The organism is Parasphingorhabdus pacifica, from assembly GCF_054779195.1.
The window spans coordinates 456,056-501,301 of sequence record NZ_BAAGYS010000011.1 but is presented as its reverse complement, the minus strand read 5'-3'; the positions used below and the strand labels follow the sequence as shown (position 1 = coordinate 501,301).

Genomic DNA, 45,246 nt, shown 5'->3' with positions numbered 1-45,246 from the left:
CATCAACACCCAGTCCGAAAACCCGAACCCGAAGTCCGAAGCAATCCGCCCTGTTCCGTGCTGACATCGAAAACTCTACACACCCCGCATAACCGCTTCAACACCACCCCCACCCCAACAACGAAGCCCCAGCACATCCCGCATTCACATCCTCATTCACACGATGGGGTTCAGATCCGCACGAAGTGTCCGCATTCCGCTCGCCGCGCCCTCTATTCAGTACGCACTCCCGACCGGGTGTGCGTTGCGCTTCTCCTCATGCGCGCATCGAATACGCCCCGGAGGGAAATCAGTTGCCCAACCAGACACTGGATCGAACCGCACACAGCGCTTCTCCGGCCCGAACCCGGATCGCAAGCACCGATCCCGCGCTCACCGATCCCACACCCATCGGATCTCGCGGCACCCCTGCTCGTGACACCACTGCTCGTGACACCCCTGCGTCGCCCGAACCGCGTCAGCACTCGACGACACTCATGTCCGCCGGACCCGACAACCCGGCTGAGCTCAGCTCCCACGCGTTGGTCACCGGAATCGTCACCGTATTGCTGGAGGTGCTCGCCGGCCGAAAACCGCTCAACCACGTCCGGCACCGGGTGACCGGACCCGTGGCACTGCTGTTGACGACCATCCCGTCCCAAGCCGAAGGCCCGAGCTACCGGCTTCGGTCCGTCCACACCTGCCCGACCACCACCAGAACGGTCGAAGCTTGTGCGATCGTCGAGACCTCACGCCGGGCTCGGGCCCTCGTGGTCCGTTTGGAACGCAGAACTTCCGGGTGGGTGTGCGCGCTGCTGACCGAACTGTGAGTCGCCGCGCGCAACCCCATCAACCCCGCTTGTTCTTCTTCGCCTCCGCGCGCGCCGCCGCACGGCGTTGACGCCGGGTCGCACCGTCGCCGGAGCTGCCCTCCGCGTTGCCGGAACTACTCGTCTGAACCCCTCCGGACTCCGAAGGTCCCGAGTAGTTCATCCGCTGCTGCCTGGGGCTGTCGAGTCCGCTGTTCTGCAACGCCGCGGGGGCTTGCCCGTTCGCGTCCGCGGAGGCGCCACCGAGTTGGCTCATGGCCGGCCCAGCCGCGCGAGACCGCTTCGTTCGTGGTTCGGCGGCAGCAGGCGCCTGCTGCCGGACATCGGGGGCCTGCCGTACGCCGTCCGGGACGCCCTCCCGACTCACCGAGACCGGCATGTCGGGTTGTTCCGGGGCCGGCTCGGGCTCGGCGCTCTCCACCTGAACGTTGAACAGGAAACTGACCGACTCCTCCTTGAGCGCTTCGAGCATCGCGTGGAACATGTCGAAGCCCTCGCGCCGGTACTCGATCAGCGGATCGCGTTGCGCCATCGCGCGCAGCCCGATGCCCTCCTTGAGGTAGTCCATCTCGTAGAGGTGCTCGCGCCACTTGCGGTCGAGGACGCTGAGCACCACGCGGCGCTCAAGCTCACGCATCGCGCCGACGCCGACCTTGCCGTCGACCTCCGCCTCCCGCTTGGCGTACGCGTTCTTGGCGTCATCGAGGACCGCCGAGACGAGGATCTCCTTGCTCAGGTCGTCCTCGTCCTCGGCGACCTCCTCCCAGTCAATGCCCACCGGATACAGCGACCGGAGCGCCGTCCAGAGCTTGTCGAGGTCCCAGTCCTCGGCGTAGCCCTCGGAGGTGGCTCCGTTGATGTAGGCGGTGATCACATCGTTGAGCATGTGCATAACCTGCTCGCGCAGATCCTCGCCCTCCAGAACCCGACGACGCTCGGTGTAGATGACCGAACGCTGCTGGTTCATCACCTCGTCGTACTTGAGGACGTTCTTGCGGATCTCCATGTTCTGCTGCTCGACCTGGGTCTGAGCGCTGCGGATGGCCTTGGTCACCATCTTGTGCTCGATCGGTACGTCGTCCGGCACCTTCATCCGCGTCATGACCGTCTCGACCATGGCGGCGTTGAAGCGACGCATCAGCTCGTCGCCGAGCGAGAGGTAGAACCGGGATTCGCCGGGATCTCCCTGACGCCCGGACCGACCACGGAGCTGGTTGTCGATTCGGCGGGACTCGTGCCGTTCGGTACCGAGCACGTAGAGCCCGCCGACCTCGCGAACCTCGTCCGCCTCGGCGTCGACCTGCTTGGTGATCTTCCCGACCACCTCGGGCCACTGGGCCTCGTACTCCTCGCGGTGGGAAACGGGGTCGAGCCCGCGGCGGCGCAGCTCGGCGTCGGCGAGGTAATCGACGTTGCCGCCCAGCACGATGTCGGTACCGCGACCGGCCATGTTGGTCGCGACCGTGACCGCGCCCTTGCGACCGGCCTCGGCGATGATGCCGGCTTCCTGCTCGTGGAACTTGGCGTTGAGAACGCTGTGGGCAACACCCTTCTTGGTGAGCAGCTTCGAGAGGTGCTCGGAACGCTCCACGCTGGTGGTGCCGACCAGCACCGGCTGGCCCTTGTTGAACTTCTCCTCGATGTCCTCCGCGACGGCTTCGAACTTGCCTTCTTCGCTCTTGTAGACCAGGTCGGGCTGGTCGGCTCGGACCATCGGCTTGTTCGTCGGGATGGTGACGACCCCGAGCTTGTAGGTGGCCTGGAACTCGGCGGCCTCCGTCTCGGCGGTACCCGTCATCCCCGCGAGCTTGTCGTAGAGCCGGAAGTAGTTCTGCAGGGTGATCGTGGCCAGCGTCTGGTTCTCGGCCTTGATCTCCACGCCTTCTTTGGCCTCGATGGCCTGGTGCATGCCCTCGTTGTAGCGGCGGCCGTGCAGGACGCGGCCGGTGAACTCGTCGACGATGGTGACTTCACCATCGCGGACGATGTAGTCCTTGTCGCGGTTGTACAGCTCCTTGGCCTTCAGCGCGTTGTTCAAGTACCCCACCAGCGGCGTGTTGGCCGCCTCGTAGAGGTTCTCGATGCCGAGCTGGTCCTCGATGACCTCGACGCCCTGCTCGGTGACACCGACGGTGCGCTTGCGCTCGTCGACCTCGTAGTGGACGTCCTTGGTGAGCAGCGGGGCCATCCGAGCGAACTCCTGGTACCAGCGCGAGGACTGGTCGGCCGGCCCGGAGATGATCAGCGGGGTCCTGGCCTCGTCGATGAGGATGGAGTCGACCTCGTCGACGATGGAGAAGAAATGCCCGCGCTGGACGCAGTCGTTGAGGCTCCACGCCATGTTGTCGCGCAGGTAGTCGAAACCGAACTCGTTGTTGGTCCCGTAGGTGATGTCCGCCTCGTAAGCCTCCCGACGCTGGTCGGGGGTCATGTCGGCGGTGATCGCACCGACCTCCAGCCCGAGGAAGCGGTGCACTCGCCCCATCCAGGCGGAGTCACGCGTGGCCAGGTAGTCGTTCACGGTGATGACGTGGACGCCCTTACCCGCGATGGCGTTCAGATAACCGGGCAGGACGCACGTCAGGGTCTTGCCTTCACCGGTACGCATCTCGGCGATCTGGCCGAGGTGCAGCGCGGCGCCACCCATGAGCTGCACGTCGAAGTGCCGCTGGCCGAGCGTGCGCCGCGCGCCTTCCCTGGCCACGGCGAACGCTTCGGGCAGGAGGTCGTCGAGGGTCTCACCATCGTGATAGCGGGACTTGAACTCCTCCGTCTTGGCCCGCAACTCGGCATCGGACAGCGCGATATGGTCTTCTTCAAGCTCGTTGATGTGCGCTGCGATGGCGCGCAGGCGTTTGAGCATTTTGCCCTCGCCGGCGCGGAGCAGTCGGGACAGGACCATCCGGGTCGACCTCACTAGCTGATCGTGACGCGTCCGTCACGGACGCTTTCGGCCATCGTATAAAAGCCTGCTTCCAGCACAGCCGTTCACTCGACCGTTTGACTCGGTTTCGTGGTCGGAGCGCTGAGCACGGCTTGTTGTCCGGGGTGGCGCACCCCGTTTGTGCGGGGCCGGCGCACCCGTGGCGGGACAATCCGCCCGGACCGCGACCCGGACGGCAGCTGTCCCCCGCGTACCACCGTACGCGGGGGACAGCTGATCGCGTTGATGTTGGCGCAGACTCGCCTCAGCCAGCCAGCGCGATCACGCCGTAGTCGAATCCACGGCGTCGGTAGACGACGCTGGGCCGACCGCTCTCCGCGTCGGAGAACAGGTAGAAGTCGTGCCCGACCAGCTCCATCTCGTAGAGCGCCTGGTCCACGGTCATCGGCTCGGCGCTGTGCTCTTTCTCGCGAACGATTCGCCCGGGCTCATAACCGTCGTCGCCCCACGAGCGTGGCTCGGGTACGTCCGCGAGCCCCGCGGGCTGTTCGGCTTCGAACTCGGCGTCTTCGGCGGTCCCGGCCTCGGCCGATTCGGTTTCGGCCGATTCGGTCTCGGCGGGCTCGACTTCTGCCGGCGCTTCGAGCAGTGCGGTCTGGCCTGCCGGTGCCCCGCCCGCTGGCGTTCCGGCCGCATTCACGCGCTGTGCCGCGTTCGCTGCCGTCGCCTCGGCCACCGAAGTGGGGTTGTGCCTGCCGTAATGGACTTTTCTGCGGTCGTGCATGCGGCGAAGCCGGTTCTCCAGCTTGCTGGTGGCGGAATCGAGCGCGGCGTAGAAGTCACCGGCGGCTGCTTCAGCACGCACTGCCGGCCCGCGGCCTTTGAGGGTGATCTCGATCCGCTGGCAGTTCTTCGCCTGGCGCGGATTGCGTTCGTGGATGAGTTCCACGTCCGCCCGGATGGTCTTCCTGTCGTACCGTTCAAGGCGGGCCAACTTCTCGCCGACGTGTGTCCGGTAATGCGTGGGCACCTCGACGTTGCGACCCTTCACGACGATGTCCATTCACGACCTCCGTTCGTGCATACGTCCATGGGGGAGACAGCCGAAGACGCTCGGAAGCGGAGTGGGGCATTCAGTTCACTTCCGGCGCCTGGGACATGTTCGTCACTCCTTCCCGCGGCCGGGGATGCTGAATGTCTGGCACGTTAGCCCTCTTTGGCGGCTGTGGACAGCCCCCGGGACGGGCGACGTCAAGCCGCCACAGAGAGTGGCCGATGCGGCCGCACGAGCCAGCGACCAGGCAGGCTCGTCCCCGCCGGCGACGACCGAGAAACCTCCATGCCTCACCCGTTCGGCTGTAGGTCGGGCGAGAGCTCGGCTACGGTCCGCTCGCGGCGGGTTCGTCCTGCTCATACTGGTGGAACGACTGGGGCGTGGCCGTAGTTCCCGCACCCGGCGACCGAACGGTGCTTCACCCACCCGAGCGCCCGACGCCTCGCCCCCGGGGTAAGCGACCCCGGATTCGTGATCGCGGATTCGTGGTCTCGGGTCAACGGTCCCGGGTCAACGGTAGAGCCCCGCGGTCGCGGTCAGCCCGAGCACCAGTTCGACCCGCACACCGGCGCTTTCGAGAACGCGCAGGCAGCAGCTGGCGGTGGCGCCCGTGGTGATCACGTCATCGATCAGCACTGCCGGGACGCCTTCCGGCGGAAGTCGACCGGTTCGCGTGAACACTCGGCCAATCAGGTTGTGGACCCGTTCAGCGGGATTCAGCGCGGCCGAGTCCCGTGCTCCCCGGTGCAACCGCAGGCAGTCCGCGACCGATGTCCGCCACCCCGCGTCGGCGAGCGCCGAAACGGCTCGCCCCGCGGCGCGAACCAGGTGCGGCCCTCCCCTTCTGCGGGAGACCGCCGCACGGGAGGGCGCGGGGATCAGGCACCACGGCTCACCGGACGGTGCGACAACCGATCGCAGCCCCGCGGCAAACGCACGCCCGAATGGTTCGGCCAGGTCACGCCGACCGGATTCCTTGTACGCGAGCACTGCTCGCCGCGCGGGTCCGCGGTAGCGGCCGAGCGCGTAGACCGGTGGTCCGGAGGTGAGCAGCGGACGTTCGATCCGGCGGAGGACGCCGATCTCGCGTCCGCAGTCCGCGCACCAGCCGGTGCGGCCACACCCGCACCCCGCACAACTCAGCGGGAACACCAGGTCGAGCAGGCCGGAGAGCGGTTCCGCGAATCTCGTCATGCGCCGAGCGTGCGCCGATCCTCGATCCGACTCACCCGCGCATGTCGGCTCGGAACCGACGGTCAACCGGGGAAGAACGGGATCGAGGGGCCGTAGATCGGCGCCTCCATCCATCCCCACAGGTCCTGCGCACCGTCGGCTGCCCACACCCCGCTCTCGTCCGAGACCACCACCCGCCCGTCCGGGGCGACGGTCAACCCTTGGACGGGCTGAATGAGGTTCGTCGAGGTGTACGAGGACCATTCATAGCCGTCCACCGAGACCTCGACCACCGGCGAGGTGTTGCTGGTCGTGATCGCTACCAGCGAGTCCCCGTCCAGCCACTCGACTTCGGAGATCTCGAGATCATGGGACCCCCGCTTCAGCACGGTCGGTTCCCGCAGCACGACGTTGTCGCCCTCGTGCGAGACCCCGGCCACGACGATGTGGCCGTCGACCACACCCGCCACCCTGGTGCCGTCCTTGGACAACCGCAGCCCCTTGATGGGCTGACCGCCTGCGAACTCGCGCGCGTCCACGTGCTGCGGAACCCACCCGTTCTCGCCTTCGAACACGCGCACGACCTCGCGCCCGTCCACGACGGTCCACGCCTCGGAACGACCGCGCCAGGTGGGCCGGGCCATGTCCGCACCGACGACCGGAACAGCGGGGAGCCGTTCGCCGTAGGATCCGACGCGCAGCTGCACCCCGCCTTCGGGGCGGCGAACCACTGCCGCCAGCCTCTCGCCGTCGCGGGACCGCGCGGCCCGGAGCACATCCCACTCGCCGGACCCCGTCGGCCCGGGAACCTGTTTGGCCTGGCTGTTCAGCGTCACGAGCCGCTCGTCCACGACGACCAACCCGGGCAGATCGGTCCGCGTCGCTACGTCCTCCTTGTAGGAGGCCACGTCGGTGGGGCGCAGTTCCTGCTCATCCGGGAGCAGCGGGACCCCTTCCTCCTGGAGCCGTACGCGCGCGTTGCTGACGCTCTGCAGCGACAGCACCACCTGCGCGGCGAGCAGTCCCCGACTCTCGTCCGGGAGGTCGCCGAGTTCGCTGAGGTTGACCACCAGGGCGCCGTCGTCGGCCTCGCTGGTGTTGGTCTTCGGGTAGACACCGTCGGGTAACGCGGTGCCCATCGCGCTGCGCATCCCCGCCGAGGGGCCGGACATCAACAGGTCGACCACCCGCCGGGGCAAGGTGCTTTCCGGTTGGGAGACCACGTATCGCACATCCGGCACCACGCTCTTCCGCTCGTGGTCGAGGAAGTAGATCGGTACCGACCGGTAGTTCACGTCGAACGAACCGCGGCCCACGACGAGTTCGCGCGGCGGGTCGGTGATCCGCCACTGCCCGTCGGCCCTGCGCTCGACGCGGATCCGCGTCACGTACTCACCGGTCTCCGGAACGAACGACTGGTCGGGCAGCAGTCGTCCGACCTTGTCCGCCTTCACGACGACGTGCTGGACGTTCGGAGGTGCGCCCTGGGGTTGGGGCGCCGGGATCGTGTCCACCTCGTTGACGATCAGCATCCCGCGCGAGGGTTGCCAGGTCTTCCGCGCGTCCTCGGTCAGGTGCAGCCGTGCGGCGGCGTGTTCGCTCTCGGGCGCGGCGGCCGAGTCGATGAAGCTCCGCACGAGGGCGAACGCGTCGACGCCTTCGGGCGGCCGGGGTACCGGAGTGGTGCCGTTGCCCTGCTCGACGGGTTTGACGACCTTCGGGTCGGAGGTTTCCGGGATGGCGGCGCACGCCGAGAGCGGGAACGTCAGCACGGCGATCAGTGCCAGGACTCGGTTGCGCGGACCCATCACGCCTCCTCCCACCTGCTGCTAGTTTCGGTGTACTCGCCTTCCCGCCCGGCGGTCTCCGGTCCGGCGGTCTCCGGTCCGGCGGTCTCCGGTCCGGGGTACTCGCCCTCAGGGTCTGTGGTCTCTGCTCCGGCTGTCTCCGGCCCGGCCGTCTCCGGCCCGGCCGTCTCCGGCCCGGCTGTCTCCGGTTCGCTCAAGCGCGCGGGGCCCTGGTCCTTGGCTTCCGGCCCGGTCACGTCGGCTTCGGTGTCCAGGTGGAGGTCCGAGGCCACTGCCAGCAGGGCTCCGGGGGCGGCGATGCGCCGGGTCGCGGGCATCGCCAGCGGGCTTTCGGCGAATTCGGCCTCCGGGCGGCGCGGCAGCGTCAACCGGAAGCAGGCGCCGTTGCCGGGCTCGCCCCAGGCGTCGAGCTGGCCGCCGTGCAGCCGAGCGTCCTCGGCACTGATCGACAGGCCGAGTCCGGTGCCACCGGTGCGTCGGTTGCGGGAGGGGTCGGCCCGCCAGAACCGGGTGAACACCAGCTCGGCCTCCCCCGGACGCAGGCCGACGCCGTAGTCGCGGACGAGCACGGCGACCGCCTCCTCGTTGCTGCCGACCCGGAGTTCCACCGGTCCGCCTTCCGCGTGGTCGATCGCGTTGCCCAGCAGGTTGCGCACGATCCGCTCGAACCGGCGGGCGTCGGCGACGACGTCGATCTGTTCGGTCGGGACTTCCGTCCGGATCTCGACTCCGCCGCCCTCGGCGATGGCCCGAACCGAGTCGACGGCGCGGTTCACGATCGCGGGCACGTCCAGCGGTTCCGCGGCGAGATCGGCCACACCCGCATCGAGCCGGGAGATTTCCAGCAGGTCGGCCAGCAGTGACTCGAACCGGTCGAGTTCGTCGACGAGCAGTTCGGTCGAGCGGGAGAGACCTGGCGGAAACTCGTCCCGTGACGCGTGCAGAACGTCGGCGGCCATCCGGACCGTGGTCAGCGGTGTTCGCAGTTCGTGGGAGACGTCCGAGGTGAACCGACGCTGCAGCTGGCCGAACTCTTCGAGCTGCTTGATCTGCTGCTTGAGGCTGTCGGCCATCTCGTTGAACGACTCCGCCAGCCTGGCGACGTCGTCCTCACCGATGACCCGCATCCGCTGGTCGAGGTCGCCGTCGGCGAGCCGCTCGGCGATCCCGGCCGCTTGCCGCACCGGCCGGACGACTTGTCTGGTGACGAGGTTCGTGGTTGCCCCCAGCAGCAGCAACAGCACGGCTCCGCTGAGCAGCAACGTGCTCTGCACAACGCCCAGGGTGCGCTGTTCCGCGGCCAGCGGGAACAACAGGTAGGCCTGCAGCGGTTGGGTGGAGCTGCCGACCGGTGTGCCGACGACGAGCATGGTGACCATCTCGCGTCCGCGCGGAACGGTGGTGATCTGGCTGGCGAACTGGCCCTGTTCGACGATCCTGCGCAGTGGGTCCGGTACATCGCCGACCGGGCCTGCCGAGGGCTGCAACCGCTGTTCGGCCGGGAAGTGGCCGTCGACCAGCACGGGGTCGAAGGCACCCGCCGCCGAGTCGCTGTTGGACGACTCGGAAGACGTCGTGGTGAGCCGGTTGAGCGCGGCGGCCAGCTGCTCGGAGACGCCGTCGGAATTCGGGTCGACCGCGGTCAGTTCCCGTTCGAGGATCGGCAGGCTGCCCTCGACCTGCTGGATGGCGGCCGTTTCCTTGGCTTCGAGCAGCCGATAGGTGATCTGCGTCTGCAGCAGCATTCCCAGCGCGAACACCACCGCGGACGACAACGCGAGCGTGCTGACCACCACTCGCAACTGCAACGAACGTCGCCAGATGGCCTCGAAGTGATGCCAGCGCGCCTTGACCTCGTCACGGACGCGCACCGCAACTCGTTGCGCGGTACGACCTCGACTCGCCCAGAGGCTCACCGCAACCGTCTCCCGCGGGAGCACGGCGAAATCATGGTGGTCCGGCCTTGTACCCGACACCGCGAACGGTCAGCACCACCTCGGGGCGTTCGGGATCCCGCTCGACCTTCGACCGGAGTCGCTGCACGTGCACGTTGACCAATCGCGTGTCGGCGGCGTGCCGGTAACCCCACACCTGTTCCAGCAGAACCTCTCGGGTGAACACCTGCCGGGGTTTGCGGGCCAGCGCGACGAGTAGGTCGAACTCCAGCGGTGTGAGGGCGATCGGCTGCCCTTCCCTGGTGACCTCGTGGCCGGGAACGTCGATGGTCAGATCGCCGATGGCGAGCATCTCGGCCGGTTCGGCGTCGGTCCGGCGCAGCCGGGCGCGCAACCGGGCGACGAGTTCCTTCGGCTTGAACGGCTTCACCACGTAGTCGTCGGCCCCGGACTCGAGTCCGAGGACGACGTCGACGGTGTCGCTCTTCGCGGTCAACATCACGATCGGCACGACGGACTCGGTGCGAATCGCCTTGCAGACGTCGATGCCGTTCATTCCCGGCAGCATCAGGTCCAGCAGGACCAGGTCGGGTTTGAGTTCGCGCAACGCGGGCATCGCCTTGGTTCCGTCACTGACCACGGCGGTTTCGAACCCCTCACCCCGGAGCACGATGGTCAGCATTTCGGCCAAGGCAGGATCGTCGTCCACCACGAGCACGCGCGCCTTCATGCCCCACATGGTTGCACCTGTCACTGTCGTGCTTCCGACCACCCGTCACTCGTCACGGCCGGTACTCGGACAAACACCACATAGAACATTCCGATACCGCCGAACGGGCGATTGCCGTGGTGGATCCGGCGCGGAATCCACCAGGGTGGCGTGAATTACGCGAGAACGCGGTCCGCCAGCGGCACCGGGTCGACCCGGCTCACCCCGTCGATGACGATCCAGGGCGCCCACCAACCTCGCTCCGCGAGTCCGGTGTAGACCGCACCGCAGCGTTCCTGCAGGGACGCGTCCGACTCGAAGTTGTCCCGGCGGCGCTCGGTTTCGATGCGTTCGCGGTGCTCCGCGCGCCCGGCCGCCACTTCGCGCGGAACCCGCAGCAGCAGGTGCACGTCCGGCCGCGGAAGTTCGAACCGCTCCACTTCCAGACCATGGACCCACGCGACGAAGTCTCCCGCGGCGTCCTGGTGCAAGCGGGCCGCGCCGTAGGCGGCATTCGAGGCCACGTAGCGGTCGAGCAGGACGACGTCGTGGGTTCGCAGTTCGGCTCGCAGGTCGTCGGCGGCCGCCCGCCGGTCCAGCGCGTAGAGCACGGCCATTCCGTAGACGGACTCGCCCAGGTCACCGTGACCACCGTGCAGTGCTTCGGCGACCAGTTCGGCGTGCACATCGGCTTCGTAGCGCGGGAACGCGGCACGTCCGACGGACAGGCCCCGGCGATCCAGCTCGGCGGACAACGCATCGGCAAGCGTGCGCTTGCCCGCACCGTCCAGCCCTTCAATCACGATCAGCCGCCCCACGGAGGAGAACGATACTCAGGGCGCCCGAATCCACGATCACGCGGGTTCGGTGATCGTGATCACGACCTCGGCCAGCGCTGTCCGCGACCGCCGATGGCGCCGTACACGGGTACCGACGTACGCCTGCGGTGGTGCCCTGCGAACCACGACCGAGGCTGGTCAGGGCACTGTCCGCGAGCGGGGTACGGCCCCGCACGCCTCGCCCGCGCGAAGCCGACCGGGCCGCCCGCGAGGTTTCCGAAGCGCGGCTCCGCAAACGAAGCGTGTCGACGAGGTCGCACGATGTCGATCTGCGGTGGAGAATCACCGGCGATACGACAGATCGACAGAGCCGCGAGCGGGGAGGAACAGTGCAGATACCCGGGCCCGACACCCGCGTGGTGGAGCTGCGGGTGCACGGAATTCTGGGGACTACCGGGGACGCGCTCACCGATTCGGTCGCGTCCGTCGACGTCGCGGGCGACGGGGTCGGCCGCATCGTCCGTCCGGCCGACCGACTTCGTCGCCCGGTTCCCGGTCCGATGCTCTCGGCTGGTGAACGCAAGATTCCCCGGATCGTCGAGGGTTACGTCTGGAGCGGGATGACCTCCGGCGGTGCCGCCAGGACGGCCTGGGCGTTGCTGTTCCCGTTCGCGCTGGCCAATCTGGCCCATTGGATGCTGCCCGCACCACGTCCCGGCAGCGCGGCTTCCAGGGTGCTCTCGGGCACGTTGCGGGCGCTGCTTCGGTTGGCCGCACTGGTGCTGACCACGTTGTTCGCGGCGCAGCTGACGGTGCTCGGTCTGGATCTGGTGGCGGCGCAGTGTCTGGGGCCGGAATCGGCCTGCCTGGGCTTCGCCCCGTCGTGGCTTCGCGATGTGGACGTCCTGCGAGCGTCGATCGCGTTGCTGCCGGTCGGGCTGGTCGTGCTGATGATGCACCGACTCTCCACCGTGTCGTGGCGGGCATCCACCGGCGAGGACCTCCGGGCGCGGTCTTCGGAGCAGGTACCGACACTGCCCGGGACCAACGTGGTGTCCGACCCGGACGCTCCCGCGTTGCGCGCCATACACGTGGTCACCGCGCTGTCGACCACAGTGCTGTTGGCACTGGGCGGCCCGTTCCCCGCCTCGTCCGATCCGCGCTGGCTCACCGCCGCCGCGCTGTTGGCGATTTCGCTGATCAGCGCGGTCGGCATGGACGACCCGCTCGGCAAACGGCCTGCAGGCCGTTCCACGGCGCTGCGGTTGCTGTTCGCGCGGGTTCCCCGCCGCATCCTGATCTCGCTGTCGGCACTGCTGGTTGTCGGGGTCGCGCTCGCCCCGCCGCCGTTGACCGGGCCACTGCCCGGGTCCGGCAGCACCCTCAGCGCCATCACCACGCTACTGCTGGTCATCTGCATCGCCGTGAGCCTGCTGCTCGTCCCCGCGGCACTGCTGGCGCGTCCGCGCTGGAAATCGGTGCCCACGAGCCTTCGACCGTGGGCAGGCGGCTGGATGGCAGCCCCGGTGCTGCTCATCGCCTGCCTGCTGGGCGACGGTTTCGGAGCCGGGTTGGCGTTGACCCTGCGTGGGGTGCTCAACCAGCCGGAGCTGACGCTGCCCGCCACTTTCGACGACGTCACGCTCTACTGGGGCGCTGCGACCGTCCTGCTGGCCGTCGCACTGCTGCTGTCCCTGCCGTGGATGGTCTTCACGATCTGGCGTGCGGCGAACTCCGAAGCTTCCGTTCCCGCCGAAGTCGCGCTGCTGCACGCCGGGCGGCAGCAGGATCAGCGACGTGCCGGGCGGGCCTGGCGCTGGGCGGATCTGCAACGCCGCTACGCCCACCACGTGCTGCTCCTGGTGGCGACCGTGCTCGCGGTGAGCTTCGCGTTGTCGGTGGTGTCCGGCATGCTCGGTTCTCCGGTGCGCTCCTGGGTCGGTTGGCTCAGCAGCGTGGGGGTTGTCGCGCTCGGCGCGCTGGCCGCCGGATTGCTGCGCATGGTGTACCTGACGGCGAAATCCCGGGACACGGCCCGCTACATGGGGATCCTGTGCGATCTGACGTTGTTCTGGCCGCGTGAAGCGCATCCGATCGTGCCGCCGTGCCATTCGTCGAAGATCGTCCCGGAACTCGCCGCCCGCGCGGCCGAGCACCTCGCCGAACCGGATACCAGGGTCGTCCTGGTCGGGCACAGCCAGGGCAGTCTGCTGGCGACCATCGCGACCGCTCGACTGCTGGAAACGCTGCCCGAGTCCGAACACCATCGGATCGGGCTGGTCACCGCCGGTGCACAGTTGCAGTGGGCCTACCCGAGGGCGTTCCCCGGGGTGGTGCCGCACGACGCGCTGAGCACGCTCAGCGGCACGCTCGCAGGCCGCTGGCGTTCGTTGTGCCGGGGGACCGATCCGATCGGCGGGGCCGTGACTACCTGGAACCGGCAGGTCTACGACGGAATGCTGATCGGGGTCGGGTTCCGCACGGACGGCACGGAGGGGCCGCTGCCCGCGGCCGTTCGCGGGCCAACCGGCGCACTGGTGCTCGGTGGCGACCACTGGTTGCCGGATCCGCAGCGCGGCCCGTTCTCGTTCCGGCGTTGGGTGCCCGGCGTCCTGGGACACGCGGATTACAGCGGTGACCCGGAGTGGGATCGCGCGGTGGCGATGGCGGCCGGGCTGGAGGCCCCGGTGCGCAGTGCGAGCCTGCCGTTGTTCACCCCGGCGACGACCCACCTCGCGGGCGCGGCCCCCGACTCCGGCCAGCTGCACGCGCACGGCAGCGATGGCGGTTCGCTGAGCGATCCGACGGGTGAGCGTTCGGCTCAACACGCGGATGCCGAGGTGCCCGATTCGACAGCGGGGCAGGCCGAGTCCGCGGACTGCGAAGTCGAGCCGGAGCCCGTGGAATCGGACGATGGAGCAGTCCGGGCCCAGCCGACCGAGTTGCCGGAGATCGTCGAACCACGCGGCCGGATGGCTCCCTGGGAGCGGAGCGTGGCGCTCCGAGCCTCCGGGCGCTGACCTCCGGGCACTGACCGTCGAGCTCGGGCCGTCGGGCACTGACCGTCGGGCTCGGGCTCGGGCTCGGGCTCGGGCTCGGGCCACAGGCAACCACTGCCGCCCGGCGCGCAGCGGGGAAGCGGTCCGGCGAACAGAAACGAGCGGCGCCACCCCGGGGGGGCGGCGCCGCTCGCTCGTTCGAACGCGTGCGTGCGGAGTTACTCCACCGAACCGCCTTCGGTGACTCCCTTGTCGCGGGCGAGCCGCGAGTGCCGGTGCCCGTAGAGGAAGTAGATCGCCACACCGGCGGCCATCCAGACGAGGAACCGGACCCAGGTGAGCGCCGTCAGGTTCAGCATCAGCCACAAACAGGCCACGACCGCCAGGATCGGCACCAGCGGGACCAGCGGCGCGCGGAAGCCACGCGGGAGATCCGGCCGGGACTTGCGCAGCACGATCACACCGGCGGAGACGAGGATGAACGCGAACAACGTGCCCACGTTGACCATCTCTTCGAGCCTGCCGGTCGGGAAGAAACCGGCCGCGAGCGCGACCACGGTGCCGACGAGCAGGGTCGCCCGCACGGGAGTGCCGTGCCTGGGGTCGGTCTTCGCCAACCCGCGCGGCAGGAGGTTGTCCCGGGACATGGCGAACAGGACGCGAACCTGGCCGAGGAAGAGCACCATCACGACGGTGGTCAGACCGGCGAGGGCACCGACGGTGATGATCCCGGCAGCCCAGGTGACGTCGTGGAACTGGAACGCGGTGGCCAGTGTGGCGCGAGTACCGTCCTCGGCACTGGCCAGCTCGGTGTAGTTGACCATGCCGGTCACCACGATCGCGACCGCGACGTAGAGGACGGTGACGATCACGATCGTGCCGAGGATGCCGCGCGGCGCGTCGCGCTGCGGATTGCGGGTTTCCTCAGCGGTCGTGGCCACGACGTCGAAGCCGATGAACGCGAAGAACACCAGGGACGCGCCCGCGAGCAAGCCGAAGACGCCGAAGTTGCTCGTCTCCCCACCGAGCAGGATCGAGAGCAGGGACTGCTCCAGCACCGGTCCGCCCTCGGACGCGGGCTGGGCGGGCGGGAGGAACGGCGTGTAGTTGGAGGGATTGATGTAGGCCAGCCCGACCACGATCACCAGCAGGATCACGAACACCTTGATCGTGGTGATCACCAGGCTGACGCGTGCCGAGAGCTTGGTCCCCAGCGCCAGCACGGTGGTCAGGACCGCGACCAGCAGCACGGCTCCCCAGTCGAAGGTCAGGTACCCCCCGAGGGAGAGAACCGTCGACATTTCCACACCGAGCAGGCCGAGCACTTCTTGCAGATAGGTCGACCATCCCTGGGAAACGGCGGCGGAGGCCACCGCGAACTCCAGGATGAGGTCCCACCCGATGATCCACGCGATGAACTCGCCGAACGTCGCGTACGAGTAGGTGTACGCGCTACCCGCGACCGGGACGGTCGAGGCGAACTCGGCGTAGCAGACCGCAGCCAAACCGCACGCGATCGCCGCCATCACGAACGACAACGACACCGCCGGCCCCGCGACGTCGCCTGCCGTGGAGGCAGCGAGCGTGAAGATTCCGGCTCCGATGACCACGGAGACACCGAAGACGATGAGGTCCCAAGCACCGAGGTTCTTCCGGAGCTTGGTGTCCGGTTCGTCGGTATCCAGGATCGATTGTTCGACCGATTTCGTTCGCCACAGCCCAGTACCTGGCACCGTCGCCTCCTCCTTTACCCCGAAAGAGTGGATCGCACCCCTAGCGCGGCAGTTTCGCACCGGAATACTCCGGACAGTGTGCTGGGCCGGATTCGTTAACGCCTTGTGATGCTCGGTCGAACATCACTCGACATGCCGGGGTCCCTCAAACCGGATGTGCTCGCACACCCACCGGACGTTCCGCCGGTGGGTGTGGGACAACACTCCTACTTCTCGACCCCTGCCGGGTCGACGCTGCGCTCCAGGTCCGGCTCCAGGTAGATCAGACGCGCGGCGGGCACCTCGGCTCGGACCCGGCGTTCGGCTTCGTCGATCTCGGTAGCCACCTCGGCGGCGGAGATCGAGTGCGGCAGCTCGATCTTGGCGGCGACCAGCAGTTCGTCCGGACCCAGGTACTGGGTGCGGATGTGGATGACCTTCCGCACCTGACCGGTTCGCAGCTCCCGCAGGATGTCGTTCAACACCGCCGGGTCGGCGCCCTCGCCGATGAGCAAGCTCTTCGTCTCGATGATCAGCAACACGGCGATCGCCGCGAGGAGCACACCGATGGACAAGGTGCCCGCGCCGTCGAAGACCGGGTTGCCGGTGAGGACGGTGAGTCCGACGCCGCACAGCGCCAGAATCAGTCCCAGCAGGGCGCCCGCGTCCTCCAGAAGCACCACCGGCAGTTCCGGTGTCTTCGCCCGGCGGACGAACTGCCACCAGGTCTGCTCTCCCTTGAGAGTCCTCGATTCGACGATGGCGGTACGGAAGCTGTAGGTCTCCAGCCCGATGGCCACCACCAGGATCGCCACGGCGATCATCGGCGAGCGTAGCGGCTCGGGGTGCTGGATCTTGTGGAAACCCTCGTAGAGCGCGAACACCGCTCCCAGGCTGAACAGCAGCAACGCGACGACGAAGGAATAGAAGTAGCGGTCCCGGCCGTAACCGAACGGGTGTTCCTCGGTCGGCTTGCGCCGTGACGTCTTCTTCCCGAGCAGCAACAATCCCTGGTTGGACGTGTCAGCGACCGAGTGCACCGACTCGGCGAGCATCGACGAGGACCCGGTGAACAGAAATCCGCCGAACTTGGCCACCGCGATCCCCGCATTGGCACCGAGCGCGGCGAGGATCGCCTTGGTACCGCCTCCTGCTGACACGTTGCACTCCCGGTCGTGGTTGGTCGCCCGCGAAACTCGCGGGCATCACCGCCGCATCGAAGCGGAAGAGCGCTCGCCCGTCCGTTCTTCCGATGTTCGGCGTTCGAATCGGCACCGGGAAACCTATCGCCGATCAACCGACCGAACCACCGATTCCGACCAACCGGAGTGAGCAATTCCGGACGTGCCCGGCACAACGCACGGCATCGACCGGGAGGAGCTGTCGGGACGAACGAATCCTCAGGCGACACCGGGCGCGGCTCGGAACAGCTGAGCCGAACCGTCGGTGCTCAACTCTGCCGGGCGGGCCATCACGGCCGGGTCGGAAGCGGGCAGCCACACCGACTGTCCCCGCGCGAGTTCCACCTCACGGCGAGACCCGTTCACCCCGGCAGCGGAATCGTCCGATGTGGACAGCCGCACGTTCCCCTCCGTGCACAGCAGGATCTGCGGTCCCTCCGAATGCAGGCGGACACCACCGGAAGCACCTGGCGACCAGTCGACCCTGGACAGCTCGAACTCCTCCGCGGGCGTGCTGTAGACGGTGAGGTTCGCATCCAGCGACTCCCCCTTGAGGACCTGCATGTCCCCACAGGCGAAGTCCAACACCTTCAACAGCTCGGGCACATCGACGTATTTGGGCGTGAGCCCGCAACGCAGGATGTTGTCCGAGTTGGCCAGGATCTCCACCCCTGTACCGCGAAGGTAGGCGTGCAGGTTCCCCGCAGGCAGAAAGATCGCCTGGCCGGGTTGCAGCACGACCCGGTTCAGCAGCAAGCTCGCCAACACCCCGGCATCGTGCGGATACGCCTCACCCAGTTCGAGCACCGTCCGGCACTCGAGTTCGAACTCGCCCCGCTTGCGCACGTGACGCGCGCACGCGTCCAGCAGCTCGGGCACCAGTTCCCGCAGGCTGCGTTCCGGAAGCGTTATCCACGTGGTGAACAGTGCCCGCATGCCGGCGGCATCGGGTTGCTCGGTGAGCAGTCCGGCGTGCGCGCGCAGGCTCGGCACGTCGAGCTCGTCGAGCAACCGCACGGTCCGGCCCGCCTCTCGAAAGCCGGCCAGCGCGTGGAACTCGGTCAACGCACAGATCAGTTCCGGTTTCGCCGTCGGATCCGGGTAGTTCCGATCCGGGGCATTGCGCTCGATCTCCGCGCGTTCCTCCCGCTCGAACCCCTCGGCCGCCTGCGTCGCCGACGGGTGCGCCTGCAAGCTCAACGGCTCGTCCGCGGCAAGGACCTTCAGCAGGAACGGCAACCGGGTGCCCCACCGCTCGGTACACACCGAACCGAGGTGGTGATCCGGGCTGTCATCGAGCAGCTCCAGCAGGGATGCCTCGGAACCATCTCCGGAAACCAGCCTGGACGGATCTCCCGGATGCGCACCCATCCACAGCTCTGCCTCGGGGTGCGCGGTAGGGACAGGTCGACCGAGCAGGTCCGCGATCGCGGTACGCGAGCCCCACGCGTAGGGACGCACCGCGTTTCGCAGTAACTCCACTGTCGTTCTCGCTTCCTGGTCTTTCCGCCCGCTCGCGTACGTTCACGCCCCGGCGAGATGCCACGATCGGCCCCAGCACATCGTGCCGGGACGGGGGTCCGCATCGGAGTGAACCCCGAGCTTTCCCCGATGTACTGCGGCCCGTTCCCGCACTACCAGCCGCGTCCCGTTCCCACCCCAGCACGACGAGACAACGCTCGAGGTGGCACTTCGGTGACGATGCGCGAAAGTCTCACCACGGTTCCTCCGCCTCAGTTGACGGCCAGGGTCTGCCACCCCGGCCCGTTCAAGGTTCCGGACGCGAGCCCCAGGTAGACGGAAGCGAGGTCGAACCGCAGTGCCAGCAGCGCCGCCCGCACGACCGCGTCGTCCCGGACCGACTCGCCCGGAGTCACGAGGTCCGCACCCGGCAATGCCTGCACGGCCGCGCGTTCGCCCGCCCCCGAGTGGGAGTCGTAGCGGGCGCTCAGCAGGAACACCCGGGGATCGACCCCGGCGCTGTCCTGCGGATCCGCGAACAGATCGGCCTCCGAACCAATGCCCGCAGCCACCCGGTGCAGCGCACGTCGGGCCACGGCCTGCTGATACGAGGCGACATCGCACGGAACCCCGGCTTGGCAACCGAGCGCGAAAGCACCGTGCTCGGCGATCGCGGTGGATACCGGATCGAGCCCCCAGAGCAGCGGGGCGTGCTCGGCCAACCGCAGCGCCAGCGACTTGGCCGGATTCACCACCAGCTCGTGCGACGGGTGGGCCCGCTCCGCTTCGCGATCGAGTTCGTCGGCGAGAAGTTCGGTGTCCACGCGCAACAGACCGAGCGCGTCGAGCAGGCTCAAGCCCACCGCGAAGGCGTGCGCGAACAGCAGTTCGGGGGGAACCGGCACCTTCGGCGACACCAGCTTCGCGCGGCCCGAGGCCGCTGCCGCCACCGGTCCTTCGGGCGGCACCGACAGCACCACCGTCGCCCCTCGCCTGGTCACCGTCGCCACCGATTCGGCGAGCTGAGCGTCACCGGGATCGTCGGCATGGGCGAACACCACGTCCAACGGACCGATCCAGGTCGGGGCCTCATCCGTGACCAGCACGGGAACCGGGCAGGACGATCCGAGGAGCGCGGCCAGCGCTCGACACGCTCCCGGTCCGACCCCTGGTCTGGCGATCAGCACCAACGCGCGCGGCCGGTACCCGGCGACGTCGTCCCAGCCGAGTTCAGCCACCGACTCCACGGCCGCGCGCACCTGGGCCCCGGCCAGAGCGGCTGCGCGCAGCAGACCACGCGAGTCGCTGTCGAACAAGCGAGTCGGGTCGTCGAACAAGGTGTCGTCGAGCACCGCCGTTCACTCCTGACCAGCAGCACCGGCAGCGGGACCGCCGACGGCTTCCTCCAACAACAGCACCGGGATGCCGTCACGGACCGGGAAGGACCGCCCGCACACGGTGCAGGTCAACCAATCGGCTTGCGGTTCATCGGTCGAACCGGGCCGCAAGGCACCGTGTTCGGGGCACGGGCACGCCAGAATCTCCAGCAACCGCGGTTCCAGGACAACAGCCACTTTTTCCTCCCAAGGCCGACCTCGGGTGGACGACCCTCGCTCCCTTCGACACCGGGCGGGTGTCGATGCTGCCTCGCTCAGGATCGAACGACCTCAAGTACCTCATCGCGCAAAGCGTTCATGGCGTTAGTGTCCTCGGCCTCCACGTTGAGCCGGAGCAGCGGCTCGGTGTTGGAAGGACGCAGGTTGAACCACGAACCATCCGCCAGGACCACGGTAAGCCCGTCGAGCTCGTCGATCCGTGCACCGTTCCGGCCACCGAAGTGATCCTTGACCGCCCCCATCCGGCCCGGCTGGTCTTCCACGGTCGAATTGATCTCGCCGGAGGCCACGTAGCGCGAGTACACGGCCATCAGCTGCGACAACGGCTGTTCCTGTCCGCCGAGCGCGGCCAGAACGTGCAATGCGGCGAGCATCCCGGAATCGGCCCGCCAGAAGTCCCGGAAGTAGTAGTGCGCCGAGTGCTCACCGCCGAAGATGGCGCCGGTCTCGGCCATCGTCTGCTTGATGAACGAATGACCGACCCTGGTGCGCACCGGCTTCCCGCCGTGCTCGGTGACGATCTCCGCCACCGCCTTCGACGTGATCAGGTTGTGGATGATCGAGCCACCCGGCTCCTTGGCCAGCTCGCGCGACGCCACGAGCGCGGTGATCGCGCTCGGCGCCACCGGGTCGGCGTTCTCGTCGACCACGAAGCAGCGGTCGGCGTCCCCGTCGAAGGCCAGGCCCAGGTCGGCACCCACTCGCAGCACCTCGGCCTGCAAATCCACCAGATTCGCCGGGTCCAGCGGATTGGCCTCGTGGTTGGGGAAGCTCCCGTCCAGTTCGAAGTACAGCGGCACGATCTCGATCGGCAAGCCGTCGAAGACCGTGGGCACCGTGTGCCCACCCATGCCGTTGCCCGCGTCGACGACCACCTTCAGAGGCCGGAGCTCTCGCAGGTCGACCAGCTCGCGCAGGAACGACGCGTAGTCGTCGACCATGTTCCGCTCCGACGCGGTTCCCCGGGCGCCGATGAACTCCGGCACCCCGTGCATGACCAGCTCCCGCATTTCGGACAGGCCGCTGTCCTGGCCTACCGGCGCTGCCCCCGCCCTGCAGAGCTTGATTCCGTTGTACTCGGCCGGGTTGTGGCTCGCGGTGAACATCGCGCCGGGCAGCTCCAACTTCCCGGAGGCGAAGTAAAGCATGTCCGTGCTGGCCAGACCGATGTCGATCACATCGACCCCTTGCCCCACGACCCCTTCGGCGAACGCCGCCGCCAGCTCCGGGGAGGAATCCCGCATGTCGTGACCGATCACAACGGCCGGACCACCCACCAGCCTGGTGAACGCGGCACCGAACTCGCGAACGAGTTCGGTGTCGAGCTGCTCGCCAACCAGGCCACGGATGTCATAGGCCTTGACGATCCCGGACAGGTCTCGCACGCTGCACACTCCCCAATGTCGCGACCCCGGAGTCGCGTCGTCTACGACGGCGTGAAGCCTACCGGCGATCGACGACACCGTGACGGCACATCGCCCGGTGCGAGCGGTTCGTCACGCTGTTGCCAGTTTCCCATTCGCACCGAACGATTCCCAGTCACTGCCTGCCGCCACTGCCCCACCACCAGTGCCCGCCCACCAGTGCCCCGCCGCCCCCGGAAGGACGAGCGGCGGACGCCGTCCACGAGCCCGCGGCGCCGCCACAACGGTCTCAGTCGTCCTGCGGGTCGGGCAGCGCCCGGAGGTGCCCGCGCCGACCGTTGCCCATGGAGAAGTCGGAAGTATCGACCGGTCGCCCCGGACGTCCCGCCTCGCGCACGGCTTCGGCCAACGCGGTCAGGTCGTCCGCGGAGGGTTCCGGCAACGCGAACTCGCCTTCGTGCCGGACGACTTCCCACCCCTTCGGGACGGTGAGCCGGATCGCGTGCTCCTCGCAGAGGTCATAGCTGTGCGGCTCGGCATAGGTGGCGAGTGGCCCGACCACGGCCGTGGAGTCCGCATAGGCATAGGTGAGCGTCGCGACCGCCGGGTTGGTACACCCGGCCCGCGAACAACGCCTCACGCTCCGCACGACAGGCACGATAGCGCTCCGACTCCGACCCGCGTCGCAGGCACGCGGAAACCAACGCGAACGTGCTCGGCCGACTTCGGCGATCTTGACCCGGCACGCCCGGAGAAAAAACGACTCTCCGCAGGTGAGGACATTACTTTGCGACCTCCTGAGTCATATTGACCACAGTGGTTGACCAACGGGCGAACATCCACCGGTGTAGGCTTTCACGCCTGACGGCTGCAAGGCGTACCCTCACCCCGTGGTAACCGCACGTGGATCTCGACGTCGTAACCGGGTCCGGCGGGACCGGCGCGGCCGCGGTCTGCGCGGGCCGCTGTACCCGTCTTCGGTCCCCGTAGCCCGCAGCCGTTCGCAGCGGTTCGACGGTCTCGTGCTGGAAGCGCTCGAACCGATCGAACGGCGCTGGCACGCCGAGCTGACCCAGCTCGACGTGGCCGTCGACGAGGTTCCCGAGGTGAACGTGACCGCCCCGGACAAGGTCGTCTGGGAAGACGACATGGTCATCGACGCCAACGTGCCGCTCGCCCGGTTGATCCCGGCCGGGGTCGACCGTCGTGGCCTGCCCACCCGCGCACGCATCGTGCTCTACCGCCGTCCGCTCGAAGCCAGGGCACGCGACGGATCCGACATGGCCGACCTCCTGCACGACGTGCTCATCGAGCAGGTCGCGACCTACCTCGGCCTGGATCCCGACGTCATCGAGGGTCAGTAACCTCACCTCCCGCATTCCCGAGGCGCCCGGCGACGCGGGATCGACTGTCCGCACCCGACGGCGCACCGGACGACGTGAACGACCAACCCGCGACTCCTGCCCCAGTGGCTTACCAGGCTGCCATTGCTTCCAAACGGACCCACCGGTGGGCGTGTCACGGGCGCTCCCGCCGGAGCCGCCTGCGTTCCGGCAGGGCGCCGATGACCGTGAAGAGGATCGCGGCGGCCTGGATCGCCAGCAGCGTCGTGCGGGGCACTTCGGTGTAGGTGATCCGCACCTCGCTCGCGTCTTGCGGCAGGGGAACCGCGACCTGGTTCCCCCACGCGGAGGCCAGTGGGGCCGCTCGACCGTCGATGGTGGCCTGCCAACCGGGCTCGTTCTCGGCCGCGAGCACCAGCGCACGCCCCGCGCCGCCTTCCGAAACCCGCACCGCCACGTTCGGCAGCTCCGCCCGCACCGGGAGCGGGCGGTCCTGCGCTGCCGGGGCCTGCTCGGCACGAGCCTTGCGGGCCAGGTCGGGGCCGAGCAGCTCCACCTCGCTGTTCGGCACCAGCAACCGCAATGCCGCGCTGCCATCGGCGAGTCTGCCCTGCCCGATGGCGAGATCACCGGCCGCCGATCTGATCCGGTCGGCGGCCGGTTCGGGTGCGGCCACGAAAGCAACTCCCCGTGCGGCAGCCGCCGCGAGCGCCTCGCGAATGCGCTCGCGGTCATCGGAGAGCAGATCGACGTGGACCCGGTGCAGCCAGTCGACCGCCGTGCCCACCGGAACGAGATCGTCATCGCCGAAGCTCGGCCGGACACCGTCGACCAGCCGCGCGGGCCGGTCTCCCGGCTCGACCGTCAGCAGGGCACCGGGGGCGGCGAGGTCCGCGGCCAGCGCAGGGGCGGTCCGTCCGGTTTCGGTGGACAGCGGTCCCGACCGGCCTGCGAACACCGCACCCGCGACGACCACCAGCAGAGCCGCCGCCAGCGCCGGTCCCGCCCACTTCGGCAACGACCGCGGCTTGCCGCACAGCACGACCCACATCAGCCCAGCGGCGACCAGAACCAGCGGTGCTCCCGTCCAACCCGGTGTGGCAGGGCCCCCGCCGATCGGTTCGGCACGCACGTGGGCGAGCACCAAAGCGGCCGCCCAACCCGCGCCCGCGACAACCAAGCCGGGAACGGCGGTCCGGCGGCGACCGCGCGCCGCCCAGATCGCGACCGCGGCAGCGGGCACGAGCAGGCCGCCTGCCGAGCTCGCGACGGACCCGTCGGGGCTCAGCACGAACACCCAGGCGCCCGCCGATGCCTCCGCTGCTCTCGCACCGAGCCCGTGCAGCAGGATCTGCGGATTCTCCGCCAGTACGACGGGCCACGGCAGCAGGCAGGCGACAGGCAGCAGCACGATCGCCGCGAGTCCCGCCACGCGCCGCCGCGCGCCGCCGGGCCGGCCGGGCACCAGCACGAAACCGACCAGCGCGAGCACCAGCAGCGTCACGTGGGTGGTCGGAGAGAACGCGCCCACCACGGCCATGCCCAGGGCCGTCAGGCACGCCGTGCCCATCCAGTGCCCGGACCGGGCGGGAACGGTGGCACGTCCGGAAAGGCCCACGACCGAAGCGATTCCCGCGAGGAGCACCGGAGCGAGGATGTGGGCCACGACGACGTCGAGCCTGCCCTGTCCGGCCGACAACGTCGCGGCCGGCAGCAACGCGTACCCGGTGGCTGCCGCCGCGCGCCACGTCGCCGAAACAGGCAGTGCACGGGCGGCCCGGTACGCCGACAGCCCGGCCAGCGGCGTTCCGAACAGCAGCAGCAACGCGACCGCGGTGGGTGGACCACCGATCGGCAGCAGCACGGTCCCCACGAGCGCCAGCACGAGCAGTGACACCGGCGCGGGCGAGCCAGTACCGCCGGTCACCGCGTGCCACGATTCGAGGTAGTCCGACCAGGTCCGCGCCAGGTCCCCAACCGGCAGGAGCCTGCCACCGTGCAGTTCCGTACCCAGCCGGGACGCATCGGCGAGGCCGTGGGTGAGCAGCGCGAGCAGCACGAGCGCCGAGGCCATCAGGACGGGCGGCGCAAGCAGGACCTCCCGGACGATCCGCCACCGGTCCACCGGCACGAGCAGCAGTCGATGTCCCGCCATCGGCTCGTCGCGCGGAACCGGCGACGGGCGAGCTAGCGCTTCTTCACCATCGTCGACGGCGGTCGCTTCGACCGGGACGACCACCGGGGCGGCCGGCTTGCGCAGTCCCGCGACACTTCGACGGCGTCCTTCGCCGGGTGCCCCGGCGGGCGGCGCGTCCCGCCCTACCGGGCGAGGTGTCTGCGCGGGCACCGCGACGAGTTCCTCGGCGGACCGGCTGCCCAGCACGAGGTCCCGCTGGATGCGGTTGCGGATCACACCGGCGAAGGCAGCGCGCAGGCAGTTGCGCGACCGGGTCAGTCGACTGGTGAGCAGACCGCGCATGTTTGTTCCGGTGGACTTCCGCGTCCGCCTCGTGGCGCGCGCGGCGAGCAACCCCATCCGGCCGTTGAGGAGTGCGCCGAGCACGGCGATCTCGGCGGAAGCTTCCGGGAACCGGCGAAGCAGCACGAATCCCGATGCGCGCGCGACGGCGAGCAGCGCGAGCCTGGGAACTCCGAATACGAACGACCATCCGGTCGTGTTCACCAGGAAGGTGCGCACCCCGTGCCTGCGTTCGGCGATCCGCTGGGTGCGCAACCCGCGGGAAACCACCGCTTCCGCATCGCGTTGGCCCGCGCGGAGGGCCGCCACGTGTCGGATCCGTGCGGTCGGTACGCACAGGACCGGGTGTCCTCCCGCGTTGACCCGCCATCCGAAGTCGATGTCGTCGCCTGCCAACGGCAGTGCGCGGTCCAGCCCGCCGAGCCGCTCGAAGACGTCGCGGTTGATCAACGCGCCAGCGGTGGAGACGGCGAGTACCTCGGAAACCGGTGCGGAAGTCAGCTCCCCTCCGAGGGCTGGATCCAACTCGGCCGGGTCGATGCCGGTCTGGCGATTGCCCGCGGCGTCGGTGGACAGCCCGGCGTCCACGACGAGACGTGGATCGGCCCAGTCCAGAGCCAACGGTCCGAGCATCCCCGCGGTCGAGTCCGTGTCGGCGATCCTGAGGAGGTTCTCCAAGCAGTCCGGTTCGGGTGCCGAGTCGTCGTGGACGAGCCAGAGCCACCGTCCTGGATCACTCCAGTGCTCGGTGGCGTGTTCGAGGGCCTGCGCCACGGCCGCCCCGAATCCGGTTTCGCCGGAAACGGTCAACACCCCGCCGAGGAGCGGTTCCTCTCCCTCGGCGGCCTCCGCGAGGAGTTGCGGGGTGTTGTCCGTTGATCCGGTGTCGACCGCGAGCAGGTGTCGCGGCCCGACTGTGAGTTCCCGCAACGCATCGAGCACTTCCGGAAGCCACTTTTCACCGTTGTGGCAGACCAGCACCGCCAGCACCGGTTCGGTGCTCGGGCAGGGCGCGGAAACTACCAAGACGTCCTCCCACCGACCGTGATCCACTTACCGCAAGACGGTAATGGACCAACGGCGGAAGAGAACCTCCGCATGACAACGATCCGGTACCTGCCGGATCAACAGGGTGATCACACGGCGCGGCGCTTGAGCTTGCGGCGTTCCCGTTCGGACAGACCTCCCCAGATACCGAAGCGCTCATCGTGCTCCAGGGCGTACTCCAAACATTCCGACCGAACTTCGCAACCCGCACAGATTCGTTTCGCCTCGCGGGTCGAACCGCCCTTCTCCGGGAAGAACGCTTCCGGGTCCGTTTGCGCACACAGTGCGCGCTCCTGCCACTCCTGTTCTTCGTCCTCGTTCTCGAACAGGTCGGCGAAAATGTCCAGATCCGCGACTTGGGGGCCGGCTCGTTCCATGAGACGCCCCTCCCCGATCTCCCACATAGTGGTCATCCCCCGATCTCTCCCTTATTCCCGTTCGCCCTCCCCAGGGCTGGCGGGCAGCACTCCTTCAGATCGATCCGGCCCCACGACCGGTATTGCATCCCGGTCGAACGACGACACTCCACCTGTCGTCGCCGCCGACACCGCACCGCACCGGCCCTCTCACCAACCGATGGGGCATGGTTCGGCGTTCTCCTCGACCGGGCCCGTTCCAGCACCGTCCACAGCGTCCGGATCGCCCACGTTTGCGTCCTCATACGCACTGGGACGAACATTTTCGCCGTGAATGACGCCACTGTGATTACACCCGTGTAGCTCCTTGCGGTCAAGCGGAAACCATCCGTAGAGGGACATGGTCAGTTCCCCCACGCAGTGCAGTCGAACAAGCACATTCGGCGTCCAATTCGATGCGTCCAATGGCTGCTTCCACAGTGAATTGATCAATAAATACCACCGTGCCGTTCTCCCCGCAGTGCGAAGGCGGGGAGACTGGTGCGGTGATGCACTCCCCCCAAGGTGTGAGCCCCTTGTTCCTGGCCCTTCTCGGCTCCACCGTGCTCGGTGGCTTCATGGCCACCTTCGACAGCACCGTGACCCGCACCACCGGGATCGTGCTGATCGTGCTCGGCGGCTGGGCCACCTCGTTGTGCCTGCACGAGTTCGGGCACGCGATCACCGCCTTCCGGGGCGGTGACTTCGAAGTCCGCAACAAGGGCTACTTGACCCTGGATCCGCGCCACTACACGGATCCGGTGCTGAGCATCGTGCTGCCGCTCTTCTTCGTGGCCATCGGCGGCATCCCACTGCCGGGCGGCGCGGTCTGGATCAACCACTCCGCCCTGCGCACCCGACGCACCGAGTCGGCCGTGTCCCTCGCCGGACCGTCGATGAACCTGCTGCTCGGCTTGCTGCTGACGACCGCCGTCGCGACCGTTCCGATGCCGCCCGGCCTGACCTCCGGCCTGTCGTACCTCGCGTTCCTGCAGGTGATCGCCTTCGTGCTGAACATCCTCCCGATTCCGGGCCTGGATGGTTACGGAGTGATCGAACCGTGGCTGTCCGGTCCCGCACGAAGGTTCGGCGAGCAGGCGCGGCCGTGGGCACCGCTGGTCCTGTTCATGTTGATCATCAGCGTGCCGATGCTGGGCCGGATGTTCTTCGGCCTGGGCTACTTCGTGTTCGACCTCCTCGGGGGCGACTCGTTGCAGGTGCTGATCGGCCAGTCCACGTTCCGGTTCTGGGAGTAGCCGGACCGCGCTCAACGGGCCGCGCTCGACAGTCGTTGCCGCCGAGCCGGGGGCCGCCGAGCCGGGGGCCGCCGAGCCGGGGGCCGCCGAGCCGGGGGCTGCCGGGCCTGGGGCTGCCGCGACCGGCCGCGGGACGTTCCTCCGAAGCGACCGAGCTCGGCTCTCACCCGGCGAGAACGGCGAGGGTTCACCGACCCGGTAGGGACCGCGCGTGCGAGGATCGACAGCGTGAACGTCGTAGTACTGGTCGGCGGGGTCGGCGGAGCGCGCTTCCTGCTCGGAGTCAAGTCAGCCCTGGGTCTCCCCGCCGTCGGCGAACCCGAACAGCCCTCGTCGCACGAGGTGACCGCCGTGGTCAACATCGGCGACGACGCCTGGATGCATGGCCTGCGAGTGTGTCCCGACCTGGACACCTGCATGTACACGCTGGGCGGTGGAATCGACGACGAGAAGGGCTGGGGCCGGCTGGACGAGTCCTGGTCGGCCAAGGAGGAACTCGCCGCCTACGGTGCGGAACCGACCTGGTTCGGACTCGGTGACCGGGACATCGCCACCCACCTGGTCCGCTCCCGCATGCTGCGTGCCGGTTACCCGCTTTCGGCGGTGACCGAAGCGCTGTGCGACCGCTGGCGCCCTGGTGCACGACTCGTTCCGGTCAGCGACGACCGGGTCGAAACGCATGTCGCCATCGACGATCCGGAAGGCACCGGCCCCCGTGCGGTGCACTTCCAGGAATGGTGGGTGCGGTACCGCGCGGCACCGGCCGCGAGCGCGATCGTGCCGGTCGGCGCCGAGGAGGCGACACCGTCGCCCGCGACGCTGAGCGCCTTGAAGAAGGCCGATCTCGTGCTGATCGCACCGTCGAACCCGGTCGTGAGCGTCGGAACCCTGCTCGCCGTTCCGGGCTTCCGGGAAGCACTGCGCGCCACCTCCGCACCGGTGGTGGGCGTGTCGCCGATTATCGGCGGACGCCCGCTGCGCGGCATGGCCGACGCGTGCCTGAACGCGATCGGGGTCGAAACCACCGCTGAGGCCGTGGGCAGGCACTACGGTTCACGGTCGGAGTCGGCGGACGGAATCCTGGACGGTTGGTTGGTCCACACCGGGGACACCGCCGAGATCGACGGCGTCCGCGTTCGCGATGTCCCGCTGTTGATGTCGGACGTCGACGCGACGGCGGAGATGGCCAGGGCGGCGTTCGACCTGGCGGGACTGCCGGAGGTGACCTCGTGACCGACCATTCCGCACCGGACGGACTGCGGGTGTTCCCGGTTCCCGGCCTGCCCGAATTCGCCCACGGTGACGATCTCGCGGCGGCGATCGCCTCCTCCGCTCCGTGGCTCGCCGACGGCGACGCCGTGGTCGTCACGAGCAAGATCGTGTCCAAGGTCGAGGGCCGGATGGTCCGGGCCCCGAGCGATCCCGACGAACGCGACACCCTGCGCAGGAAGTTCGTGCTGTCCGAGTCCACGCACGTGCTGGCGCGTCGGGGGCGCACCCTGATCACGTCGAACAAGCTGGGGATCGTGCAGGCCGCTTCGGGTGTGGATGCCTCGAACGTGGCGCAGGACCAGATCGCGTTGTTGCCGGAGGATCCGGACGAGTCGGCTGCTCGACTGCGGGCGGGACTGGCCGAGCAGCTCGGCGTCGAGGTGGCCGTGGTGGTCACCGACACGATGGGCCGAGCCTGGCGCAACGGTCAGACCGACGTGGCGATCGGATCGGCCGGATTGCCGGTCCTGCATCGCTACGCGGGAAGCAGCGACGGCCAGGGCAACGAGCTGGCGGTCACCGAGATCGCGGTGGCCGACGAGGTCGCGGGGGCGGCCGACCTGGTCAAGGGCAAGCTCGGCGGCGTCCCGGTCGGGGTGGTCCGCGGACTCGCCGGAACGGACGACGGTTCGTGCGCACGTGACCTTGTTCGCTCCGTGGAGGACGACCTGTTCCGGTTGGGGACCGCGGAAGCACTCGCACAGGGGCGCCGGGAAGCGGTGCTCATGCGCCGTTCCGTGCGCGCGTTCGGCGACGAGCCGGTGGATCCGGAGGCGGTGCGCCGAGCTGTCGGTGCTGCTCTTACCGCGCCCGCACCCCACCACACTCGGCCGGTTCGGTTCGTGTGGCTGCGGGATCGCCCGCTCCGCGAGAAGCTGCTGGATGCGATGCGCGAGGCCTGGCTGGCGGATCTGCGCGGCGACGGACTCGGCGAGGAGGCCGCGCAGCGTCGGGTGCGGCGCGGAGACCTGCTGCACACCGCACCCGAACTGGTGGTGCCGTTCCTGGTTCGGGATGGGGCGCACGACTATCCGGACGCCCGGCGCTCCGAGGCCGAGCGGTCGATGTTCACGGTTGCGGGCGGGGCAGCGGTGCAGGGCCTGCTGGTGGCGCTCGCAGCCGAGGAACTGGGCTCGTGCTGGGTGTCGTCGACCATGTTCTGCCCGGATGTCGTGCGATCGACGTTGGCGTTGCCGGATTCGTGGGAGCCGCTCGGTTCCGTCGCGCTGGGCGTGCCGTCGGAAGCCGCCGGTGGACCGCGGCCGCCTCGTGATGACGAGAACGGTCTGGTGGAGCTTTGAACGGACCGCACGCAGACGCCGTCCGGGTGCTCGGTGACTGGCGTCCGGCGAACCCTCGCCAGGAACCGATCCGGCACGCGTTCCTGACCCTGCTCTCGGCACGATCGGATGCGTGCTCGCGCGGGTGCGAGCCCGGCCACGTCACGGCTTCGGCGGTGCTGCTCGATTCGACCGGCGAGCGGGTGCTGCTGACCCTGCATCCGCGGGTCGGGCGGTGGGTGCAGCTCGGCGGGCACTGCGAGCCGGACGACGCCACCCTCGCCGATGCCGCGTTGCGGGAGGCTGTCGAGGAGTCCGGGGTGAGCGAGCTGACGGTGGATCCCGATCCGGTGCACTTGGACGTGCACCCGATCACGTGTTCCCTCGGGGTGCCGACCCGGCACTTCGACGTGCGTTTCGTCGTCCGCGCACCGGAAGGCGCGGAGCCGGTCCGCAGCGAGGAGTCGGACGATCTGGCCTGGTGGCCCCTCGGCGGTCTCCCGGACGGAACCGATCTCGGGCCGCTGGTGTCCGCGGTCCGGGACCGAACGGCCGCGGTTTCGGCGCGGCGCGGCGACATCCGAGCTTGATGTCCCAGCCGGTCGCCGGTCAGCCGGTCGCCGGTCAGCCGGTCGCCAGTCAGATCCGCCGGTAGTCAGATCCGCCGGTAGTCGCGGGCGGGCATGCGCGGGCCGAACCTGGGGCGGCTCGCTCCCGCCGCCAGCAGGCAACGCACGGCGCGGTGGCGGTGGCCCGCATACGGTTCGAGGGCTTCGAGCATCCCGTCGTCGTCCACAGGACGCCCCAGCAGGGCGAGCCCGACGATGGTGGGCAGGTGGAAGTCGCCGACGCTGACGGCGTCCGGGTCGCCCCACGCCCGCTGGGCCACTTCGGCAGCCGTCCAAGGCCCGATTCCCGGCACGTGCTGCAGCAGCTCGCGCCCGTCCGGTCCGCCGAGTTCGGCGGCGTGTTCGAGCCTCCCGGCCACCGACGCGGCCGCGAGCAGGGCGCGACGCCGTGCACCGTCGATGCCCGCCCGGTGCCATTCCCAGTCCGGGACGGCGCGGTGCTGCCGCGCGTCCGGGACGACCCGCAGCCCTCGCGGCGCGGGTCCGGGAGCCGCGCTGCCGAACCGGCGGCACAGTTCCCGCCAGGAGCGCCACGCTTCCCGGTTGGTGACCTTCTGCTCCAGAATCGCCGGTACGAGCACGTCCCACACCCGGCCGGAGGTGCACAGCGGCGCCGTGCGGGAGGCTCGTCGTCCGCGCTCGACGATGTCGTGGGCGGCGACGAATCCGGTCGGGTCGTCGGATGCTCCGAGCAGGTCGGGCACGCCGGTCAGCGCGGTTTCGGCGCCGGATCCCCATGCGGTCGCGGTGACCTCCCCGTCCGCGTTCTTCGATAGCCGCAGGGTGGCCGGTCCGTCCGCGGTGGTCGAGGTTCGCCACCAGACTCCGGAGGCTTCCACGAACACGGTGGGGTCACCGGTTCCGCGCCGCAGCGGATCGAGTGCCCGGAGCAGGTCGAGCGGATACGGCGGGTGCCAGGTGCGGACGAGTCCGTCCGCGGGCACGCCCTCGGTGGGCGTTCGAGTGGGGGGCATGGTCAGCTCGCCCCGGAGAAGCGGACGCCGCCCGGCGGCAGTTCCACACCCGGCCACACTCTGATGCCGTCGAGCAGCTCACAACCCGCTCCGATGACCGCTCCGTCGCCGATCACCGCGTCCCGCACCACGGCTCCTTCTCCGACTCGGGCGCCCGCTCCGACGATGCTGCGCTCGACGACCGCGTCCGCCTCGATTCGGACGTCGTCGAAGAGCGTCGACCCGGCGATCTCGGTGCCCGCTCGCACGACGGCCCCGGCCCCGACGGTACTGCCCCCGGTGACCGATGCGTCCGCGTCGATCTCGGCGCCGTCCAGGACCAGTGCGTCTCCGAGACGGTCCGGCAGTGCCGACGACGGTGCTTCGCCCAGCACCAGGTCCGCCGATCCGCGCACGTAAGCGGCGGGTGTGCCCATGTCGAGCCAGTAGGACGCGTCGACGTACCCCTGCAGCCGAGCACCCGACTCCAGCAGGCCGGGGAAGGTTTCGCGTTCCACGGACACCGGGCGCCCGCTGGGGATCGACTCGATCACTTCCCTGCGGAACACGTAGCAACCGGCGTTGATCTGGTCCACGGGTGGATTCGAGGTCTTTTCCAGGAATTCCGTCACCCGGCCGTCGGGGCCGGTGGGCACGCAGCCGAATCCGCGCGGATCGGCGACTTTGACCAGGTGCAGCGTCACGTCCGCCGCCGTTGATCGGTGGGTGTGGACCAGCCCGCGCAGGTCGACTCCGGAGAGGATGTCGCCGTTGAACACGAGCACGTCGTCGGCCCGCAGCCGATCGGCCACGTTGCGGATGGCTCCGGCAGTGTCCAGCGGTTCTTCCTCGACGACGTATTCGAGCTCCAGGCCGAATTCGGAACCGTCCCCGAAGTGGTCGGCGAAGACCTCCGCCTTGTACGAGGTGCCGAGCACCACGTGGGTGATACCGGCCGCCTTGAGGCGGGAGAGCAAGTGGCTGAGGAAGGGAACGCCCGCCGTCGGCAGCATCGGTTTGGGTGCCGACAGCGTCAACGGCCGGAGCCGCACTCCCTGACCTCCGACGAGCACCACCGCTTCGACTCCCCGCAGCGGTGCGTTCGGCTCTCTCGACCCCTCCGGCATCGGTGGTCCCTCTCCTTCACTCGGCTACCGTTCTCACCGATCGGAACTTCCTCGATCGGTACCTTCCCCCTGACGAAAAACCCATTGGGGGGAATACTCTTGCAGGGTCGACGTCATAATGGACCGGCCCCCGTTCCTTCCGGACGCGGTGACCGGGCCGGAGACGCCGAGTGCGGCCTGTGCCGAAGGACCGAACCCACCGCAGCCGAAGCCCACGACCGACCACCATGACCGGTGAAGTACTGAGAGGGCATCCTATGGACCCCCGCCTCCGAGCCGATGAAACGCTTGCTCGCGCGCGGGCACGTGGTGCGTTCGTCGTGACGCCAGACAACGCCACTTCGCCGATGGACGCGTCGACCACTGTTCGGATCCCGCGGGAGGTCGTCGACGGTTCGGTCCCGGAGGGCACGGACCCGGATTCGACCGTGGTCATCCCGCACCCGCCCCAGCAGAGCGGTCAGCAGCAGACGGACCAGCAGCAAATGTGGCCGACCACCGACCAAGGTGGCCAGGAGCCGCCGAATCCGTACCGGGCCCAGCGAGGGGCGGACGAGTTCGGGCCGCTGGGCTCGCAGGCCGCCCAGCAGCAGTTCCCGCCACCGGCCCGGTGAGTCAGCTCGCACGTCGCGCGGCTCGCGTTTCGATCCGCGACCGCACGGCGAGTGCCGCACGCAGCAGCAGCCGCAGAGGTGCCCACCTGAGCCCGCGGTAGCGGTCGGACAGGTAGCGGTAGGCGCTGCGGTGGTGCTCGGCGAGCATCCGGGTCGAGGCTTGCGAGGTCGAGTGGCCACCGATGTGCATGATCGCCGCGCTGGGCACGTACACGTTGAGCCAACCGGCCTTGGCCAACCGGTCCCCGAGGTCGACGTCCTCGAAGTACATGAAGTACCGCGGGTCGAACCCGGTGATCGAGTCGAACGCCTCCCGCCGCATGAGCAGGCAGGAACCGGACAACCAGCCCGCGGTGCGCTCGGCGGGCCGCGCCTCGGACTGGCGGTATTCCCGGGTCCAGGGGTTGCCGGGCCACACCTTGCCCAGCAGCGCGTGCCCGGCGCCCCGGCCGACCGAGGGCAGCAACCTGGCCGAGGGGTACACCGAACCGTCGGGTTCGGTGATCAGCGGCCCGAACGCGCCGCCTCGCGGCCAGCGGTCGGCCGCGCTCAGCAGTTCGTCCAGCGATTCGGGCGCCCATTCGAGGTCGGCGTTGGCCACCACTATCCAGCCATAGCTGTCGTCCAGTTCGGCGGCGCCCCGGTTGGCGGCCCCGCCGTAGCCGAGGTTCGCGCCGGTCGGAACCAGGTCCACGCCGGGACGCTCGGCGGCCTTCTCCGGCGCGCCGTCGGTGGATCCGTTGTCGGCGAGGACCACCCGAGGTGTGCGCGAGGTGGCCGTGGCGAGGGTGTCGAGAAACCGCTCCAGGGTTTCACCGGGCGAGTAGGTCACGATGACGACGGCGACATCGTCGCCGTAGGTGTGCGAGACGGTCACGCCGGAACATTCTGCCGAAGCGGGTGTGGCGGCCCGTGGCCGCATGTCCCTCACGGTGTCATCGGGCGCGTCGGTGCCGGTGGTGGGCGCGGGCGTAGGACTCCCGATGCTGGGCAGCGCAGGCTGCCCAGGTGAATTCCTTCGCCCGGCGCTGGGCGGCGGCGGAGAGCGCGGCTCGCCTGTCCGGGGCGTCGAGCAGCCCGCTGAGCCCGATGCCGATGTCCCCGGCACCGACACCGGTGTAGGCGACCGCTTCGCCGCCGACTTCCGGCAGACTCAGCCGCCGGCTGGTGAGCACGGCGGCTCCGCAGGCCATGGCTTCGAGCACCGGGAGCCCGAAGCCTTCACCGAAGCTCGGATACGCCACCACCTGAGCCCCGCCGAGGAATCCCGGCAGCAGCGAGAACGGCAGGTACCCCGTTCTGATCACCCGGGTGCGGTGTGGAACGGCTTCGAGCGCCCGGTCGATCTCGGCGTCCCAGCCGGACTGGCCGGCCAGCACGAGCGCGGGGGCGTCCCTGCGGCCGCCGCAGGTCATGGCGAAGCCTCGGATGAGGGCGGGCACGTTCTTGCGGGGTTCGAGGGCGCCGAGGAACGCGATGTAGGGCTGGGTGTGCAGGCTGAGCCTGCTGCGCACCTCGTCCTCCTCTTCCGGTGTCGGCGGGTGGAACCGATCGGGATCGACACCGTGGTACATGACGTGCATCGACTGCCGTTCGGCACCGACGGTGCGCACCAGTTCGTTCGCGGTGGCCTCGCTGGGCACCACGCACAGGGTCGCGCGGCGCAGCGCGGTCCGGGTCCAAGCGCGGAAGAACTTCGCCTTGACCGGTGAGTGCAGGGGCGCATCGCTGAAGAAGGTCGCGTCGTGCAGGGTCACCACGGACGCGGCCGGGTTGGCCAGCGGTGTCGTGTAGTGCGGTGAGTGCAGCACATCGATTCCGTGCCTGCGCACCAGCCGGGGCAAGGTGGTCTGTTCCCAGGTGAGCCGTGCCGTGCGGGTGGTGACCGTTTCCGCGGTGGGAAGGACCTCTGTGCGCGGTGCGATCCGACTGAACAGGTCGGTGTCCCGGGGCTGGCATACGACGGTGACGCTGGCCCCGTCCTGGTCGAGGGCCGCGAGCAGCGAATCGACGTACCGGCCCACGCCGCCCCGGTCTGCCGGGACCGCGGTCGCGTCGACGAGAACGTGCGGCTCGCTGTTGTGCACGGCAGTAGCGTACGGCGCACGATCGGGTGACCGTGGCCGGTTTGCCGGAAACATGTTCATTTCTTGATTACATCGAGTTGCAGGTTCCACATGGCGCGCGCGGCGCTCTCCCAGGTGAAGCGCGTGGCCCTGCGGAGGCCGGCTTCGGCGAGTTCCGCCCGACGTGCCGGATCGTCGACCACCACCCGCAACGCGCTCGCCAACGCACCCGAGTCAGCCCTGGGCACCGCCAACCCGGCGTCAGCGGCCACCTCCACCAGTGCGGGGGCGTCCGAGTGCACGACGGGTATCCCGGTGGCCATCGCCTCCAGCAGCGGTAGCCCGAACCCCTCTGCGAGGCTCGGCACCGCGAGAGCGGTGGCATGGCGGAGCAGCGCGACCAGTTCGTCGTCGGGCACGCCACCCAGCATGCGCACCCGGCCGTCGGGCAGGCCGAGTCCGCGCGCGAGCCGTTCGAGGTCCAGGTCTCCCCAGCCGGGTCGGCCCGCGATCAGCAGTGGCACCTCCGGCGCGCCCGGACGGGCCAGCGCCCGGACGAGGTGTTCGTACCCCTTGCGGGGTTCCACCGTGCCGATCGCCAGGACGTACGCGGGTGGCAGTCCCGCCGTCGTGGCCGGTGCGGGCGTCGTGGCCCGCGCGGGTTCGGTGAGCAGTCGCGGGTGCACGCCCTCACCGATGACGTGCACCGGCGCTGCGAGGTCCACGTGGTCGGCCAGTTCGTCGGCGACCACCCGAGTGGGCACCACGAGGGCGTCGGCGTGCCGAGCCGCCCGCCGGATCGCTCGTCGGTGCCAGTTCACCCCGCGCGGGGTGAGTGTCTCGGGGTGGGTCCACGGCACGGCGTCGTGCACGGTCACGACCAGCCCGCGTCCGCGCCGCGCAGCAGGCGCGAGCGGGGTCATCGCGTGCACCACGTCTCCGCCGGGCCACGGTGGCAGGCCGCGTTCCCAGGCGGCGATCAGCGCCCGCCGTGGAAGCCGGATCACCTTCGGCCCGGCGACTCCGTCGACGGTGGCACTGGCGGGATCACCGCTGCTGCTCACGACGCTGCTGATCCGCCAGCCGTCGGGTGCGGTGGCGGCCATCGCTCCCAGGAGTTCGCGTGTGTAGCGCCCGGTCCCGCCCGGCACGGGGGCGAGCAGTTGCTCGGCTATCGCGACCAGCTCGGGCAACTGCCCTCCTCTCCGTTTCCGCGAACGCTCTCCCGGTCGCCTCAGTCATCCGGGTCGGCGGGTTTGCCACGTGCCCGCCGAACCAGCCTCTGCAGCGGCAGGAGGCCGACGAACAGCGCGAGGAGCACCGTCCCCAGCATGGACGCGCCCCCCAGTACCGGACGGGGTTCGAAGTCCGCCCGATAGATCACCGATCGGTCCTGGGACTTCGACGCCGCCTGCAGCCGCTCCACAACCCGCACAGGACGACCCACATCAGCATCGGTCAACCGCGAATACTGCGTCTCCACCTGCTCCGTGCGGCCATCATCGAACCGCACCTCCGCCTCACACATCCACCCCCAGCTCGTCTGCAGCGGCCCATCAGGATGGTTCGACCTCGTCAACGGTCCGGCGAACCGGCACTGCTGAGCGGTAGCCGCGCCCCGAGCGGTGATCTCCGAATCCACCGCACTCACACCGAAGTACGGCGGAACGACAGTGAAACTCGCGAACGCGATCAATACCGCCACCGCGACGAGCAGCATGTCCCGGACTACCTTCACGACTCCCCCGACATGGTGTTCGCGTACCCCTGATCGTCGATCGTGGTGCTGCTCACGGCCGCGTTCCGCGCGAACTGCTGCCCAGCGGAAAGATCGTGCAGCCCCGTCCTGGTGGCGCCGCGCTGCATCGCCTTGCCCGCCTTCTGCAGCGGCTCCATCGAGTCCTTCACCTTGTCCAGGACCGGTTTGACCTTCTTGACCAGCTCGGCGAGCTTCTTGATCGAGGTCACGATCTTCTGCAGCCAGTCGGCAACCTTGGTCGACCACTTCGCCACGATCCGGATGGCATCGGCCACCAGCACCGGGGTCGCCAACCCGAGCGTCAACCCCGCCGCGACCGCCGACCGCGCGAGCCACTGGACCAGATCGGACATCGCCGAGGCGATGAGATCGCGCACCGTCGTGCGCACGACCGAGACCGCGATCCCGGCCGCCGACACCGCGCCGCCGACCGCGCTCGCCGCCGAGCTGGCCGCTTGGATCATCTTCGCCTCGCCCAGCGCGACCGGCTTGTAGACATCGACCGCGGGGCCGTACCAGGCGGCCGTGTCCGCGTTGACCGCCTGCTCCATCTGGGTCGCGGCCTCGGCGAGCTCCTGCGAGACGTTGGCCCAGGTGGTCGCGTTCGACTGCACCACGTCCGGGCTCCCGGCCAGCGCGTCGAGCATCTCCGGCAGTGGATCGACGTGCTCCATCGCCCACGCGAAGGCCGAGGTGAGCAGCGCACCAAACGGATCCGCGACCACCGCGAGGGCATCGAGCCCGGCAGCGGCACCGGTGATCCCAGCCTCGGCCCAGTCTTCGTTGTCGATCGCGTTCTTCGTATCGACGGCGAAGTCCCAGAACACGATGCCGTCTTCGGGGCTGACCAGCGGCTCGACATCGGCCACCAGAGCGTTTTCGGCCATCTCACTTACCTCCCAGTTCGCCGGAGATCTTCTCGAACGTCTCGCCGAGCGCCTTCTCCGCGTCGTCGTAACCGTCCGCCATCTCCCGGATACCGGTTCCGGTCGCCTCGACGGCGAGGTTGGCCGCTCCGATCGCGCTCTGACCGGCCAGCTCGACCACGCCGAGCAGCGGGGTCAGCAGCGGGCTGCAGAGGATGCCGTAGGCGTCGACGCCGTTCATCGACACCTGCCCGGCGGCGTCCTGGGCGGTACCGATGCGCTCGGTCACGCCCTGCAGTTTCTGTGCGTGTGCGCGCATTTCCTCGGTGTGCACGCCGAACCCGTCAGCCACGGGTCACCAACCCCTCCGGTCGTCCATCCAGCTGTCGTTCCCGTTGTCCTCGTCCGCGTTCGACCGGTCCGGCGCCGGAGCCGACTGCTCGGGTTCCTCCGGTTCGGGGAAGCGTTCCCGGAATCCCGACATCACGGCGCCGAGGGTCTCGCTGTCGGCGCCCACGACGGGCTCCATGGCTTCCTGCATGCGTTCGGTGAGCTTCGCCTGCGCGGAGCGCACGGTCGCGAGGATCTCCTTGGACACCTCGTCGGGACGCTTGCGCAGGGCACCGTCGGTGAGGGTGAGGTCGATCATGTTTCCACTGTGGTCGACCAGCACGGTCACCGAACCATCGGCGCTCGCCGTCGAAACCCGCACCTCGGCGGCTGCCTGCTGGAGCTGCTCGGCCTGCTTGACCTTCTGTTCGATCTGCTGTCTGAACCCAGCGAGCATGTCTTCCGGATTCGCCGATGGATTTGTCACGTGCACTCCCAACTCTTGTGCCGATTCGGACGCGGGCCAGGACCTATCGGTTCCCGCTGAAAGTTCGCTTTGTCGTGTGCCACAACGAAGCATCCTGGACGAGTCGGAGTACAACCCGCTTTGTGTTTCCAGCCACTTGGTTATCCAACTGGAATGTCCCTATTTAGGGTTGTGCGATCCGTTCGGAGGTCAATAGTGCAGGCTGGACGCGTGGCTGAAACGACCGCATCCAGCTCCTTACCCACCGTGTCCGTGATCGTCGTCAACTACCGCGGCGCCGACGACACCGCTGCCTGCCTGCGCGCGCTCCGCGATGAGCTCGACTACCCGAGCGAGCGCTTGGAGCTGGTCTGCGTGGACAACGCCTCGGGCGATGGCAGCGCGGAACGGATCCGGGTGGCCGCCCCGGAGGTGCTGCTGGTCGAGTCGACCGAGAACCTCGGATTCGCCGGGGGATGCAACCTCGGCGCCGAGCGGGCGAGCGGTCAGGTGCTGGCGTTCCTGAACAACGATGCCCGCCCCGCCCGCGACTGGGCACGCGCGGCGGTCGCGGTACTGCGGGCCGAACCGACGGTCGGCGCGGTGGCGAGCAAGGTGCTGGATTGGGACGGCAGCCACATCGACTTCGTCGACAGCGGCCTGACGTGGTTCGGCATGGGCTACAAGCGCCATGCCGGTGAGGTCGACGACGGATCACACGATGCGGCTCGCGACGTGCTGTTCGGCACCGGTTCGGCGTTGTTCGTCCGCGCCGAGCTGTTCACCGCCCTCGGCGGCTTCGACGACCGCTTCTTCATGTTCTACGAGGACGTGGACCTCGGCTGGCGGTTGAACCTGCGCGGCTGGCGCGTCCGCTACGAACCGGCATCGCTGACCTACCACCGGCATCACGCGTCGATGGCGGGGATTTCCTCCGCCCGCGAGAACTACCTGCTCGAACGCAATGCACTGGCCGCGCTCTACAAGAACGCCTCCGACGAGACGCTGGCCAAGGCGCTGCCCGCCGCGATAGCGCTGGCGGTGCGCCGGTCCACCGCGCGCGGTGAGATCGACCCGACCCAGCTGGAGATCACTCGGCGTCCCGAGGGCGATGACGACGAGTCGGGGGTCGTCATCGACCGGGATGCCCTCGCCGGGGTGCTCGCCATCGACCAGTTCGTGGAGCTGCTGCCCTCGTTGCGCGAGAGCCGCGAGGTGGAACAACGGGCCAGGGTGCGCACCGACACCGACCTGGTGCCGCTGATGCGCAAGGCCATGGAACCCGCCTACCCGCTGCCTCGCTACCTGGCCGCCCACGAAGCGCTGGTCGACGTGTTCGGGCTGGACGAGGTCTACGGACGACCGCGCCGCATCGCGGTGATCACCGGTGATGCGGTGACCGAACGCATGGCGGGAACGGCGATCCGCGCCTGGCACATCTCCGAGATGTTGTCCCAGGAGCACGACGTGCGGCTGGTCAGCATCAACGCGCGAGTCAGGGCAAACCCGCCGGAGTCGGACTTCCCCGTGTTCGCGGCCAACATCCGCGAGCTGCGGTCCCATGTGGACTGGGCCGACATCGTGGTGCTGCAGGGCCACGCGCTGGAGTTGGTGCCCTCACTCAAGAAGATCGACTCCACCAAGATCGTCGTGTGCGACATCTACGACCCGATGCACCTCGAACTGCTGGAGCAGAGCCGCGATTCGGACGACGAGCGCCGCACGAAAGACCTCCGGGGCGTCACCGACGTGCTCAACAACCAGCTGCAGCGCGGTGATTTCTTCCTGTGCGCCTCGGAACGCCAACGCCACTTCTGGCTCGGGCATCTCGCCTCGCTCGGCAGGCTCACACCGGGGTTGTACGACGACGACCCGACCGTGCGGTCACTGCTCTCGGTGGTGCCGTTCGGCCTGTCCTCCAGCGCACCCCGCCGTACCGCGCCCGCGCTCAAGGGGGTTCGGCCCGGTATCGCCACCGACGAGAAGGTGGTGCTGTGGGCGGGAGGCGTCTACAACTGGTTCGATCCGCTGACCCTGCTGCACGCGGTGCACCGGCTGTCCGACGAGCACAGCGACCTCCGCTTGTTCTTCCTCGGCATGAAGCACCCGAATCCGGACGTGCCGGAGATGGGGATGGCCGAGCGGACCCGGAGCCTGTCCCGCCGACTCGGCCTGACCGACAAGCACGTCTTCTTCAACGAGACCTGGGTGCCCTACGGTGATCGGCAGAACTACCTGCTCGATGCCGACTGCGGCGTCACCACGCACTTCGAGCACGTCGAGACCACCTTCGCCTTCCGCACCAGGGTGCTGGACTACTTGTGGTCCGGGTTGCCCATCGTGACCACCGATGGTGATTCCTTCGCCGACCTCGTGCGCCAGGAGGAGCTCGGCGTGGTCGTTCCCGCCGAGGACCCGGCCGCGCTGGCCGACGCGTTGGAGCGGGTGCTCTACGACGCGGAGTTCGCCGCGTCCTGCCGCGAACGGATCAAGGAGGTTCGGGAGCGGTTCACCTGGGAATCGGCCCTGGCGCCGCTGACCGAGTTCTGCCGCGACCCGCGGCCGGCCGCCGACCGGTTGCCCGCGGCGGCGCCGTTGGTGCGCTCCCCCGCGCTCAAGATCGGGGACTCGGCGCGCCGGGACGTCGCGTTGCTGCAGGAATACCTCCGATCAGGAGGCGCGTTGGAGGTCGCCAGACGTGCCACCGGCAGGCTGCGACGGTTGACGAAGGAAAGGTTGCTGGGCCGGTGAGTACCGCGAACATCCGGGTGCTGCTCGACGGCACACCGCTGCTCGGCAGCCGCACGGGTATCGGTCGCTACACGGCGGCACTCGTCGACGAGCTGACCGCCATGTCCGAAGTGGACATCCGGTTGATGGGTTTCACCATGCGCGGCTGGCGTCGACTCCGCGTCGAAGCGTCCGACCAACGGGTGGTGGGGCCTCCCCTGCCTGCGCGAGTGCTGCGGGCGCTCTGGTCCCGAGGCGCGTTCCCCCCTGTCGAGTTGCTCGGCGGCGGGAACGCCGACGTCATGCACGGCACCAACTTCTCGCTACCGCCCGCGGCGCGAGCCGGTGGCGTCGTCACCGTGCACGACCTGGCGTTCCTCGACGCCCCGGAGAAGTTGGCGGATCCGGACATGCCCGCGGTGATGCGGAGGTCGGTGCAGCGCGCCGAGGTGGTGTGCACGCTGACGAACGCCGTGCGGCGCCGTGTCCAGGAGCGCTTCGACGTTCCGGAGGAGAAGCTCGCGTGCACCCCGCTGGGCGTGAACCGCGAGTGGTTCGAGGCGGAGGCGCCGGACACCGAGTTGCGCGGACGCTACGGGGTGCCGTCGGAGTACGTGCTCTTCGTCGGCGACTCCGGTCCGCGCAAGGGGCTGGCGGAGTTGCTGCGGGCCTACACACCGGACCTGCCGCCGCTGGTGATCGCCGGCCCCGGGCCCGCTTCTTCCGAGTGCGGAATCGTCCGGACCGGGTATTTGCCGGACGAGGAACTGCGGCGGATCGTTGCCGGGGCGTCCGCGCTCGTGCTGCCTTCCCAGGACGAGGGTTTCGGGCTGCCCGCACTGGAAGCACTGGCCTGCGGCGTTCCGGTGGCGTGTTCGGACGTTCCCGCGCTGCGCGAGGTGACCGACGGGCATGCGGTGTTGTTCCCGTACGGGGACGCGGAGGCGCTGAACACCGCCCTGCGGGACGCGCTCGCGCTGCCGACCCATGAGCTGGCCGTGTCGTTGCGGCGTTCGCGGGCTGCGCGGTTCACCTGGCGTGCTTGCGCCGAAGCGACCGTGGCGGCCTACCGCCGGGCTTCGGGCGACTGAACCGCGGTCGCTGGCACCCACCTGAGCATGCCGGTCACGAGGCCGGGCGGAAAACTCCTCCGTCGACGGCGAAAGCCGCGGTGAGCGCTTCGCGCCACGGCCGGAGCGAGGTCATACCGGACTCGGACCACGCCCGGCCGGAAAGCACCGAGTACGCGGGGCGAGGCGCGGGACGCGGAAACTCGGCCGTGGTGCAGGACCGCACGCGTTCCGGGTCGGCGCCGAGTTCGGCGAACACCGCCCGGGCGAACTCGTACCAGCTGGCCGACCCGGAATTGGTGCAGTGCAGCACTTTCCGGTCCGGTCCGCGGCGTTGGGTCACCCGAGCCGCCAGTTCGACGAGCCCGCTGGACAGATCGGCAGCCCAGGTCGGTGATCCGATCTGGTCGTCCACAACGGACACCGTGTCCCGTTCGGACTCCAACCTCGCCATGGTCTTGACGAAGTTGCCGCCGCGCGCGCCGTAGACCCATGCGGTCCGCACGATCCAGGCCCGGGCACCGGATTCGAGCACGGCTCGTTCCCCGTCGAGCTTCGTGCGCCCGTAAACGGTTCTCGGCCCGGTCGGCGAGTCCGGTTCGTACGGTTCTGCGGCATCTCCGGGGAAGACGTAGTCGGTGGAGACGTGCAACAGCGGCAGTCCACCGACGGCACAAGCTCGGGCGAGAGCGCCGGCACCGGCCGTGTTGACCGCCGCGGCGCGCTCCGGATCGGCCTCGGCAGCGTCGACCGCCGTGAACGCGGCGGCGTTGATCACGACCGGGCGCAGCCCGGAATCCCGTGCCGTGGTGGCGAAGGAGTCAACGGCGTCCGCGACGGCCTGGCCGTCGGAGACGTCGAGTTCTCCCGATCCCGGTGCGTGCACGATGCCGTGGCCGCCCGCGAGCGACCGGGCCAGTTCGGCTCCGAGCTGACCTCGGCCGCCCGCGACCAGCGTGGCCGTTCTGGTCATGAGTTCGCTCCCGACTTGAGGGGTTCCCACCACGCGCGGTTGTCGCGGTACCAGGCGACGGTGTCGGCGAGCCCCTCGTCGAAGTCGACGACCGGCTTGTAACCGAGTTCCGCGGCGATCTTGGTGTGGTCGACCGAATACCTGCGGTCGTGCCCCTTGCGGTCGACAACCTGCTCGACGCTCGACCAGTCGTGCCCCATGAGTTTCAGCACTCGCTCGGTGAGCTCCCGGTTGGTGAGTTCGGTACCGCCACCGATGTTGTACGTCTCGCCGGGAGTGCCGGATTCCACCACGAGCTGGATGCCGCGACAGTGGTCGGTGACGTGCAACCAGTCGCGGACGTTGAGGCCGTCGCCGTAGAGCGGGATCGGTTTTCCGTCCAGAAGATTGGTGACGAACAGCGGCAGAACTTTCTCGGGGAACTGGTACGGCCCGTAGTTGTTCGAACACCGCGTGATGCACACCGGCAGCTGGTGGGTTCGGTGGTAGGCGCGGGCGAGCAGGTCCGAACCCGCCTTCGCCGCCGAGTAGGGCGAATTGGGCTCCAGGGCGTGATCTTCGGGCCAGGATCCTTCGTCGATGGAGCCGTAGACCTCGTCCGTCGAGACGTGCACGAACTTCTCCACGCCCTCGGCGACGGCGGCCTGCAGCAGCGTGTTCGTGCCGACGACGTTGGTCGTGACGAAGTCCGAGGCACCGGCGATGGATCTATCGACGTGGGTTTCGGCAGCGAAGTGCACGACCACGTCGACGCCGCGCATCAACTCGCCCATCAGCGGCGCGTCGCAGATGTCCCCCCGCACGAACCGGAATCCGGGGTTGTCGGCCACGTCGCGCAGGTTGTCCTGATTGCCCGCGTAGGTGAGCTTGTCCAGAACGACCACTTCGGACGGCACGCAGTCCGGGTAGGCCCCGCCGAGCAGTTGTCGCACGTAGTGCGATCCGATGAAGCCGGCCCCGCCGGTGACCAAAATCCGCATTGCGCCTTCCTCGGTCCGCTGATCGTCCCGGCTGACCGGGGACACCCCGCAGTCTGACACGCTTCAGGGGGCGCCAGAGCAGACTCCCTAGACACTGTGAGTAATCAACCGGTTCACTCACAAGAGGATGACTCTCAATTCGACGGGACCTCGTTCCTCCGATTGAG

At 68.9% G+C, this 45,246-nt stretch carries 36 protein-coding genes and 1 pseudogene; 10 read left to right on the top strand and 27 right to left on the bottom strand.

What is annotated here, in order from left to right; translation table 11 throughout:
• Positions 1-476: 476 nt before the first annotated feature.
• The gene (locus ACYVAN_RS19275; protein ID WP_460961573.1) at positions 477-809 is read left to right on the top strand and encodes an Rv3235 family protein; all 333 of its coding nucleotides are present in this window, start codon (positions 477-479) and stop codon (positions 807-809) included.
• 430 nt (positions 810-1,239) lie between these two features.
• On the opposite strand, the pseudogene secA reads toward ACYVAN_RS19275, so the two are convergent.
• The 7 genes and pseudogenes from secA to ACYVAN_RS19240 form a co-directional block, all read right to left on the bottom strand.
• Positions 1,240-3,726 (bottom strand): annotated as a pseudogene (secA, locus tag ACYVAN_RS19270) (preprotein translocase subunit SecA); the annotation flags it as partial.
• A 271-nt stretch (positions 3,727-3,997) separates the two neighbouring features.
• Positions 3,998-4,756 (bottom strand): ribosome hibernation-promoting factor, HPF/YfiA family, encoded by a 759-nt coding sequence (hpf, locus tag ACYVAN_RS19265; protein ID WP_460961571.1) that lies wholly within the window; start codon positions 4,754-4,756, stop codon positions 3,998-4,000.
• Between the two features lie 501 nt (positions 4,757-5,257).
• A complete protein-coding gene (locus tag ACYVAN_RS19260; protein WP_460961569.1) occupies positions 5,258-5,941 on the bottom strand; it encodes a ComF family protein in 684 nt (227 codons plus the stop codon).
• Positions 5,942-6,003: 62 nt separating this feature from the next.
• On the bottom strand, positions 6,004-7,728 hold the full coding sequence (locus ACYVAN_RS19255; RefSeq protein ID WP_460961567.1) for an LpqB family beta-propeller domain-containing protein: 1,725 nt from the start codon (positions 7,726-7,728) through the stop codon (positions 6,004-6,006).
• Complete coding sequence (gene mtrB, locus ACYVAN_RS19250) at positions 7,728-9,599, bottom strand: MtrAB system histidine kinase MtrB (RefSeq protein WP_460961565.1); 1,872 nt, start codon at positions 9,597-9,599, stop codon at positions 7,728-7,730. Before mtrB ends, ACYVAN_RS19255 begins: the two co-directional genes overlap by 1 nt.
• 76 nt (positions 9,600-9,675) lie before the next feature.
• A complete protein-coding gene (mtrA, locus tag ACYVAN_RS19245) occupies positions 9,676-10,353 on the bottom strand; it encodes an MtrAB system response regulator MtrA (protein ID WP_460961563.1) in 678 nt (225 codons plus the stop codon).
• Between the two features lie 155 nt (positions 10,354-10,508).
• Positions 10,509-11,150 (bottom strand): dTMP kinase, encoded by a 642-nt coding sequence (locus tag ACYVAN_RS19240; RefSeq protein WP_460961561.1) that lies wholly within the window; start codon positions 11,148-11,150, stop codon positions 10,509-10,511.
• A gap of 350 nt (positions 11,151-11,500) precedes the next feature.
• Between ACYVAN_RS19240 and ACYVAN_RS19235 the strand changes: the two genes are divergently transcribed.
• The gene (locus ACYVAN_RS19235; protein WP_460961560.1) at positions 11,501-14,131 is read left to right on the top strand and encodes a hypothetical protein; all 2,631 of its coding nucleotides are present in this window, start codon (positions 11,501-11,503) and stop codon (positions 14,129-14,131) included.
• A 197-nt stretch (positions 14,132-14,328) separates the two neighbouring features.
• Here ACYVAN_RS19235 and ACYVAN_RS19230 read toward each other — a convergent pair whose 3' ends face one another.
• From ACYVAN_RS19230 to ACYVAN_RS19200, 7 genes are all read right to left on the bottom strand, one after another.
• Positions 14,329-15,843, bottom strand: coding sequence for an amino acid permease (locus ACYVAN_RS19230; protein WP_460961558.1), 1,515 nt, complete (start codon positions 15,841-15,843; stop codon positions 14,329-14,331).
• Positions 15,844-16,049: 206 nt separating this feature from the next.
• The gene (locus ACYVAN_RS19225) at positions 16,050-16,982 is read right to left on the bottom strand and encodes a cation diffusion facilitator family transporter (RefSeq protein WP_460961556.1); all 933 of its coding nucleotides are present in this window, start codon (positions 16,980-16,982) and stop codon (positions 16,050-16,052) included.
• A 240-nt stretch (positions 16,983-17,222) separates the two neighbouring features.
• Complete coding sequence (gene manA, locus ACYVAN_RS19220) at positions 17,223-18,485, bottom strand: mannose-6-phosphate isomerase, class I (RefSeq protein ID WP_460961554.1); 1,263 nt, start codon at positions 18,483-18,485, stop codon at positions 17,223-17,225.
• Between the two features lie 251 nt (positions 18,486-18,736).
• Positions 18,737-19,816 (bottom strand): hypothetical protein, encoded by a 1,080-nt coding sequence (locus tag ACYVAN_RS19215; protein ID WP_460961552.1) that lies wholly within the window; start codon positions 19,814-19,816, stop codon positions 18,737-18,739.
• Between the two features lie 6 nt (positions 19,817-19,822).
• On the bottom strand, positions 19,823-20,038 hold the full coding sequence (locus ACYVAN_RS19210) for a Trm112 family protein (protein WP_460961550.1): 216 nt from the start codon (positions 20,036-20,038) through the stop codon (positions 19,823-19,825).
• Positions 20,039-20,115: 77 nt separating this feature from the next.
• On the bottom strand, positions 20,116-21,465 hold the full coding sequence (locus ACYVAN_RS19205) for a phosphomannomutase/phosphoglucomutase (protein ID WP_460961548.1): 1,350 nt from the start codon (positions 21,463-21,465) through the stop codon (positions 20,116-20,118).
• Between the two features lie 268 nt (positions 21,466-21,733).
• Positions 21,734-22,093: a DUF3499 domain-containing protein gene (locus tag ACYVAN_RS19200; protein WP_460961546.1), complete on the bottom strand. Its 360-nt coding sequence runs from the start codon at positions 22,091-22,093 to the stop codon at positions 21,734-21,736.
• A gap of 241 nt (positions 22,094-22,334) precedes the next feature.
• Here ACYVAN_RS19200 and ACYVAN_RS19195 point away from each other — a divergent pair, with 241 nt between their 5' ends.
• The gene (locus ACYVAN_RS19195) at positions 22,335-22,808 is read left to right on the top strand and encodes a metallopeptidase family protein (RefSeq protein ID WP_460961544.1); all 474 of its coding nucleotides are present in this window, start codon (positions 22,335-22,337) and stop codon (positions 22,806-22,808) included.
• 154 nt (positions 22,809-22,962) lie between these two features.
• On the opposite strand, the gene ACYVAN_RS19190 is transcribed toward ACYVAN_RS19195, so the two are convergent.
• Entirely contained in the window at positions 22,963-26,292 is a 3,330-nt protein-coding gene (locus tag ACYVAN_RS19190; protein ID WP_460961542.1) for a glycosyltransferase, read from the bottom strand.
• 110 nt (positions 26,293-26,402) lie between these two features.
• A complete protein-coding gene (locus tag ACYVAN_RS19185; protein ID WP_460961540.1) occupies positions 26,403-26,726 on the bottom strand; it encodes a WhiB family transcriptional regulator in 324 nt (107 codons plus the stop codon).
• 518 nt (positions 26,727-27,244) lie between these two features.
• Here ACYVAN_RS19185 and ACYVAN_RS19180 point away from each other — a divergent pair.
• The 4 genes from ACYVAN_RS19180 to ACYVAN_RS19165 all read left to right on the top strand — a co-directional run bounded on the left by ACYVAN_RS19180 (position 27,245) and on the right by ACYVAN_RS19165 (position 31,106).
• The gene (locus ACYVAN_RS19180; RefSeq protein ID WP_460961538.1) at positions 27,245-27,964 is read left to right on the top strand and encodes a site-2 protease family protein; all 720 of its coding nucleotides are present in this window, start codon (positions 27,245-27,247) and stop codon (positions 27,962-27,964) included.
• Positions 27,965-28,192: 228 nt separating this feature from the next.
• Entirely contained in the window at positions 28,193-29,197 is a 1,005-nt protein-coding gene (cofD, locus tag ACYVAN_RS19175) for a 2-phospho-L-lactate transferase (RefSeq protein ID WP_460961536.1), read from the top strand.
• Complete coding sequence (locus ACYVAN_RS19170; RefSeq protein ID WP_460961534.1) at positions 29,194-30,537, top strand: coenzyme F420-0:L-glutamate ligase; 1,344 nt, start codon at positions 29,194-29,196, stop codon at positions 30,535-30,537. The genes cofD and ACYVAN_RS19170 overlap by 4 nt, the downstream gene beginning before the upstream one ends.
• On the top strand, positions 30,534-31,106 hold the full coding sequence (locus ACYVAN_RS19165; RefSeq protein ID WP_460961532.1) for an NUDIX hydrolase: 573 nt from the start codon (positions 30,534-30,536) through the stop codon (positions 31,104-31,106). Before ACYVAN_RS19170 ends, ACYVAN_RS19165 begins: the two co-directional genes overlap by 4 nt.
• 65 nt (positions 31,107-31,171) lie before the next feature.
• Here ACYVAN_RS19165 and ACYVAN_RS19160 read toward each other — a convergent pair whose 3' ends face one another.
• Together ACYVAN_RS19160 and manB are read right to left on the bottom strand one after the other, a co-directional pair.
• Positions 31,172-32,119 (bottom strand): DNA-3-methyladenine glycosylase family protein, encoded by a 948-nt coding sequence (locus ACYVAN_RS19160; protein ID WP_460961530.1) that lies wholly within the window; start codon positions 32,117-32,119, stop codon positions 31,172-31,174.
• A gap of 2 nt (positions 32,120-32,121) precedes the next feature.
• Positions 32,122-33,225 (bottom strand): mannose-1-phosphate guanylyltransferase, encoded by a 1,104-nt coding sequence (gene manB / locus ACYVAN_RS19155; protein ID WP_460961528.1) that lies wholly within the window; start codon positions 33,223-33,225, stop codon positions 32,122-32,124.
• 320 nt (positions 33,226-33,545) lie between these two features.
• On the opposite strand from manB, the gene ACYVAN_RS19150 reads away from it, so the two are divergent.
• Complete coding sequence (locus tag ACYVAN_RS19150) at positions 33,546-33,839, top strand: hypothetical protein (RefSeq protein ID WP_460961526.1); 294 nt, start codon at positions 33,546-33,548, stop codon at positions 33,837-33,839.
• 1 nt (position 33,840) lies between these two features.
• Here the strand turns inward: ACYVAN_RS19150 and ACYVAN_RS19145 are convergent, their stop codons facing one another.
• From ACYVAN_RS19145 to ACYVAN_RS19115, 7 genes are read right to left on the bottom strand one after another with little or no spacing between them, the layout of a single operon-like run.
• Positions 33,841-34,716, bottom strand: coding sequence for a glycosyltransferase family 2 protein (locus tag ACYVAN_RS19145; protein WP_460961524.1), 876 nt, complete (start codon positions 34,714-34,716; stop codon positions 33,841-33,843).
• Positions 34,717-34,774: 58 nt separating this feature from the next.
• Positions 34,775-35,926, bottom strand: a complete 1,152-nt coding sequence (locus tag ACYVAN_RS19140) for a glycosyltransferase family 4 protein (protein WP_460961522.1) — start codon at positions 35,924-35,926, stop codon at positions 34,775-34,777.
• 56 nt (positions 35,927-35,982) lie between these two features.
• On the bottom strand, positions 35,983-37,098 hold the full coding sequence (locus ACYVAN_RS19135; RefSeq protein ID WP_460961520.1) for a glycosyltransferase family 4 protein: 1,116 nt from the start codon (positions 37,096-37,098) through the stop codon (positions 35,983-35,985).
• A gap of 41 nt (positions 37,099-37,139) precedes the next feature.
• Positions 37,140-37,643, bottom strand: coding sequence for a DUF6346 domain-containing protein (locus ACYVAN_RS19130; protein WP_460961518.1), 504 nt, complete (start codon positions 37,641-37,643; stop codon positions 37,140-37,142).
• Complete coding sequence (locus ACYVAN_RS19125; RefSeq protein ID WP_460961516.1) at positions 37,640-38,551, bottom strand: hypothetical protein; 912 nt, start codon at positions 38,549-38,551, stop codon at positions 37,640-37,642. The genes ACYVAN_RS19130 and ACYVAN_RS19125 overlap by 4 nt, the downstream gene beginning before the upstream one ends.
• A gap of 1 nt (position 38,552) precedes the next feature.
• Positions 38,553-38,882: a type VII secretion target gene (locus ACYVAN_RS19120; RefSeq protein WP_460961514.1), complete on the bottom strand. Its 330-nt coding sequence runs from the start codon at positions 38,880-38,882 to the stop codon at positions 38,553-38,555.
• A 3-nt stretch (positions 38,883-38,885) separates the two neighbouring features.
• Complete coding sequence (locus ACYVAN_RS19115; protein ID WP_460961512.1) at positions 38,886-39,347, bottom strand: YbaB/EbfC family nucleoid-associated protein; 462 nt, start codon at positions 39,345-39,347, stop codon at positions 38,886-38,888.
• Between the two features lie 210 nt (positions 39,348-39,557).
• On the opposite strand from ACYVAN_RS19115, the gene ACYVAN_RS19110 reads away from it, so the two are divergent.
• Positions 39,558-42,077, top strand: a complete 2,520-nt coding sequence (locus ACYVAN_RS19110; protein WP_460961510.1) for a glycosyltransferase — start codon at positions 39,558-39,560, stop codon at positions 42,075-42,077.
• Positions 42,074-43,147, top strand: coding sequence for a glycosyltransferase family 4 protein (locus tag ACYVAN_RS19105; RefSeq protein WP_460961508.1), 1,074 nt, complete (start codon positions 42,074-42,076; stop codon positions 43,145-43,147). The genes ACYVAN_RS19110 and ACYVAN_RS19105 overlap by 4 nt, the downstream gene beginning before the upstream one ends.
• A 34-nt stretch (positions 43,148-43,181) precedes the next feature.
• Here ACYVAN_RS19105 and rfbD read toward each other — a convergent pair whose 3' ends face one another.
• Positions 43,182-44,099, bottom strand: coding sequence for a dTDP-4-dehydrorhamnose reductase (rfbD, locus tag ACYVAN_RS19100; RefSeq protein ID WP_460961506.1), 918 nt, complete (start codon positions 44,097-44,099; stop codon positions 43,182-43,184).
• Positions 44,096-45,079 carry a dTDP-glucose 4,6-dehydratase gene (gene rfbB / locus ACYVAN_RS19095; protein WP_460961504.1) on the bottom strand — a complete coding sequence of 328 codons (984 nt, stop codon included), beginning with the start codon at positions 45,077-45,079 and terminating at the stop codon, positions 44,096-44,098. The genes rfbD and rfbB overlap by 4 nt, the downstream gene beginning before the upstream one ends.
• Positions 45,080-45,246: the final 167 nt, after the last annotated feature.

Bases quoted from the DNA above. Each gene is read 5' to 3' on its own strand.
- manB (WP_460961528.1), bottom strand. From the start codon at position 33,225: ATGCCGGAGGGGTCGAGAGAGCCGAACGCACCGCTGCGGGGAGTCGAA.
- ACYVAN_RS19255 (WP_460961567.1), bottom strand. From the start codon at position 7,728: ATGGGTCCGCGCAACCGAGTCCTGGCACTGATCGCCGTGCTGACGTTC.
- rfbD (WP_460961506.1), bottom strand. From the start codon at position 44,099: ATGACCAGAACGGCCACGCTGGTCGCGGGCGGCCGAGGTCAGCTCGGA.
- ACYVAN_RS19275 (WP_460961573.1), top strand. From the start codon at position 477: ATGTCCGCCGGACCCGACAACCCGGCTGAGCTCAGCTCCCACGCGTTG.
- ACYVAN_RS19260 (WP_460961569.1), bottom strand. From the start codon at position 5,941: ATGACGAGATTCGCGGAACCGCTCTCCGGCCTGCTCGACCTGGTGTTC.
- ACYVAN_RS19160 (WP_460961530.1), bottom strand. From the start codon at position 32,119: ATGCCCCCCACTCGAACGCCCACCGAGGGCGTGCCCGCGGACGGACTC.
- hpf (WP_460961571.1), bottom strand. From the start codon at position 4,756: ATGGACATCGTCGTGAAGGGTCGCAACGTCGAGGTGCCCACGCATTAC.
- ACYVAN_RS19185 (WP_460961540.1), bottom strand. From the start codon at position 26,726: ATGACCACTATGTGGGAGATCGGGGAGGGGCGTCTCATGGAACGAGCC.
- rfbB (WP_460961504.1), bottom strand. From the start codon at position 45,079: ATGCGGATTTTGGTCACCGGCGGGGCCGGCTTCATCGGATCGCACTAC.
- ACYVAN_RS19125 (WP_460961516.1), bottom strand. From the start codon at position 38,551: ATGGCCGAAAACGCTCTGGTGGCCGATGTCGAGCCGCTGGTCAGCCCC.
- mtrA (WP_460961563.1), bottom strand. From the start codon at position 10,353: ATGAAGGCGCGCGTGCTCGTGGTGGACGACGATCCTGCCTTGGCCGAA.